General features: G+C 41.6%; 62 protein-coding genes, 1 tRNA gene and 1 pseudogene (2 of these 64 cut by a window edge). 37 read left to right on the forward strand and 27 right to left on the reverse strand.

The window, feature by feature from the left end; translation table 11 throughout:
* Positions 1 to 707 carry the 5' portion of an ornithine carbamoyltransferase gene (gene argF, locus IC007_RS04875; RefSeq protein ID WP_054845520.1) on the reverse strand. It extends 217 nt beyond the left edge of the window, so the window shows 707 of its 924 coding nt (coding positions 1-707); the start codon lies at positions 705 to 707; its stop codon lies beyond the left edge, outside the window.
* Between the two features lie 31 nt (positions 708 to 738).
* On the opposite strand from argF, the gene IC007_RS04880 reads away from it, so the two are divergent.
* The 5 genes from IC007_RS04880 to IC007_RS04900 all read left to right on the forward strand — a co-directional run bounded on the left by IC007_RS04880 (position 739) and on the right by IC007_RS04900 (position 4,600).
* Positions 739 to 1,356 (forward strand): DUF4443 domain-containing protein, encoded by a 618-nt coding sequence (locus tag IC007_RS04880; RefSeq protein ID WP_162302172.1) that lies wholly within the window; start codon positions 739 to 741, stop codon positions 1,354 to 1,356.
* Complete coding sequence (locus tag IC007_RS04885; protein WP_054845522.1) at positions 1,346 to 2,437, forward strand: ATP-NAD kinase family protein; 1,092 nt, start codon at positions 1,346 to 1,348, stop codon at positions 2,435 to 2,437. The genes IC007_RS04880 and IC007_RS04885 overlap by 11 nt, the downstream gene beginning before the upstream one ends.
* 63 nt (positions 2,438 to 2,500) lie before the next feature.
* Positions 2,501 to 3,235, forward strand: a complete 735-nt coding sequence (locus IC007_RS04890; RefSeq protein ID WP_054845523.1) for a hypothetical protein — start codon at positions 2,501 to 2,503, stop codon at positions 3,233 to 3,235.
* Positions 3,236 to 3,461: 226 nt separating this feature from the next.
* Positions 3,462 to 3,788: a hypothetical protein gene (locus IC007_RS04895; RefSeq protein WP_054845524.1), complete on the forward strand. Its 327-nt coding sequence runs from the start codon at positions 3,462 to 3,464 to the stop codon at positions 3,786 to 3,788.
* A 14-nt stretch (positions 3,789 to 3,802) separates the two neighbouring features.
* On the forward strand, positions 3,803 to 4,600 hold the full coding sequence (locus IC007_RS04900; RefSeq protein ID WP_054845525.1) for a hypothetical protein: 798 nt from the start codon (positions 3,803 to 3,805) through the stop codon (positions 4,598 to 4,600).
* Here the strand turns inward: IC007_RS04900 and IC007_RS04905 are convergent.
* Positions 4,545 to 5,258, reverse strand: coding sequence for a hypothetical protein (locus IC007_RS04905; RefSeq protein WP_054845526.1), 714 nt, complete (start codon positions 5,256 to 5,258; stop codon positions 4,545 to 4,547). The two genes, IC007_RS04900 and IC007_RS04905, sit on opposite strands and share 56 nt — an antisense overlap.
* Before the next feature lie 278 nt (positions 5,259 to 5,536).
* On the opposite strand from IC007_RS04905, the gene thsA reads away from it, so the two are divergent.
* Positions 5,537 to 7,228, forward strand: a complete 1,692-nt coding sequence (thsA, locus tag IC007_RS04910; RefSeq protein WP_149528449.1) for a thermosome subunit alpha — start codon at positions 5,537 to 5,539, stop codon at positions 7,226 to 7,228.
* A gap of 111 nt (positions 7,229 to 7,339) precedes the next feature.
* On the opposite strand, the gene IC007_RS04915 is transcribed toward thsA, so the two are convergent.
* Complete coding sequence (locus tag IC007_RS04915) at positions 7,340 to 7,693, reverse strand: hypothetical protein (protein WP_054845527.1); 354 nt, start codon at positions 7,691 to 7,693, stop codon at positions 7,340 to 7,342.
* 288 nt (positions 7,694 to 7,981) lie between these two features.
* Between IC007_RS04915 and IC007_RS04920 the strand changes: the two genes are divergently transcribed.
* Positions 7,982 to 8,281: a regulatory protein RecX gene (locus IC007_RS04920; protein ID WP_054845528.1), complete on the forward strand. Its 300-nt coding sequence runs from the start codon at positions 7,982 to 7,984 to the stop codon at positions 8,279 to 8,281.
* 87 nt (positions 8,282 to 8,368) lie between these two features.
* Here the strand turns inward: IC007_RS04920 and IC007_RS04925 are convergent, their stop codons facing one another.
* Together IC007_RS04925 and IC007_RS04930 are read right to left on the reverse strand one after the other, a co-directional pair.
* Positions 8,369 to 8,746, reverse strand: a complete 378-nt coding sequence (locus IC007_RS04925) for a hypothetical protein (protein WP_232049026.1) — start codon at positions 8,744 to 8,746, stop codon at positions 8,369 to 8,371.
* On the reverse strand, positions 8,730 to 8,930 hold the full coding sequence (locus IC007_RS04930; protein WP_054845529.1) for a hypothetical protein: 201 nt from the start codon (positions 8,928 to 8,930) through the stop codon (positions 8,730 to 8,732). Before IC007_RS04930 ends, IC007_RS04925 begins: the two co-directional genes overlap by 17 nt.
* Before the next feature lie 53 nt (positions 8,931 to 8,983).
* On the opposite strand from IC007_RS04930, the gene IC007_RS04935 reads away from it, so the two are divergent.
* Together IC007_RS04935 and IC007_RS04940 are read left to right on the forward strand one after the other, a co-directional pair.
* Positions 8,984 to 10,855: an arginine--tRNA ligase gene (locus IC007_RS04935; RefSeq protein WP_054845530.1), complete on the forward strand. Its 1,872-nt coding sequence runs from the start codon at positions 8,984 to 8,986 to the stop codon at positions 10,853 to 10,855.
* Positions 10,856 to 10,930: transfer RNA gene (locus tag IC007_RS04940), tRNA-Arg, on the forward strand.
* A gap of 5 nt (positions 10,931 to 10,935) precedes the next feature.
* Here the strand turns inward: IC007_RS04940 and IC007_RS13815 are convergent.
* A pseudogene (locus IC007_RS13815) lies at positions 10,936 to 11,016 on the reverse strand (hypothetical protein); the annotation flags it as partial.
* Positions 11,017 to 11,523: 507 nt separating this feature from the next.
* On the opposite strand from IC007_RS13815, the gene IC007_RS04950 reads away from it, so the two are divergent.
* Complete coding sequence (locus tag IC007_RS04950) at positions 11,524 to 14,004, forward strand: adenosylcobalamin-dependent ribonucleoside-diphosphate reductase (RefSeq protein ID WP_054845531.1); 2,481 nt, start codon at positions 11,524 to 11,526, stop codon at positions 14,002 to 14,004.
* Positions 14,005 to 14,067: 63 nt separating this feature from the next.
* Positions 14,068 to 14,439 carry a transcriptional regulator gene (locus IC007_RS04955; protein WP_054845532.1) on the forward strand — a complete coding sequence of 124 codons (372 nt, stop codon included), beginning with the start codon at positions 14,068 to 14,070 and terminating at the stop codon, positions 14,437 to 14,439.
* Here IC007_RS04955 and IC007_RS04960 read toward each other — a convergent pair.
* From IC007_RS04960 to IC007_RS04975, 4 genes are all read right to left on the reverse strand, one after another.
* Positions 14,433 to 15,416, reverse strand: a complete 984-nt coding sequence (locus IC007_RS04960) for a hypothetical protein (protein WP_054845533.1) — start codon at positions 15,414 to 15,416, stop codon at positions 14,433 to 14,435. The two genes, IC007_RS04955 and IC007_RS04960, sit on opposite strands and share 7 nt — an antisense overlap.
* A gap of 62 nt (positions 15,417 to 15,478) precedes the next feature.
* The gene (gene gatE, locus IC007_RS04965; RefSeq protein WP_054845732.1) at positions 15,479 to 17,347 is read right to left on the reverse strand and encodes a Glu-tRNA(Gln) amidotransferase subunit GatE; all 1,869 of its coding nucleotides are present in this window, start codon (positions 17,345 to 17,347) and stop codon (positions 15,479 to 15,481) included.
* On the reverse strand, positions 17,340 to 18,656 hold the full coding sequence (gene gatD / locus IC007_RS04970) for a Glu-tRNA(Gln) amidotransferase subunit GatD (RefSeq protein WP_054845534.1): 1,317 nt from the start codon (positions 18,654 to 18,656) through the stop codon (positions 17,340 to 17,342). Before gatD ends, gatE begins: the two co-directional genes overlap by 8 nt.
* Positions 18,657 to 18,706: 50 nt before the next feature.
* The gene (locus tag IC007_RS04975; RefSeq protein WP_054845535.1) at positions 18,707 to 18,874 is read right to left on the reverse strand and encodes a 30S ribosomal protein S30e; all 168 of its coding nucleotides are present in this window, start codon (positions 18,872 to 18,874) and stop codon (positions 18,707 to 18,709) included.
* 67 nt (positions 18,875 to 18,941) lie between these two features.
* Between IC007_RS04975 and IC007_RS04980 the strand changes: the two genes are divergently transcribed.
* The 5 genes from IC007_RS04980 to IC007_RS05000 are packed head-to-tail and all read left to right on the forward strand — an operon-like array spanning position 18,942 to position 23,407.
* Entirely contained in the window at positions 18,942 to 20,258 is a 1,317-nt protein-coding gene (locus IC007_RS04980; protein WP_054845536.1) for a C/D box methylation guide ribonucleoprotein complex aNOP56 subunit, read from the forward strand.
* 50 nt (positions 20,259 to 20,308) lie between these two features.
* The gene (locus IC007_RS04985; RefSeq protein WP_054845537.1) at positions 20,309 to 21,007 is read left to right on the forward strand and encodes a fibrillarin-like rRNA/tRNA 2'-O-methyltransferase; all 699 of its coding nucleotides are present in this window, start codon (positions 20,309 to 20,311) and stop codon (positions 21,005 to 21,007) included.
* Positions 21,008 to 21,009: 2 nt separating this feature from the next.
* Positions 21,010 to 21,408, forward strand: coding sequence for a DUF61 family protein (locus IC007_RS04990; protein WP_054845538.1), 399 nt, complete (start codon positions 21,010 to 21,012; stop codon positions 21,406 to 21,408).
* A 12-nt stretch (positions 21,409 to 21,420) separates the two neighbouring features.
* A complete protein-coding gene (locus tag IC007_RS04995) occupies positions 21,421 to 22,314 on the forward strand; it encodes a helix-turn-helix domain-containing protein (protein ID WP_054845539.1) in 894 nt (297 codons plus the stop codon).
* A complete protein-coding gene (locus IC007_RS05000) occupies positions 22,301 to 23,407 on the forward strand; it encodes a tRNA (guanine(10)-N(2))-dimethyltransferase (RefSeq protein ID WP_084739681.1) in 1,107 nt (368 codons plus the stop codon). The genes IC007_RS04995 and IC007_RS05000 overlap by 14 nt, the downstream gene beginning before the upstream one ends.
* A 23-nt stretch (positions 23,408 to 23,430) precedes the next feature.
* Here the strand turns inward: IC007_RS05000 and IC007_RS05005 are convergent, their stop codons facing one another.
* The 3 genes from IC007_RS05005 to IC007_RS05015 all read right to left on the reverse strand — a co-directional run bounded on the left by IC007_RS05005 (position 23,431) and on the right by IC007_RS05015 (position 25,032).
* Complete coding sequence (locus IC007_RS05005; RefSeq protein ID WP_054845541.1) at positions 23,431 to 23,805, reverse strand: winged helix-turn-helix transcriptional regulator; 375 nt, start codon at positions 23,803 to 23,805, stop codon at positions 23,431 to 23,433.
* 85 nt (positions 23,806 to 23,890) lie between these two features.
* Positions 23,891 to 24,766: a transcription initiation factor IIB gene (locus IC007_RS05010; protein WP_054845542.1), complete on the reverse strand. Its 876-nt coding sequence runs from the start codon at positions 24,764 to 24,766 to the stop codon at positions 23,891 to 23,893.
* Positions 24,763 to 25,032 (reverse strand): PRC-barrel domain-containing protein, encoded by a 270-nt coding sequence (locus IC007_RS05015; protein WP_162204980.1) that lies wholly within the window; start codon positions 25,030 to 25,032, stop codon positions 24,763 to 24,765. Before IC007_RS05015 ends, IC007_RS05010 begins: the two co-directional genes overlap by 4 nt.
* A gap of 266 nt (positions 25,033 to 25,298) precedes the next feature.
* Between IC007_RS05015 and IC007_RS05020 the strand changes: the two genes are divergently transcribed.
* Positions 25,299 to 26,225, forward strand: a complete 927-nt coding sequence (locus IC007_RS05020) for a coiled-coil protein (RefSeq protein ID WP_149528451.1) — start codon at positions 25,299 to 25,301, stop codon at positions 26,223 to 26,225.
* Positions 26,197 to 27,246: a DUF373 family protein gene (locus tag IC007_RS05025; RefSeq protein WP_149528452.1), complete on the forward strand. Its 1,050-nt coding sequence runs from the start codon at positions 26,197 to 26,199 to the stop codon at positions 27,244 to 27,246. Before IC007_RS05020 ends, IC007_RS05025 begins: the two co-directional genes overlap by 29 nt.
* Positions 27,247 to 27,266: 20 nt before the next feature.
* Here IC007_RS05025 and IC007_RS05030 read toward each other — a convergent pair whose 3' ends face one another.
* Complete coding sequence (locus IC007_RS05030; protein ID WP_306308659.1) at positions 27,267 to 27,596, reverse strand: DUF5622 domain-containing protein; 330 nt, start codon at positions 27,594 to 27,596, stop codon at positions 27,267 to 27,269.
* Between IC007_RS05030 and IC007_RS05035 the strand changes: the two genes are divergently transcribed.
* A complete protein-coding gene (locus IC007_RS05035) occupies positions 27,502 to 28,389 on the forward strand; it encodes an N-acetylglucosamine kinase (RefSeq protein ID WP_084739661.1) in 888 nt (295 codons plus the stop codon). The two genes, IC007_RS05030 and IC007_RS05035, sit on opposite strands and share 95 nt — an antisense overlap.
* Here the strand turns inward: IC007_RS05035 and IC007_RS05040 are convergent.
* Together IC007_RS05040 and IC007_RS05045 are read right to left on the reverse strand one after the other, a co-directional pair.
* Positions 28,378 to 28,935 (reverse strand): TATA-box-binding protein, encoded by a 558-nt coding sequence (locus IC007_RS05040; protein WP_256202538.1) that lies wholly within the window; start codon positions 28,933 to 28,935, stop codon positions 28,378 to 28,380. The two genes, IC007_RS05035 and IC007_RS05040, sit on opposite strands and share 12 nt — an antisense overlap.
* A gap of 87 nt (positions 28,936 to 29,022) precedes the next feature.
* On the reverse strand, positions 29,023 to 29,775 hold the full coding sequence (locus IC007_RS05045; protein WP_054845547.1) for a metallophosphoesterase: 753 nt from the start codon (positions 29,773 to 29,775) through the stop codon (positions 29,023 to 29,025).
* A gap of 39 nt (positions 29,776 to 29,814) precedes the next feature.
* Here IC007_RS05045 and dph5 point away from each other — a divergent pair, with 39 nt between their 5' ends.
* Together dph5 and IC007_RS05055 are read left to right on the forward strand one after the other, a co-directional pair.
* On the forward strand, positions 29,815 to 30,579 hold the full coding sequence (gene dph5, locus IC007_RS05050) for a diphthine synthase (protein WP_054845548.1): 765 nt from the start codon (positions 29,815 to 29,817) through the stop codon (positions 30,577 to 30,579).
* Positions 30,561 to 31,265 carry a DUF357 domain-containing protein gene (locus IC007_RS05055; protein ID WP_054845549.1) on the forward strand — a complete coding sequence of 235 codons (705 nt, stop codon included), beginning with the start codon at positions 30,561 to 30,563 and terminating at the stop codon, positions 31,263 to 31,265. The genes dph5 and IC007_RS05055 overlap by 19 nt, the downstream gene beginning before the upstream one ends.
* A gap of 76 nt (positions 31,266 to 31,341) precedes the next feature.
* Here IC007_RS05055 and IC007_RS05060 read toward each other — a convergent pair whose 3' ends face one another.
* From IC007_RS05060 to cutA, 5 genes are all read right to left on the reverse strand, one after another.
* Complete coding sequence (locus IC007_RS05060; RefSeq protein ID WP_084739663.1) at positions 31,342 to 32,010, reverse strand: DUF120 domain-containing protein; 669 nt, start codon at positions 32,008 to 32,010, stop codon at positions 31,342 to 31,344.
* Complete coding sequence (twy1, locus tag IC007_RS05065) at positions 32,007 to 33,050, reverse strand: 4-demethylwyosine synthase TYW1 (RefSeq protein WP_054845736.1); 1,044 nt, start codon at positions 33,048 to 33,050, stop codon at positions 32,007 to 32,009. The genes IC007_RS05060 and twy1 overlap by 4 nt, the downstream gene beginning before the upstream one ends.
* A 71-nt stretch (positions 33,051 to 33,121) precedes the next feature.
* On the reverse strand, positions 33,122 to 34,525 hold the full coding sequence (gene gatA, locus IC007_RS05070; RefSeq protein ID WP_054845737.1) for an Asp-tRNA(Asn)/Glu-tRNA(Gln) amidotransferase subunit GatA: 1,404 nt from the start codon (positions 34,523 to 34,525) through the stop codon (positions 33,122 to 33,124).
* Position 34,526: 1 nt separating this feature from the next.
* Positions 34,527 to 34,820 carry an Asp-tRNA(Asn) amidotransferase subunit GatC gene (gene gatC / locus IC007_RS05075; protein WP_054845550.1) on the reverse strand — a complete coding sequence of 98 codons (294 nt, stop codon included), beginning with the start codon at positions 34,818 to 34,820 and terminating at the stop codon, positions 34,527 to 34,529.
* Complete coding sequence (cutA, locus tag IC007_RS05080) at positions 34,801 to 35,136, reverse strand: divalent-cation tolerance protein CutA (protein ID WP_054845551.1); 336 nt, start codon at positions 35,134 to 35,136, stop codon at positions 34,801 to 34,803. Before cutA ends, gatC begins: the two co-directional genes overlap by 20 nt.
* Positions 35,137 to 35,180: 44 nt before the next feature.
* Here cutA and IC007_RS05085 point away from each other — a divergent pair, with 44 nt between their 5' ends.
* Positions 35,181 to 35,549, forward strand: coding sequence for a hypothetical protein (locus tag IC007_RS05085; RefSeq protein WP_149528453.1), 369 nt, complete (start codon positions 35,181 to 35,183; stop codon positions 35,547 to 35,549).
* Entirely contained in the window at positions 35,509 to 37,113 is a 1,605-nt protein-coding gene (locus tag IC007_RS05090; protein ID WP_054845553.1) for a DEAD/DEAH box helicase, read from the forward strand. Before IC007_RS05085 ends, IC007_RS05090 begins: the two co-directional genes overlap by 41 nt.
* Here IC007_RS05090 and IC007_RS05095 read toward each other — a convergent pair.
* Entirely contained in the window at positions 37,110 to 37,601 is a 492-nt protein-coding gene (locus IC007_RS05095) for a hypothetical protein (RefSeq protein WP_054845554.1), read from the reverse strand. The two genes, IC007_RS05090 and IC007_RS05095, sit on opposite strands and share 4 nt — an antisense overlap.
* An 80-nt stretch (positions 37,602 to 37,681) precedes the next feature.
* On the opposite strand from IC007_RS05095, the gene IC007_RS05100 reads away from it, so the two are divergent.
* Positions 37,682 to 37,960, forward strand: coding sequence for a hypothetical protein (locus tag IC007_RS05100; RefSeq protein WP_232049027.1), 279 nt, complete (start codon positions 37,682 to 37,684; stop codon positions 37,958 to 37,960).
* Here the strand turns inward: IC007_RS05100 and IC007_RS05105 are convergent.
* Entirely contained in the window at positions 37,935 to 38,255 is a 321-nt protein-coding gene (locus tag IC007_RS05105; protein WP_054845738.1) for a hypothetical protein, read from the reverse strand. The genes IC007_RS05100 and IC007_RS05105 overlap by 26 nt on opposite strands.
* A gap of 93 nt (positions 38,256 to 38,348) precedes the next feature.
* Positions 38,349 to 38,645 carry a DNA-binding protein Alba gene (gene albA / locus IC007_RS05110; protein WP_054845556.1) on the reverse strand — a complete coding sequence of 99 codons (297 nt, stop codon included), beginning with the start codon at positions 38,643 to 38,645 and terminating at the stop codon, positions 38,349 to 38,351.
* Positions 38,646 to 38,766: 121 nt separating this feature from the next.
* Between albA and rgy the strand changes: the two genes are divergently transcribed.
* Complete coding sequence (rgy, locus tag IC007_RS05115; RefSeq protein WP_054845557.1) at positions 38,767 to 42,255, forward strand: reverse gyrase; 3,489 nt, start codon at positions 38,767 to 38,769, stop codon at positions 42,253 to 42,255.
* On the opposite strand, the gene IC007_RS05120 is transcribed toward rgy, so the two are convergent.
* On the reverse strand, positions 42,232 to 42,498 hold the full coding sequence (locus IC007_RS05120) for a DNA-binding protein (RefSeq protein WP_054845558.1): 267 nt from the start codon (positions 42,496 to 42,498) through the stop codon (positions 42,232 to 42,234). The genes rgy and IC007_RS05120 overlap by 24 nt on opposite strands.
* A 91-nt stretch (positions 42,499 to 42,589) precedes the next feature.
* Positions 42,590 to 45,382 (reverse strand): DEAD/DEAH box helicase, encoded by a 2,793-nt coding sequence (locus IC007_RS05125; protein ID WP_149528454.1) that lies wholly within the window; start codon positions 45,380 to 45,382, stop codon positions 42,590 to 42,592.
* Between the two features lie 70 nt (positions 45,383 to 45,452).
* On the opposite strand from IC007_RS05125, the gene IC007_RS05130 reads away from it, so the two are divergent.
* The 5 genes from IC007_RS05130 to IC007_RS05150 all read left to right on the forward strand — a co-directional run bounded on the left by IC007_RS05130 (position 45,453) and on the right by IC007_RS05150 (position 51,040).
* On the forward strand, positions 45,453 to 45,692 hold the full coding sequence (locus IC007_RS05130) for a hypothetical protein (protein WP_054845559.1): 240 nt from the start codon (positions 45,453 to 45,455) through the stop codon (positions 45,690 to 45,692).
* A 200-nt stretch (positions 45,693 to 45,892) separates the two neighbouring features.
* Positions 45,893 to 47,338 carry an RtcB family protein gene (locus IC007_RS05135; protein WP_054845560.1) on the forward strand — a complete coding sequence of 482 codons (1,446 nt, stop codon included), beginning with the start codon at positions 45,893 to 45,895 and terminating at the stop codon, positions 47,336 to 47,338.
* Positions 47,335 to 48,273, forward strand: coding sequence for a deoxyhypusine synthase (locus IC007_RS05140; RefSeq protein ID WP_054845561.1), 939 nt, complete (start codon positions 47,335 to 47,337; stop codon positions 48,271 to 48,273). The genes IC007_RS05135 and IC007_RS05140 overlap by 4 nt, the downstream gene beginning before the upstream one ends.
* Positions 48,274 to 48,299: 26 nt before the next feature.
* Entirely contained in the window at positions 48,300 to 49,883 is a 1,584-nt protein-coding gene (locus IC007_RS05145; RefSeq protein ID WP_054845562.1) for a DNA topoisomerase VI subunit B, read from the forward strand.
* Positions 49,877 to 51,040, forward strand: a complete 1,164-nt coding sequence (locus tag IC007_RS05150; RefSeq protein WP_174861577.1) for a DNA topoisomerase IV subunit A — start codon at positions 49,877 to 49,879, stop codon at positions 51,038 to 51,040. The genes IC007_RS05145 and IC007_RS05150 overlap by 7 nt, the downstream gene beginning before the upstream one ends.
* Positions 51,041 to 51,066: 26 nt before the next feature.
* Here the strand turns inward: IC007_RS05150 and IC007_RS13455 are convergent, their stop codons facing one another.
* Positions 51,067 to 51,237 carry a hypothetical protein gene (locus tag IC007_RS13455; protein ID WP_167747981.1) on the reverse strand — a complete coding sequence of 57 codons (171 nt, stop codon included), beginning with the start codon at positions 51,235 to 51,237 and terminating at the stop codon, positions 51,067 to 51,069.
* A 130-nt stretch (positions 51,238 to 51,367) separates the two neighbouring features.
* On the opposite strand from IC007_RS13455, the gene IC007_RS05155 reads away from it, so the two are divergent.
* The 7 genes from IC007_RS05155 to pyrH all read left to right on the forward strand — a co-directional run.
* Positions 51,368 to 51,763, forward strand: coding sequence for a translation initiation factor IF-5A (locus IC007_RS05155; protein WP_054845563.1), 396 nt, complete (start codon positions 51,368 to 51,370; stop codon positions 51,761 to 51,763).
* On the forward strand, positions 51,763 to 53,100 hold the full coding sequence (locus IC007_RS05160; RefSeq protein ID WP_149528456.1) for a signal recognition particle protein Srp54: 1,338 nt from the start codon (positions 51,763 to 51,765) through the stop codon (positions 53,098 to 53,100). Before IC007_RS05155 ends, IC007_RS05160 begins: the two co-directional genes overlap by 1 nt.
* A complete protein-coding gene (locus tag IC007_RS05165; protein WP_054845564.1) occupies positions 53,072 to 54,166 on the forward strand; it encodes a tRNA pseudouridine(55) synthase in 1,095 nt (364 codons plus the stop codon). Before IC007_RS05160 ends, IC007_RS05165 begins: the two co-directional genes overlap by 29 nt.
* A 1-nt stretch (position 54,167) precedes the next feature.
* Positions 54,168 to 55,037 (forward strand): NAD(P)-dependent oxidoreductase, encoded by an 870-nt coding sequence (locus tag IC007_RS05170; RefSeq protein WP_054845565.1) that lies wholly within the window; start codon positions 54,168 to 54,170, stop codon positions 55,035 to 55,037.
* A 37-nt stretch (positions 55,038 to 55,074) separates the two neighbouring features.
* The gene (locus IC007_RS05175; RefSeq protein WP_054845566.1) at positions 55,075 to 55,878 is read left to right on the forward strand and encodes an SDR family oxidoreductase; all 804 of its coding nucleotides are present in this window, start codon (positions 55,075 to 55,077) and stop codon (positions 55,876 to 55,878) included.
* Between the two features lie 104 nt (positions 55,879 to 55,982).
* Complete coding sequence (locus tag IC007_RS05180; protein WP_054845567.1) at positions 55,983 to 56,162, forward strand: chromatin protein Cren7; 180 nt, start codon at positions 55,983 to 55,985, stop codon at positions 56,160 to 56,162.
* A gap of 31 nt (positions 56,163 to 56,193) precedes the next feature.
* On the forward strand, positions 56,194 to 56,202 hold the beginning of the coding sequence (pyrH, locus tag IC007_RS05185) for a UMP kinase (protein ID WP_149528457.1). Its footprint extends 687 nt past the window's final position; 9 of the gene's 696 nt are visible here — the first part of the coding sequence; its start codon is at positions 56,194 to 56,196; its stop codon lies off the right edge, out of view.

Raw genomic sequence — 56,202 nt, forward strand, 5'->3', positions numbered from 1 at the left:
CTCTCTTCCCCCATGCTTATCCATACGTCAGTATAGACTACCGATGTTCCCCTGACTGCCTCATAAGGGTCTTCCATGAAATCCATAGAGGCACCGGTCTCGTCACATCTCTCCTCTATTCTCTCCATCAAGGAAGGATCGGGTCTCATAGACGACGGGGAGGCAACGTTCAAGTCGTAACCCAAGGAACAGGAGATTGAAGCCAGACTCATCAGAACGTTGTCCCTTCCATCACCAACGAAAGATATCTTCACTTTCCTATCTCCGAACTTCTCCTTGATCGTCATCATATCAGTTAAACCTTGAAGGGGATGTGAAAAGTTGCTGAGCAAGTTTACTACAGGTAGACCAGAACTTCTCGCTAACCTCTCTAAAGTCTCATGCTTGAGCACCCTTGCACCTATTCCGTTCACCATCCTCCCCATCACCGCCCCTGTATCTTCCACTGTTTCCCCTCTAGAGAGTTGTAATACGTTCTTATCAAACACCATCGGGAAACCACCGAGCTTATATACAGCTACCTCAGAGCTTATCCTTGTTCTGGTGCTCGGTTTCTCAAAGATCAATGCAACGCTCTTTCCTTCTAAGATTTTCTGTACAGAGTTAGTGTATACCCATCTCTTCATCATGAATGAGGTATCCAAAATTAATTCTATGTCTTTCCTCTGAAAGTCTAGCAGACAAAAGAAGTTCTTACCCTTTAGCATGTCTTATAAACTATATTTGATCTTTTTAAATATGGACGTCCCATCGATAATCACTGAGATCACTTCGACTAGGCAGGGAAATGCGCCCAAATACGATGAAGGGCATGTGGCTCTGGCTCTTATCACAATAAAGGAGAACCAACCTATAGGGAGGATCTCCCTCATGAAGAAGGTGGGTCTCAAGGAAGCAAGCATGAAAACGTTGATCAGAAGAATGAAAGAGCTGGGTCTGGTAGAAACGGATAAGATAGGTGGGACGGTTCTCACAGAGAAAGGGGAGTCCATTCTCGACCAGATATTGAAGAGGGTAGCCGTGAAACAGGTGACGCTCAAAAGTATAGGTTGGGACTCATACGGGATCCTCTTAAGAGGTGGCGAGTCTCTCTTACGTCAACATGGCGTCCTCGAGCTGAGAGACGAAGTTATAAAACAGGGAGCTGAGAGAGTGCTGATAGCAGTATTCGAAAACGGAAAGATAGAAATTCCCCCTAAAACAGACGATATGGCGATGGGAAATCTTCTACAGGAAATATCTGAAGCTTTCAAGGAGGCTAAAGAGGGAGATATGGCGATCTTCATAACCCCTCAGGATTTAAGACTAGCGTTAAAAGTATCAGTAAAAATACTGGAGAACGTAAATGTCGCTTAAGGTAGGATTCCTTGTTAATCCTTACGCCGGATCGGGGAGCAGAACGGGAGAGAAGGGAAGTGACTCCAAACGGACTATGAACCCAGAGGTACCTGAGAGGATCTCAAGGTTCTTCAGACACGCTCCACGTTCTCCCTTATATTTTACCCCCCGGTTAAACATGGGGGAAAACTACATTAAGGGATTAGGCTTCAATTTCAACCTTCTAGACGTAGGGCGTGAGGAGACTTCGGCTGAGGACACTAGGAAAGCTGTGAGGATGATGGTAGAGCTAGGAGTATCTATCATAACCTTCGCCGGAGGAGATGGGACAGCGAGGGATATATGTTCCGAGTTGAGTGAAATTGGAGTCGACCTACCTATTTTAGGAATTCCGACTGGGGTAAAGATGCATAGCGGAGTTTTCGCTCAGACCCCTGAAGCCTCAGGGAGACTACTGTCACTTTTCGTTGAAGGGAGAGCTAAGGAAGATATCACTGACGTCTTAGACGTAGATGAAGAGGCCTACAAGGAAGGTATATACAAGGTGAAGTCTTATTTCAAGGCCCTAACTATTAGGGCAGACACACTTTCAGTCCCTCCAAAAAGCGAAGTCCCGATCGAGGACGTGGAGGGTATAGCTGAATTTGTTACAGAGAACATAAGGGAAGACGCTTACTACGTGTTCGGAACCGGGCTAACAGTGAAGAAGATAGAAAAGAGGCTCGGATATAACGACGTAAATTACTTAGGAGTAGACCTGTTCTTAGGTAAAGAACTCCTAAAGAAAAACGTGTCTTACTTCGATCTGTTAAGCATGGTGAACGACCGTAGGGTTTTCATAATAGTCACACCTATAGGAGGGCAAGGTTTCATCTTCGGTAGGGGAAATCAAGAAATAGGACCTGAAATCGTCAGGAGGGCTGGAAAGGAAGGTATAATCATAGTGTCTTCACGTGCGAAGCTTGACAATATCCCTTGTTTGAGAGTGGACTCGGGAGATCCTCAAGTGGATGAGCTCTTCACTTCGTTTAGAGTACTAATAGGTTATAACGAGTTCTTCAGCATGAAAGTATGTAAAAGTATAACCTCCCTTGAATAGCATGGAAATACTGAGCTTCTCAAGTTCCTATATATTATAAAGAACAAAAACGTATGAAAATGGATGGTCGATAGTGATAATGACATTGCGGAGATAGCTAATCAGATTCTGAGCAACGAGAAGGAACTAAAGGGTTCTCCGAGATCGAAAATAGTAGAAGCTATCTCAGTTCTTCTTCTAGCCAGACCGTTAAGAGCCTCTGAGATAGCAGTTAATCTAGGATTTGAGACTAAATATGTAAGTAGTTATTTAAGTTATTGGCGAAGGAAAGGTTTAGTATATCAAGAAGGCGGAAAATGGCATCTTACTACTTCTGGTGAGATGTTTGCAAAAGAAGTTATTACTAATTATAATAACTCTAGATTTAAGGAGATGGTAGTCTTCGCAAAACAGATACTCACTAACGAAGAGGTTAACCCGACAATGAACAACAAAAATGCTCAAAAAACAGACAAAACCGAAAAGGAAGTTTTGTCGTTTATTGAAGACAAAACCAGTATGAAAAACAAAAAACAACAAAACAGGAGTCTAATGGACTGTCTGAACGAATTAACGAGTAAGCTCAACGAAGAGGAAAACGAATTAATCAAATTCTTATTAGATAAATATAAACAATGGGGTTCAACTTACCTATACATGGATCAGATACAGGAGGAGCTCAAAGCTGACAGTGGATGGCTATTCAGAGTGTTGAAAGGCCTCCAGACCAAGAGATTAGTGTACCTATATCAGGATCCTAAGTTGGGTTTAAGAATAGGGTTCACTCAGTCCTTTAAGAAGAAGATAGAGGAATGCTGAAAGAATCCCTTCTTTTTGTCACTTGTTCTTGTATGCAGGTATACCTATATCATAATAATCTACTACAACTTTTGCTTCACTTTCTTGTCTACAAGTTCTAAGTGATCTTCCAATTTATTATCATTATACAAACTCTTGTTATAATAGTCCAGTCTTAAAGAAAAGAGAGTAGTAGTAGTAATGTATATAATAGCTCCTTGCCTACTAACAGTTAAAGGTGGATTGTTTGTCTTCTAATAAGCCAGTAAAAATGTCAGAAGAAGAAATAAACAACGCACTAGCGAAGGCCGAGAAGGAAGCTGAGAAGAAGGATCATAAAAAACAGTGGGTTGAGAGAATGATAAAGAGTGCAAAGACATACTACAAGCTCTGTCCTTATTATGACAGGAAGACCTCAGAATGTTTCATAAATTTAGGCACTAAATGTACTAGAGACGGAAGATATGAGGTATGCCCAGTTTTCATGGGTTTCTTAGACACTAAGTATCAAGAGATAACATCCAAGAAGAGATTATTACCCATGGACTTCCTAGACCTAGCACAGAACGTATAAGCAAGGTTGAGGTTTTGCCTAGGCGAAAGAAAGAAAAACCTGAGAAGGAGGAAACGAAAACACCTGAGAAAGAAGAGAAAAAGAAGAAAAAGCCAAAGAAGGAAGTTTACACGGATCCGTACGAACTTCTCGATGAATACCTAGATGAAGTGATAACTGCTATAGGAATAGCGTATTTGGGATTTCAGAGGGACGAATTTAAAGAAATTATAAAAGACGTCTTCGCGGGTGCAGTAGGACAGGTGAAGAGTAAGCCCAAGTCCAAAACCATTATAAATAGGCTCAACTCGGCTAGGGACTCAGTGATGGAGGCTATAGCTTATAACATACTGAAAATAAAGGATCTGTCTTCTCTCACAGACGATCAATTAGAGTTCCTAGTCTCCAATGTGAAAAAGGGAATAACATCTCTTGGACCTCGTCTATACGAGGAATCTAAGAAGAGAAACAGGGGAGATTTGATAGAAATCTTAAGGGTAAATTGGAACATGTATGGGATTCTGTCTCCTTTCACATGTCCTAAATGCGGGTTTAACGCTGTGATGCCGGACTTTTCCTGCAGAATTTGCGGGGCCGACGTCTCTATGAAGGAGGTAAAGAAACAGTTAGACGTGAAAGAGCTTCTTAGGGGCTACTCTTCAATAGACATGCAGGGCTTCAAGGAAATATTGAGCAGTGGTTATTTTTACTATAAAGACGGAGTTGTATATCCTCCTTCCTCCTCTCTACAAGGCATGTTCTTTGAAATCATCCTTTCTAAAGACGAGAAGTCGTCAATTGCGAACATCTCTGACATGCCTCACCATCCCTAATGTATGCTCCACAGAAACTGCAATGTTTTTCTCCTTGGAGTATCTTACCAGAATTCCAATACGCATGAAACAGTTCATAGTTTTCCCCCAGATTGCCCTCTTCCCATTTCAGTATTGAATCAAAGAGAGGGTCACCGGTGACCAATTCATGTGTAAAGTATCCAGAGAGTTCCTTTTGGGAAGTGGAGAAGAAAGGCATAACGAAAGTTACCCCATTGATTTCGTGTTTGTAATTTAAAAGCCAGACATAGTCCTTCTCTTTCGTGGAAACCGCATAAATTATGTAAGCCATCAAGAAATCTGCAGTAAATGGAAGAACAACTTTCCTGATGTTATGGGATGGATTCATGGATAGCCTCAACACTTTCCATAGCTTTTCAACTATGCCGTTTTGGTCATTAGTAGTGACTTCCAAGACTTCACCCTCCAATTTGCAAGAATAACAAGCCTTCATGAGCAGAGCCTTCAGTAGATCTCCTTCTGTTTTTAAGAAATCCGGTATGGTAATGAGGACTCTTTCCTTATAACTGAACGTTTTTTTTGATATCGCGTCTCTTCTTATTCTTTTCAGTATCTCGTTTCTGGCGCAGACTTCGCATACTTTCCTTCCTCCTACTACAGTGATCGCTTCGCGTTTCTTGCAATGCTCACACTCCATAATGTGAAATGTGGTAGAAGATACAAAAACCTATTTTAGATCAAGTAGAGTTTGTCCCTTGCGTATCGGAAATGGTGCCAACACTCAGGCTGAGCTATTTAGCTCATGGAGACTCTGGAAGAGCATAAAAGAGCAAAATTAGGGTTCCACGAACCTCAAATGAAGTGATCTATACTTCATTAATAGAGTTTACCTAATAGACCTTATCTACATGCTCTTCAGAAAGCTAACTTTATATATAACCGATACTAATGAACTCAAGGATTAGGTGAGTTAAGATGTCCGCAGGAGCACCAGTAGTACTTCTAAAAGAAGGAACAAACAGGCAAACAGGAAAAGACGCGCTGAAAAGCAACATTCTTGCAGCTAGAACTTTAGCGGAAATGTTGAAGTCAAGTTTGGGTCCAAGAGGCCTTGATAAGATGCTTATTGACAGCTTTGGAGACGTTACTATAACGAATGACGGAGCTACTATTGTAAAAGATATGGAAATACAGCACCCAGCAGCTAAACTTCTCGTTGAAGCAGCTAAAGCACAGGATTCAGAAGTAGGTGACGGAACAACAAGCGCTGTAGTTGTCTCAGGTCTTTTGCTAGAGAAGGCTGAAAACCTATTAGATCAGAACATACATCCAACCATAATTATAGACGGCTACAAGAAGGCCATGAACAAGGCTATTGAAGTAATGTCCCAGTTAGGAGTTAAGGTAGACGTGAAGGACCTTTCATCAAAGACCAGTAGAGAAACCCTAAAGAAGATAGTTTACACGACGATGTCAAGTAAGTTCGTATCTGCAAGCTCTGAGGAGATGGAGAAAGTAATGAACATGGTAATAGACGCAGTGACCACAGTTGCAGAGCCATTACCTTCAGGAGGATTTAACGTGTCGATTGACCTAATAAAGATAGACAAGAAGAAGGGAGGAGACGTAAACGACAGCATGTTAGTTAGAGGGTTAGTGTTAGACAAGGAAGTAGTTCATCCAGGCATGCCGAGGAGAGTGGAGAAGGCAAAGATAGCAGTGTTGGACGCCTCGCTGGAGGTAGAGAAACCAGAGATCTCAGCTAAAATAAGCATAACGAGTCCAGACCAAATAAGGTCTTTCCTCGACGAAGAAGCTAAGTACCTGAAGAACATGGTTGACAAGTTAGCCTCCCTAGGAGCAAACGTGGTCATATGCCAGAAAGGAATAGACGACATAGCACAGCACTTCCTAGCAAAGAAGGGAATCCTCGCCGTAAGGAGGGTGAAGAGGAGCGATATAGAGAAGCTTGAGAAAGCATTAGGAGCTAAGATAATAAGCAGTATAAATGACGCGACTCCGGAAGACCTAGGGTACGCCGAGCTCGTGGAGGAAAGGAGGATAGGGAACGACAAGATGGTTTTCATAGAGGGAGCTAAGAATCCTAGAGCAGTAAACATAGTGTTGAGGGGATCTAACGACATGGCACTAGACGAGGCCGAGAGGAGCCTTAACGACGCACTCCACGCGCTCAGAAACATCCTAATGGAGCCAGTGATCTTGCCTGGAGGAGGAGCTATAGAGTTAGAACTGTCTATGAAACTGAGAGACTTCGCTAGGTCTGTAGGTGGAAAAGAACAACTAGCCATAGAGGCTTTTGCAGACGCTTTAGAGGAAGTACCAATGATATTGTCAGAAACTGCAGGAATGGAGCCGATAAACACCTTGATGGAGCTCAGGGCCAAGCATGCTAAGGGACTAGTAAATGCAGGAATAGACGTAATGAAAGGCAAGATAGCTGATGATATGATAGCAATCAACGTAATAGAACCTCTGAGAGTTACATCTCAAGTAATAAAGAGTGCAACAGAGGCTGCTACAGCAGTTCTAAAGATAGATGACTTAATAGCTGCTTCACCAATGAAAGGTGGAAGCGGAGGCAAAGGCGGAGAAGGAGGCATGCCAGGAGGAATGGGAGGAGGCATGCCCGGCGGTGGAATGGAGTAAAATAATTTTTTAATTATTTTTCCTTTTATTTGCTTCTATATTTTCTTTCGCTGTTGGTCTCTTTTTGTTACTTAATTTCTCTATTTTGTTGCGTTTTCCTAGAAAATGTTTCTAGAGAAAAGTTCTGCTTCTTACTGTCTTACTTTCCTCTATGTCCGAATATCCGTCCAGCTCCTCAATTATTTTGTTTGCTGTTGATTTCATCTCCTCATCCTGATAGCTGTCCCGGATGAGTTGAACCAGCTTCTTAGAAAGATCCACGCCGAGTATCATGACCAACTCTATAAACTCAGGACTTTGCAGGTAGTCTATGAGTTTCTTAGGGTTTCCTCCATAGGAGGAGAACTTATACTTGGTCTCGGCCTCGGCGAGGAGCTTCCTGGCTTCATCTAATCTTTTAGCGTCCAAATTTGTAGGGGAAATAATCTTATTTGCCACATGCCTTAGGAAGTCAGGATACTCCAAATTAATTTCGCCTATTAAATTAAGACCTAGACGCTATATATAAGGATGTATATGAAGCAAGTGTTTTCTTCGAACGTGGTATCATATGTTGAATCTAGACTTAATCTAACTATCTGAGGATTACCTCAAATGGAATTCTTTATTTTTGAAAAACTCTAAGAGGGCTATTTTATTCAATTACAAAAGAAAGCAATATCGTCAATTAAATGTTGCAAAAATTCTAGAATTATTCTTTTCCAAAATGTTTAAAAGCAAGGGAAGAGAATGTTTTAACACATAGTGGTTCTTATGAGTGAAGGTAGGAAAAGAGGGAGAAAGGCTCCTCAGAACAACGATGTGGAGGAAAAGCTAAAGGTCGTTTACTCAGATAAGGACGTAGTTGTAATGACCGCACCTAACGAAGAAGAGTTAAAACAAATATTGCTGGATCTCCTTAATGAAAAGTCGATGAACTTAAAGGAACTTCACAGCAAGCTCTCGGGGATAGCAAGTGAAGATAAGATAAGGAGGGCCTTAAACGATTTAGTCGAAAAAGGGAAACTTACTCTGTTAGATGATGGAAAGTACGCTAAAATGGGCACAGAATAATTGAGAGAAAAAGTAAAGTCACATGTATTTAATATGACAAAATATAATGAAAACTTGTGGATAAATAATTTCTTGATTTGAAGGCAATCAGGTTATAACTCTGAAGGGACATTTGTCCCAATAATTTTTGCATAGCGTGGTCTGAGATTTGGTCAAAGTTCTTCCCATACTCTTGCAGGAAGCTATGAATCCTTCTTCGAGTTTAGTTAGGACGTACTTGTCGCAAGGGCTATCTACAGCCTCTATCAGCAGGTTAGCTTCCTTGTAAAAAGTTATTTCTTGAGATACTTCTTCAGCTTCATAGTTCTCTAGCCCTTTCTTCTCTTCACCTTTTACGTAGTATCTACACGACGTATAGTTGCCCAAACACCTGGAAGAGTTCGTCACAGAGTCAGTAGGGGTTTCTAGCAAAGGTGAATGGCAATACCCAGCGTTGAAGAATTGGCATTTACGTTTCTGCAACATCTCTCACTACTACATGAAGCCCTAGGAGCCCTTCATTTCCTTCCCATAAGGGGAGATGAACTCTGTTCACTATAACGTCAGAACCATCTTTTATCTTGTTCACTACGTCCTCTATATCTTTCTGACTCACCTTATTATTTCCAGAGAAGTCCTCCACTATTAGGAGTTCAACTATCTTCTTCATGATTTAGAATTCCCCTTGGTAAATATTAAAAGGTCAATCCCTATAGTTGCTCTGTGAATCCAATAGGCGACGCTAAAATAGAGCTAGCTAAGATGGTCAGTCCAGTGTTGGGCGTAGATGAGAGCTCGCTTTTAAAATATATTACCTATCCACCTAGAAAAGACCAAGGAGACCTCTCTATAGCCCTACCTCAAGTCACGAAGGAATATAAGGACAAGGTAGATCTTCTGAACGGGCTGAAGGGTAACCTCATTAGAGAGGTCAAAGTAACTGGAATATACCTCAACGCTTTTTTGAGTGAGGAGAACCTTTTCAAGTTTCTGTTTACGATTCCAGACGATTACGGAATAGAGAAGACCGAGAAACCTCTTAATTTCGTTGTAGAGCACACGAGTGCAAATCCGATACACCCACTTCACATAGGTCACCTCAGGAATTCAATTCTAGGAGACGTGATAGCCAGAATGTTAAGGGCAAGAGGACACAAAGTGAATGTGAGGTTTTACGTGAACGATACAGGGAGACAAGTCGCAATTCTAATTTACGGTTTAAAGAGATTGGGTTACCCTGAGCCACCTTCAGGGATGAAGAAGGATTATTGGTTGGGTCAGATTTACGCTATGACAAACGTGATCATGGAGATCCATTCGTTGAAGAAGGAGATAGAGAATTTGCCCGAAGACTCTAAGGAGAGGAAAGAGAAACAGTCAAAGATGGATGACTTGGTGGGATCCGCTAACGCTTTACGAGAAAGGATGCCTGAAGTTTTCGATAAGCTTGCGGACTCAATGATGGGAGGAGATCACGACTCTGAAGTTGCAAAGATAATTGAGCTATACGAAGGAGGGAATGAGGAAATGAAGAGGATCGTGAGGAAATACGTTGGATACGCTTTGGAAGGATTCGAGGAAAGCTTGAGCAGGTTACATATATCATTTGACGTCTTCGACTTTGAAAGTGATCTACTTTGGTCTGGGGAGGTGAAAAAGGTCATAAATTCGCTTCTTTCATCCCCTGCTAGGTTCGAGCATAAAGGTGCAGTTGCGCTTAACTTAGAGGAATATGTCGATTCTGCGTCGAGGAAAGACTTGTCAATACCTGAAGGGTTGGAGATTCCTCCATTAGTCCTAATGAGGTCTGATGGAACTACTCTTTACACGACGAGAGACATAGCATATACTCTCCGGAAGTTCAGGGAGTTCAACGCAAGCAAGGTAATTAATGTAATAGCTGAACAACAGATGGTCCCTCAGATACAGCTCCGTGCATCGCTATATCTAGCTGGGTATAAGAAGGAAGCTGAAAACCTGGTTCATTTCTCTTATGGTATGGTGAACCTTCAGGGGATGAAGATGAGCGGTAGAATGGGGAAGTACATCTCTTTGGATGATATTTACAACATGATAGAGGAAATAACGAAGTCGAAGGTTAATGAGAAAAGGGGGGTCATTGAAAATATCGGCGAGATAGTCAACTCTGCTATAAGGTATCCCATTCTTTCTGTTGCTCCTAACAAACCGGTCTCTTTTAACGTTAACAACGTGGTTAACTTCGATCAGAACAGCGGACCTTATTTGCAGTACACTTACGCTAGAGCTTTCAACGTGCTTTCTAAGAGGGAATCGGATCTGGACAGTTCCGTGAGTCATGAGGACATAAAAGCTGAGAAAAGGGATATACTACTTTTGATCGCCAAATTCCCTGAGGTTCTCTCTAAGGCTTGTGATGAATTAGCTCCGGAGGACCTTGTGGCGTTCTTGAGACAAGTCGCAGATACGTTTAACTCTTGGTACGATAAAGAGAGAATACTTCAAGAGCAAGACAAAGCGAAGAGGATGACAAGGCTTTATATTGTGAAAGGGGTAGAAACTATACTGAGGAACGGTCTTGAAGTTCTTGGGATCGTTCCCCTCAAGAGGATGTAAGGACCCATAGCTCAGCTTGGATAGAGCGTCGGCCTGCGGAGCCGAAGGTCAGGGGTTCAAATCCCCTTGGGTCCGCTATATTAGGGGGATACCCCCAAAACCCCACTGCTATTCTCTTTCACTTTCTCGTATGTATCATCAACGTCAGTTAAAGGGCCTACGTAGCGCTCCTTTACGTTACCGCCTTCATTCTCTAGCTTGTAAACGTAATACCTACCTTTCCCTCAAGATATAATCCCCGAACTTATAATGGCTTTGTTTTTCCGTCATTTCAGGCGTAATGCGGTTGTTAAAACGTGTTTATAAGCCTTGACAGCATATTAGTTTTACAGTTTAGATACTATATACTTAGTTTTCCTGTTCCATTTAGTGAAACTAACAGGAAACTTCATACAACAAACCTATTATGTTTTTCCCATTCTTATAGTAAATAAATAACCTTACTTTAGTCTTTCTTAAGAAAAACTTTTGCTTCTTTAAATGGAGCATGTTGCATTCCGTCTATAAGTTTGGACGTAATTCTCAGCTTCCCCGGTAGACAGATTTCTTACCTTTAGCAGGCTCATGCGACGTAATACCTTCTTTCTATTAGCTATAATAACGAAGTAATACCAGGAAAAAGGGGGAAAGGAGAGATAAGTTTCAGCTCATAACATATATGGACTAACATGGAAGCTGTGTCTATATTATCGTTGAAGAATCTGAAAGTATCCAAGAGGAATCAAAGAATTGAAGAGTTTTCTCCAGTGAAAGTCCTTTCAAAACTCCCTTTACCTCAGGACGTTACAGATTCCATAATTCAGGACATTTCTAAGAACGCGAAGGACAACCTAATAGATACCAAGACAATTTCAGACATAGTAGAAAGGAACCTGATAGAGAACTCTCTAAAGTTTCCTTCATTTTTAGACTACGCCAGGAGATATGTGCTGGCTAGGATATACAACCATGTTTTCGGGAAAGGAGGATGGAAGGACTTCGACGAGAGAGACCTCCTCCTGTCATATAACGCATTGAAAGTGCTTGAAGCTAGATACCTGCTCAAGAACCCTGACACGTTGAGGTATGTAGAGACCCCACAGATGATGTTTAGGAGGGTCGCCAATTTCCTAGCTAAGGTAGATCTATCTTATGGTAAAACAGAGGAAGAAGTTAGGAAAGTGGCTGATAGGTTCTATGAGGTCATGAGCTCATTGAAGTTCCTTCCAAACACTCCGACCCTAATGAACAGCGGGACTAGACTAGGAGTTCTATCCGCGTGCTTCGTTCTGCCAGTGAGGGACTCAATGACTACGCCTGAAGGTGAGGGAATATACGATACATTAAGGGCCATGGCTTTAGTACATCAGCAGGGTGGAGGAACTGGGTTCGACTTCTCTGAGCTGAGACCAAAGGGAGACACTGTGGCATCTACTGCAGGCGTAGCGTCTGGTCCTATATCATTTATGAAGATCTTTGACGTATCCACGGACGTGGTAAAGCAGGGAGGGAAAAGGAGAGGTGCCAACATGGGGATAATGCATGTCTGGCATCCAGACGTGAGAGATTTCATAAAGTCAAAGACAGGGCAGTTAAAAGACGCTCAACTTCAGAACTTCAACATATCCGTTGGAATGTATGACTATTTCATGAGAGCCGTGGAGAGGGAGGAAGACGTCCCGCTCATCAATCCTAGGAAAACCAAGGTTCCCGGAAAAGGATGGGACTACTATATAGTGAAGGCCAGAGGCTACATGGACGAGGAGTACGTTCAGGAGTTCATACTTAACGAATTGGAGGAGAAAGGAGGGTCAGTGTGGCTAGACGAGAGTGCCTTCGTTACAGTAGATGAAGCTATGGTGATAGCTGAGAGGGAAGGTGCAGTCACGGGTAGGGTTAACGCTAGGGCTGTATTTGACGAGATAGTGAGGGGAGCGTGGGACAGCGGAGACCCGGGAATAGTATTCATAGACGAGATAAACAGGAGACACCCAATCTATTACGTGTCTAAAATCCAAGCTACTAATCCTTGCGCGGAGGAACCATTGCTCTCGTGGGAGTCGTGTAACTTGGGTTCTATCAACCTAGAGAAGTTCGTAATAGAAGGCGACAAACCCACCATAGACTGGGATTCTTTAGCGGAGACAATAACTTACGCAGTGAGGATGCTTGACAACGTCATAGATGCCAACCGTTATCCTTTAAAGCAAATAGAGGACGCGACCAAGAAGACCAGGAAGGTGGGCCTAGGAGTGATGGGGTTCTCGCGTCTTCTGGTGAGACTCGGTATCCCTTACGATAGCCCCGATGCACTTTACGTGTCTTATAATTTAGCGAAGTTCGTGTATTATCACGCCTTTAAGGCATCCATAGAACTAGCATCAGAGAAGGGTTCCTTCCCAGCTTATAACCCGCAGTTATACCGTGACATTTTCGATACTGCGAAACCTTTTGCAGACATGTTGGAGATCTTGTCAATAAAGCCTCAAGTTTCACCTTCAGTAAGGAAAATGATGGAGAGGGCAGAGAAACTGGACTTCTCCGAGCTGAAGGCATTGAGGGTCAAGAACGGTCTAAGGAACTCTACCGTCATGTCAATAGCTCCAACCGGGACTATCTCCATCATAGCAGGCACGTCGTCGGGAATAGAGCCTCTCTTTGCCCTTGCGTTCATAAGGAATGTTGCAGTAGGGAAGTTCATGGAGGTCGACCCGCTCTTCTTGGAGTATCTTAGGAAATATGAGTTAGACGATCCAGAGGTGGTAAGTAAGATAGCTGAAACTGGCAGTGTATCTGAGAACGTTTTCATGCCTAGGACAATAAGGAACATATTTAGGACAGCACATGAGGTAGGCCCGGAGTATCACCTCCTTCACCAAGCATGTTGGCAGCAGTGGAATGACTCGGGTGTATCCAAGACCATAAACATGAGGTCGGAGGAGACTCCAGAGACGGTATCGAAAGTTTACTTGAGTGCATGGAAGTTAGGAATAAAGGGGATCACTGTATACAGAGACAGATCTAAGTCGCAACAAGTCATATACTTCGGTATAAAGAAGGAGAAGGAGGAATTAGAGAAGAAGAAAGAGATGGGCCTTAGGCTGGATAAGAAATCCATGGTAGAAGCATCGGAGACCTACGCTGGAGGTTGCAAGACTTGCGAGCTGTAAGCTTAACTCTATAAAAGTAAAAATCTTTTTTACTTACCACGTCTTAATTACTATTGACTGTTCATGTCTTTACGTTTACCTTGTGAGTTTTCGGTAAAAGAAATACTACCAGCTATAAGATCGTTAATGGCAGAGAAGCTGATAAAGGACTACAATGTATCGGAGTATAGAGCTGCAGCCTTGCTAGGAGTAACTCCTGCTGCTATATCTAACTACATAAAGAGCAAGAGAGGAGGTTCAATGAGGCATATATTGGAATCGGATCCGGAATTTATGAGCCTAATTAACGACGTAAGTAGTTCCTTGTCCTCCTCAGGGAAAAGGGATATATCTTCCATGTACTGCATTTTATGTTCGAGTAGCAAGAGGGTCTTAAGTAGAAACGGTTATACGCTTAGCTCATGCGCTTATGAAATAGAGAAAGAGGATCAGTGAATTATCTTCTTCCTAAGGAGTATCTCAGGTAGAGGTTTGGCCTTGACCCTAACTGGAGTTATGCCCCACCTTCTTAAAGGTATGTTTAGTCTGTCGTAGTCTACGTTGAGGCTCTCTACGCAATTTCCATTCAAATCTGAGATACACGCTTCGGTTATTCTTCCAGAGATGAAGAACGTAGACATTACTGGTCTGTTAGAGAAGTTCTCCAATATGATGAAGATAGACTCATCCTCATATTTGATAAGCAAAGGTATTACGCATGAAGGTTGTATCCTATAAAGGGAGATTGGGTACTTATACCTGCAGTCCAGATTAAGCAAGTTATTCCTCAAGTCCCAAAGCCTCATGACTGGCTTTGCCTGTGCCCATTCGTCACTTTCTATTTTAGTTAAGTTGCTTCCCTCTACTTTTATGACACCGTCGTCTAGGTTAAACCTAGCTGGTGTGGAACTCACTATCGTGATTGATCTAGTGACAGAGAAAGAGGCGAAGTGTGTGACCCCTTCGAATTTTCTACCTTCTATTTCTTGGACGAAGAACGGATTCAAATAATGGATCACGGGATTAAGCATCCCGCTTTCTATCTGCATGCTGGTTCTATCAGGGATTTCGTATTCAATTCTCTTGTCTCTGAGCTCCCCTGGGGCCATCCCTCCTCTCTCCCAAGGGGAAGGATTGAACGTAGACTCACCTTCTTCACATCTAACAAGGTACATTACAATTTCTCTCAAAGATTCAACATCTATTTTGGGGAGTTCCCATGTGATTACTCTCTTCTTCAAAGGAGTCCTTATCTCAGGCTTGCCTGTTCCTGAGCTTATGGAACTTCCGTCTGGTCCATATAGTGTGAAGTTTTCCCCTCCTTCAACCTTAATAGATAGAAGGTTGATCAGTTGGGGTAACTGCTCCAGATCTAAACTAGGGTCTTCTATCTTTGGACCTAAAAAACGTTCTAGCCCGTTGAAAATTTCCATGGAAACCTACCAATCCGACAAATGCCTTCTCTTCATCCCTCTGGACCGGGGGTAATTCTTCATCACTGTAACTTCTCAATCTCCTTTCTTATTAATTCTGCTACTACTTTACCGTCAGCCTTTCCCCTTACTTTTGACATGACTGTTGACATCAAGATGGTGAAAGCCTTATCCTTCTTTTCGACCAGCTCCTTTCTATTCCTTTCGACTTCTTGTCTAATTAGGGATATCAATTGGTCAGTTGAAATTGAAGTATATTTAGATATTACGTCCTGTAGGTTCTTATTTGAAGTAGTGAACTCTATCAATATATCTGCTACTGAGTCCTTGCTTATCCTACCTTCCGACACGTGTTTAACTATAGTTTCAATTACACCTTCATCTACCAAGTTCATGTCTCCTCCTTTGCTTTTCACGTATTTCAGGGTGTTCTCAAGAAGGGTGGCAACGAAAACTGGATTGGCGTTATATTTCTCGGTGAGGTATTCGAAGAGGTCTATTCTAGGGCTCTTCAACATCTGGTTCGCAAGTTCATTGTTCAGCCCTATCTCGATGAAGTGTTTCAGCTTCACTTCTGGAGGTTGAGGTACGTAAAGCTTAGCTTGTTCCATTAAGTCCTCTACCTTCATCGGAGGAATGTCAGTCTCAGGGTACATTCTGGCTGACCCAGGCTGTGGTCTTAAGAACCTTGTCGTTCCGTCTTCCTCAGCTCCCCTGGTTTCCTTTGGCACTCCGATAAGGGCTTGGTTTAACCTGTCCTTTATAGTCTGGACTGCAATATTGAGCTTCTCTTTCTCACCGACTAGGATGACGAAACCATCCCCTTCTTTAACGTCTAGGACTCTCTTCACCTCACTTACTTCGTCAAGCGTGATTCCGTAGTTTGGTAACTCATCTGAATGGAACAGACCTCCGAGCCCAGCTAAGACTCTTACGTAGTCTGCGACTTCGGTTCCGAACCTCCTCCCCGGCATTACATCTCTCCCCATGATCCCCGACATTCTGGGTAGCCTCATGCCTATGACCTTTCCGCGGGACATGCCGTTCCTGACTATCTTGCTTGAAGTGTTAAGGAAGACGTTTGTGAGATCAACTTGTTGTATCTCCTTTATCATGTCTTCAGTAACTCCTCTTGATTTGAGCTCCTGCCTAATATCAAGGAGTGTCTTCTGTCTCCTTACCTCATTTTCTATTATCGTAGAAATCAACTCAAGCCTCTGTACTCCCTTTATTTCGACCTTCGTGCCCCCCATTATGGAAACGTTAAGGTCTTGCCTGATCGTTCCGAGTCCTCTTTTAACCTTTCCCGTCATTCTGAGCAGTTGTCCTATTTCGAGAGCTACCCTCTCTGCCTGTTCAGGACTTTTTATATCTGGAGCTGTAGATATCTCTATTAAAGGAAAGCCAAGTCTATCCAAGTTGTAAACTGTTTCGTTTTTCCCCTCTTCTACCTTCCTTGCAGCGTCCTCTTCAACCGCAATGGTCTGAATTCCTACTTTGCCTTCTTTATCCTCTATGAAACCACCCAAGGATACAATCGCAGTCCTCTGGAACCCTGATGTGTTAGAACCATCTATGACAATTTTCCTCATCACGTATATCTCGTCTACTGGAGTTGCGTGGAGAGATATTGCCATCCCAAGCGCTATTTTTACAGCCTCTGGATCCATTTCATGAGGTGGTTCTTCATCGCATTCCACCAGACACGAAGACGCGTCTGGAACATGGTAAAGGTACGTCTTCCCCTTTCTCCATTCGAAGAGCGCTGCAACGTCAACGTCTCCCATCTCGCTCGTAACTGGTCTGAGCTTTCTCGTTAAAGTTACCTTGTATTCATCGCTCATGATTGAGGGACAACTGCAAAATAACTTCCTGTGGGTCTCCAGCTGTTGATGAATTTCCAAGCCTATCTTAATACCTAGATCACTCATAATACCACCTTGGGAATAGCTGTTCGTTATGCCTATCATTGAACTCTCCAACCATGTTAGTTAACATTAACTTCTTCACCCCTTCAACGTCATCAGCGTGGGCTAATGACCACATCAGCTTAACCAATGCAGTCTCAGGGAGCATGTCTCCCAGTGGTACCACCCCAGCTTCAAGTAGCTTTCTGCCCGTAGTATAAACGTTCATGTTAACCCTGCCAAACAAGCACTGTGATGTCATTCCCACGAAAATCCCGTCTTTAGTGAACTCCCTAAAGACGGTCTCGAATTCCTCTGATGTGTGCCCTAATCCTGTTCCCGCCAAGACTATTCCCCTTGTCTTATCCTTTATCGCTTCCAGTATTAACGGATTCATTCCAGGGTAATAGTAAAGTAAGAAAACCCTGGGGTCAAACTTGCTGTCCATTCTGTTCTCTTTACCTCTTGGAACGAAGTCCTTCCTCAGCATTTTGACTGTATTTTCGGTCCACATTACTTTAGCTAAAGGAACGTCGTTTATACTTTGGAAAGCGTCCCTTCTGCTAGTATGCATCTTCCTTACCTTTACTCCTCTATGGGCTATTGTGTATGTATCAGAGCTCTCCCCGTGCATTAAGACTGCAACTTCTGCGAAAGGTGACTCTTTGGCCAAGATGACTGACGAGTAAAGGTTTATGCTAGAATCACTGCTGGGTCTGTCACTGCTTCTCTGTGATCCTACTAAAACCACTGGTCCCGTCATCTCAGAGAAAGAGAAAGCGATGGCGCTAGCAGTATAGCTCATTGTATCAGTACCGTGAGCTATTACAACTCCTCTAGCTCCCTTGTCTAATGACTCTTTGACTTTCTCTGCTATCTTGGTCCAGTAATCAGGCTTCATGTTCTCGCTTAGTATTGTGAAAAGTATCTCAGCATCTATGTCTGCAATGTCCTTTATCTGCGGCAAGTATTCTAAGATCTCATCGGTAGACAAAGCAGGCCTAACTGCACCTGTCTCATATTCTACCTTAGAGACTATCGTTCCTCCAGTGCTTATTATTTTGACCTCTCCTTTACTCCCAGTGCTCTGAGGTTTTCTGGTATCTTCGGCCTTTCTCTTCGATAGAAGAGACAAATCAGCTCCAGTAGCCTTGAGCCCAACGTTGTAACCGTTGTCCATCTTTACTACTATGATGTCCTCATCTCTAGAGAAACTCGGGAAGAGGATCCCTTCTACTTCAAGGCTATCCTTCTTTATTCTTATCCTATCCCCTATTTCTATCCCTTTAGAGGCTAGGAATGAAGCCAGTTTTCCTCTGTAACCTTCTAACACGGTGATAAATAAATAAAAAGAGAGTTAAATCTTTGGTTCAGAAAAGCCAGTTACCTCCTTTTCTTGTTTGAGTTAGAGGGCTGTTGCCCATTAGCCCTTTTAGTGAACTCCATTTTGTTTCTCATTCTAGGAGACTCCTTATGCTTTTCTTTCGCTTCTACTTTAGGAGTTTGGCTCCTTACCTTTCCGGCCTTAGTTAACGAACCATGAGATGGCATTTAACTTAACACCACTTTTATCTAATCAAAAATTTAAACTTAAAAGTTTTCTAGAGCATAGACCTTTATGAAAGTTTACTTAGTAGAACATGCCATAGGCTCGTTTGCCTTTGACGAGAATGGACAGCTTAAGGACTTCGTGGTTAATTCCAAGGATATAGGAAAGATCATTTCAATTCTCAATGACAACGAGAAGGGAATTCCCTTCCCCTCTTCAGTAGAGCTCCTGAAAAAGCTCAACCCTTCCGAGGTAATAGTTGAAAACGAAGCAGAAATTCCTCAACTTCAAGGAATGGGATATAGAACGACGTTTAAGCCTCATCACCTTGGAGCCAAAGAGTTCAGGGAATCCATGGTAAAATATGCGTTAGAGTCCAAGTTCGCAGAGAAGGAGGAGGAGGTCTACTCTTTCCTTTATCAGCTTTCAATGGAGTACACCAGGAGCAAACTAAGGGGTGCGTCGCAGAGGAGAGATTTGTTAGCGATTCAAGCGATCAGGGCTATAGACGATATTGACAAGACAATTAATCTGTTTTCAGAGAGGCTGAGGGAATGGTACAGCTTACATTTCCCTGAGTTAGATAGGTTAATAGAAGATCATCTTCAATATTCTAAGATCATCTCCACTTTAGGGTACAGAGACAACATAACCCTAGAAGGGCTAAAGGAAATAGGACTTAATGAATCTAAGGCTTCAAAGGTATACGAAGCAGCAAAGAAGAGCATAGGAGCTGATATATCTGATGATGATTTGAAGGCAATAAAGATGCTTTCGGACAACATTCTAGAAAAGTACAAGATTAGGGATAACTTGGCTAACTACCTTGAGGAAGTTATGGGAGAGGTAGCTCCTAACATCAACGCGTTGGTTGGAGCAACGTTAGGAGCAAGGCTTCTGAGCATAGCCGGCAGTCTTCAGGAGCTAGCTAAGATGCCCGCAAGTACAATCCAAGTTTTAGGCGCAGAAAAAGCCTTATTCAGAGCTTTGCGTAGCGGAAGTAGACCACCTAAACACGGTGTGATATTTCAGTACCAAAGCATTCATATGTCTCCCAGATGGCAGAGAGGAAAGATAGCAAGAGCGTTAGCTGCGAAGCTCGCCATAGCATCGAGGATAGACGCGTTCAGCGGTAGATACGTTGGAAATCAGCTTGTTGAGTCCCTAAACAAGAGAATAGAGGAAATAAAAACGAAATATGCTCAACCTCCAGCCAGACCAGCAAAGGAACAGGACGTGGAAAGGGCACAAAGGGGAGAGATGAGAGAGAAGAGAGGAGGAGAGAAAGGAAGATGGAAGAAAGGCAGAAAGGACGAAAAATACAGAGGAGGAAATAAGGGTAAATGGAAGAGAAATAAAAAGGGCGGAAAGAACAAAGAGAAATAAAAAGGGCGGAAAGAACAAAGTAAAAGTATGGAAAAAGATAGGTGGTTACATTGTCAGAAGTGTTTGAAGTGAAAGAAACTAAAATGGAAAATGTTTTCCAGTGTCTGTTTAATGATGGCTCAGAGAGGCTCTGCACAAAGAATATGGCAGTAGGTTCTAACGTTTACGGGGAGAGGTTGGTCAAGTATCAAGGTGTTGAATACAGGGAATGGAACGCTTTTCGCAGTAAGCTAGCAGGGGCAATTATGAAAGGTCTGAAGGAGAACCCTGTAAAGAAGGGCATAAAAGTGCTTTATCTAGGGGCAGCATCAGGGACTACCCCTAGTCATATTTCAGATATAATTGAAGAGAAAGGTAAGGTATACAGCGTTGAGTTCTCCCCCAGAGTAGTAAGGGAGTTGATACTCGTTGCCCAGAAGAGACCTAACATGTTCCCGATACTTGCTGACGCAAGGTTTCCGCAGAACTACAGAAGTCTCGTAGAGGACGCTGATGTGTTATACGTTGACATAGCCCAACCGAATCAGACTGATATAGCGGTATATAATGCCGAGTTCTTCCTGAAGCACAAAGGATATATGCTTCTAGCCATAAAAGCGAGAAGCATTGACGTGACTAAGGATCCCAAGGAAATATACAAAACAGAATTGGAGAAGATTGAAAAGGCAGGATTTGTTGCAGAGCAGGTAATAAACCTAGATCCTTACGATAAAGATCATTCTATGTTTATAGCCAAGTATGAGAGATAGCCTTGATAGACAAAATTTTTGATCTGGGCTTTAAAGACATCTTCAATTCCCTTCCTAAGGAGTTTGTAACTATAACAGATGCAGTAAAGGGGAAGAACACAATTCTATTGGGTAACGGTATACCTCACACTATGAAGGAAAGCGAAGTAACTGCTTTATCGTCTAAAATACCGGTTTACATGTGGTCCATGGTAAAAATACCGTTTTTGGTTGTTAAAACTACTAATGTAGGTGAATACTTAGTTTCTGGTTCAGAGTGGCAGAAAAAGGCAATTTCAATATTAGTAGGAAGAGAAACAGATTTTTTGTCAACAGTAGATGTTGAAGAACTTATAAGGGGGTATAAATCTATAATATTTATAAGTTTAACTAACTCATTAATCCATTTAGATGAAGAATAGAGGAGATCAGCCTTGACGTTTGACCTTCAAGATATATTAGAACTATTAGCTAGCAGAGACTATAAGTTTAGCGTTATAACTTACCCAGACACAAACAGAAGGTCGATAGACATAGTAGTGGAAGGTAGAAATAGAAAGTTCTTACTGAGAGTCCCTTCAGAGAGGGCTGGGAAGGATGAACTTAAGGATCTGAAGAAGATAGCTTCAGCTACAGACTCCACAGCCATGATCGTAACCGAGGACGCTGAGGACGACATAGTAAATAGAATAGATAGAGTTTACGGCGTCTCCCCGTATGCCTTAGAGAGGGCATTAGAAGGAGAAAAATTGTATATCTATAAGACTAGAGGAGGAATTTTCATTAAAATTAAACACGACTTATTGAAGGAAAAAAGGGAGGAAATGGGTATAAGCATAGGAGAGCTAGCTAAGTCTCTAGGAGTGTCGAGACAAGCTATTTACGATTATGAAAAAGGAGATTCAGATGTGACAGTTGAAGTGGCTGAGAAAATGCTAGAAATTTTCGGTGATGACATAATAGGGAATGTTTTCGATGAGATTTGCCATCACGAACTGCAAGATGACGACGTTAGTACTCATGATAATACGAAAGCTAAGATATCAATATCTTTGAGGAAGAAAGGATTTAACGTAATAAACCTGAAACTCGCACCTGCTGACGTTATAGCGACAACCGACAAGAAAAGGTTGATCATATCAATAGAACCTAAGGATAGCAACAAAGCATTCAAGAAATTTTATGACGCAAAGAAACTGACACTCCACGTAAATGGGGAGCTAGTAGTACTGACTAAAACTAGCAAGGTTTTAGCTGAAAGCAGGCTAGAAGGATTCAAAACTACCTCCAATGTAGAGCTAGACGATGTCATTGATGAAGAAGATTGAAATAAAGGAAGGTAAGGCTGTGCTTCACATACCTGATCCGAAAGAGTACACAGTTGACGGTAAGTTCGACCCCGCATGGTCTCCAGTATTTTATAATCCTAGGATGAAACTGAATCGAGACATAAGCGTCGCTGTAGCTAAGGTATTTTCTCCCAAGACCGTGATTGACGCTTTCTCAGCTTCAGGTGTGAGGGGAATAAGATATGCTCTCGAGTCAGGCGTAGGACATATCATATTTAATGATGTAGATAAAAACGCAGTCGATCTCATAAAGGAAAACATTGAGCTGAACTCCATACCTTCGTATGAAATCTACAACATGGAAGCTAATGCTCTCTTAGATGTTAAGAGAGGGGTGTTTATAGATATAGACCCTTTTGGTTCTCCATCTCCTTTCATCCAAGCATCCATGAGGTCTACTGGCAGACGTGGCTTGATAGGTTTCACGGCTACGGATCTCTCTCCTCTGGAGGGTAGTTCTCCCAAGGCATGTATGAGGAAATATGGAGCAACAAACAAAAGGAAGCTGAGCTTCTCCAAGGAGGTTGGAATAAGGATACTTATAGGCAGAATAGCTAAGGACGCTGCAGTAGAGGAGAAAGGGATTTTCCCCGTTCTTAGTTTCTATCACGGTCACTTTTTCAGAGTCTTCGTGAGGGTAGAGGAAGGAGCCACAAAGGCAGACAATTCTCTTGAGAAGATGGGTTTTGTTGCAGAGTGTGAGAGGTGCGGTTACCATAAATTCTCCTCAGACCCGTGCGATCTAAGGAGGTGTGACTACTGCGGTTGCGAAATGAACGTGGCTGGTCCACTTTGGTTAGGCCAACTTCAAGATAAAAGCTTGCTCCAGCAACTTCATCTTGAAGGCGAGGCAGAGAAAATAGTATCTAAGATGAGAGCTGAAGCTACAGCCCCACCTTTCTATTACTCATTAGATAAACTCTCGTCTAGATTGAGGTTGAGTGCCGTTCCATCAACTAGCGATATAGTTGAGTGTACGTCTGGATTTTATACACATTTCGACCCTAAAGGTATCAAAACAGACCTGAGCTTTGAAAAAGTAATAGAATGTATTAAAAAATTTGTAAGGTAATGAATTAATACCAAATGACTAGCTTAAGCTCCCCCTATATTGGTAAGCATCCAACCGGATAACTTACCACATGTAGAAGGGGAGATATGTGTTCCATCTCCACATTTGGAAAGAAGGCCACATCTCATACAAGGTATCTCGTTTACGGTCTCTAGCTTAACGTATAATTTCACTTCACTGTTTCTCAAAGGAAATAACTTGATTACGTTTTTCCCATTCTCCTTAATTGCCTTCTTAGCAATCACTTTTCTTTCTATTAACTTTTTAACTATGACTGCTACATCCCTAGCTGGTATACCTACAGCTCTGGCAAGTTCCTGCTGAGAAATTCCCTTTTCTCCAGTCTCCTTTATCTTCATCCTTACAAGCTCCTCATAATTTGAGAAATCTGAGCCCATCTTAATCACTTATGCCCAAAACTAATATTTGTCAATTCTGGCTTATTTACTTTTGGTTAAATGTGAGAAGTTTTTTATCACCTTTTTATATCTTCACTTCAATGTCAAAGTTCCCTATGATATCTTTATATCTGTTTCTGATTGTAACTTCGGTTATTTTCAATGCATCAGCTATCTCCTTTTGAGTTCTCTTCTTGTCCATCAATGTACTCATGAGATAAACTGCTGCAGCGCTTAGAGCCAAGTATCCTTTTCCGCTCGTCATTCCTTCATCATACATCTTTTCAACTAATTGTGACGCCTTAGTTGCAACTGGCTGAGGAAGATTAAGCGAACTATTTATTTTAGGTATGTACTCATTTGGTTTTATTTTAGGTCTAAGTTCAGGAGACGTCTGTTTGATATTTTGGATCTTCTTGAGAGCCTTCCAGAATTCATTTCTATCCACTGAAAACTTAGCTTTGAACTCTTGAAGATGTTGAGGAATCTTATTTATTTCACACGAATAATAAAGAGCAGCGATGACGAGTACGTTTTTATCTATTCTATTGGTCGCTTTCTCTTTCACAAGTTTCCTTATTATAGTAGCTGCGGTGCTCCTAACGTAATCTGGAAGCCCCATTTTGGCGCTTTGTTGGTTCAATATGGAAAGCAACGTTACGAGTTTCTTGTCACCGTTTGAAACTCTGGTCTTATCTTGAGTCCTTTTCAACGATAATGACTTTCGTTTGTCTTTATATGAGACACCAATGGTAGTTGTTAGCCCTTGGTCATGTATGTTATTTGATAGCGGAGACCCAGTCCTTTCCTTGCTCATTCTGTCCTTCTGATTGTAAGCCCTCCACTCCGGTCCTACGTCCACTATTCTCTCTTCTGGAACGTAACCGCAGTTTACACAGACTACCTGATTCCTGACTGTATCATATATTACTGAGTCTTCTCCGCATACAGGACACTTCATCTTCTCCTCCCCCTCAAAGGTAATTCGATATACAGCCTATCGCCTTGGTTAATCTCATTGACCTGGAGCACTAATGCGTAAGGCTCGCTTACATTTCCTATTACATCTAAAATTTTACCTATCCTATCCCCTTTGTCATTTACTAATGCTTTCCCTATAATATTGAGCCTGGTATAATCATAGCTATTCTTTAATTTTACAATAGATTTGTTCCTTTCTAACTTATTATACAAACCATTTGTTTCAATAAGCTTTTCACGTGTCACATTTACTCTTGTGCTGTAAGTACGTTTATATATATACAAAATAATACCAACGTTATTTAGGTCGGTGTAAGAAATGAGTTTACGTTAGAGTTCCGATAGTTTCATAGAATATGGGAAGAATTATTAGTAAGTGTTCTTTTTAAATGATAGTTGTGGAATTCCCCTATCAATCAAGAGAACGGTCTAACTAGTTATATAAAAACATCATGTATCACATTTTAGAGAAATAGCTATTTATACAAAGAAGGATAATTATGCCCTATAACATGTCTTCACTTCCGAAGGCCGAAGAGGACGAAATTTCCCTCAAGAGATCTCAGCTAAGGGATGAGATAACAAAGCTAAAAGAAGAAAGAGTTAAGTTAGTGAAACAATTTGATTCGTTAAGAGACAGGAGAACCGAACTTATAGAAAAAGTAAAACAACTAAGGACACAGATAGAAACAGTCAGAGGGGAGTTCAAGGTAAAATTAGATCAACTTAACAAGTTGAAAGAAAAGAAAGATTCTGTTTTTAAAGAAATTCAGGGTATGAGAAAACAGCTGGATGAGGCCAAGAAATCCTCTACCCAGCAACAGCCTGGTCTCAGACCAGAAGTCCTGAGAAGAAGAATTAAGGAATTAGAGTGGAGAGTTGAGACTTCCTCTCTTCCTTTAGATGAGGAAAAAAGAATAATTCAGAAGATAGCAGAGCTTGAGAAGAAATTAGCAGAAGTAAAGAAAACGGTTAAAGTTAGAGAGAAAGGTACAGTAAGCAGGGCAGAATACTTAGCAAAAAAGGTAGAGTTGTCCGCTGTCAAGGAAGACATTTCAAAGGTTGTGGCAGAACTAAACGAGAAAAAGAGAATCCTGTCCTCTTTGAAAGAGGAGCGTGATAAGATCTCGAAGGAAATTGACGACATAAACAAAAAGATGGACGAAGTATCTAACTCAATAAAACAACTTAATCAGCAAATAACTGAAAAATATAACGAACTAGACTCATACAATGCTAAGAGTAGACGCATGGCAGAGCAGTCTAGACAAGAGAACATTACTAGAATGGGAGAAAACGAGAAGGAGATCTTAGAGAAGAAGAGGAAGGATGTAGAGGAGAAGTTAAAGCAAAAGAAGAGACTTACGTTCGAAGAACTTTATATACTTTACGGGGATGTAGATAGGAACAATGGCAAAGATAATAGTAATATACATTGACATAGATGACGATTTAGGAGAGATAGGTATAGAAACTCCTGTAATAGGAGAGAATGCAGTAAAAAGTGCCATAGAAACTGCCTCGGAGTACATGGTCTACGACTCTGATTTCAATTCCATGGTTGCAGCTTATAACACGTATAAGCGATTGAAGAAACAGGGGGAAGACGTAGAAATAGTTTTTATAGCGGGTTCTAAGAAGAGCGAGTTAGAGGCACAACTGGCTTTCTCTACCAAAATAGACGATGTTATAGAGAAGATTCGTCCAACAGAAGCCATAGTAGTGTATGATAGCCCAGAGGACGCCAAAGCCATCCCGATAGTACAGTCGAGGTTAAAGGTCTCAGCTATTCAACAAGTAATAGTAGAGCAACACAGAGGGGTAGAAGAGACCTATATGTTGATAGGCAGATACCTGAAAAGAGCTTTTTCTGAAGAAAAATTTTCAAGAATATTCCTCGGCGTCCCAGGTCTGATTTTCGTATTAGTTGGAATTTTCTCCCTACTTAACCTATCGTATTATATAGGTCCAGTAATTTTGGCTACTATAGGCGTAGCAATGATCATAAGAGGCCTCAGGATAGATGAGGAAATAGAGAAATGGTGGGAGAACTCAGTCATCATGGTCATAACTTCGGTCATTTCTATAATATCTGCGATAATAGGAGTGGTGAGCTTAGATCTAGAGATACAAAGCGTGAAGATTTCTACATTTAGTCAAGGTTTAGACTTAGTTTTGGGTACTTTGCTACCTTACTTCACTTTCGCTATAGTAGTTCTCTTTAGCGGAAAAGCCATATCAAAGGCGATCTCCAGAGACATAAGAGTCTGGCACGACCTCATCAAAGTAGTCTCAACTATATTTATGTATTATATTATCTTTGATTTCCTAGACGAAATAGGAAGGAATCAGTTCCTTGGAACCGAGACATTATTTACTCTTGTAGTATCTTCAGCAGTCATAATTTCATCTTACATAGCACTTAGTTTCGTAGAAAGATATAAAATCACTAAAACATGAGAGAAATAAAATTTGAATTTCTATTTAAGCAGTTTCTCTTTCACTTCAAGAGGTAAGTCGTCAACTTTAACTATTGTTGCGTTCCTAGGAGGCTTCTCTTTCCTTGAATTAAGGAGTATGTACTTCTCAGGTGAGTTATAGTCCTTGGATTTAAACGATCTAGCTTTCACATAAAATTTAGTTTCTTTTTCATTAGTACCTTTTTTTACTTCTATATAGATAATTTTATCGTGCTTGAGCATAGCAACCAAACTTATGATCGAAGAAGTCTCTTTAATTTTTATGTATTTGCTAATAGACGCAGGCGGAACATCAACAAAGGCTTTTCTACATGATGGAGGAGGCATCATATCACAGTACAGAGGCCCTCCAGGGAGTGTTGCAACTGTAGGACTGGAGAGATCAGTCGAATCGATAGAGGAAGTTATAAGACATTATGGGGGCAGAAGGTTCGATGCAATTGCGATAGCCCTAGCTGGTACTGACGTACAGGAAAACCTACGTAAGGCCAGAACGGTTCTAAGAAGCAGGCTGAGAAAGTATGCACCCAAAATCAACGTGGAACATGACGCCCACGTGGTACTTCTTTCAAATGCGGACATGGGATGTTCCGCGATCTTAGGTACAGGGAGCATAGTTTACTGCTTTGATGGGAAAAGGAGAGTAATAAGAGGCGATAGAGGGTGGTTAGTCGGAGACCCATGCTCAGGTTTCTATTTCGGAAGGGAGTATTTAAGGGCAATCCTATATCAGTTTCAGGGAATGAAGAGGAGAAGTTGTATGTTATTGAACTCAGGCTTTAGAAATGAGGACGAACTTGTTAAGTTCCTTTATGAAAACTCGTGCAATCAGGACAAGATAGCTGCATTCTCAAGTAAATTGTTTTCGTGCATAGATAAAGACGAACAGGCCAAGTATATTCTTTACAAGGGACTAAATCAAGAATGGGAAGCTATTAAGTCCGCCTTAAAGTCTTCTGGGCAGAATTCTCTATACTATTTCGGAGGACTTCTAGCATCAGCTACCTTTGAGAGTAGTTTCGTAGATTTTATTACAAAGAAAGCCAGAGAATACAGAATAGATGTAAAAATTAAGAAAAGTAATGAAATAATCGATGGCCTTTTAAGGTTGTTACAATTCTAACTCTTCTTCCTCTTCTACTGCACTTATGCATTCAAGCTCGTTAAGTTTCTCGAATATCCTTTTCACCGCCTTGTAAACTTCGTCCTCTCTCTTCGCCCCGGTTATTACCATTTTACCACTGCTGAATATCAAGAGAACGACTTTTGGTTCGTCCATTCTAAATATTAAACCAGGGAACTGTTCAGGCTCGTACATATTATTTTCAAGGAGAAATGCAGCCTTATCTAAGTTGACATGCACATGAAGGTTAGCAGACGCTACGATGTTCTGTATCTGTATTTTAGGTTTTCCAATTATCCTTATGCTATACCTTCTCAGGGTTCTAATTATTCGCTTAACAGCCTTAATCAATTCGTCTGTGCTCTTAGCACCAGTTACCACCATTTTCCCCGACTTGAAAATTAAGGACGTTACCTTGGGTTGTTCCAGCCTGAATATTAAACCAGGGAACTGATCTGGATCATATTCTATGTTGGGAATGCTCCTCTCCATTGCGTATAGATCTAAGTTTTGATCTAAGGTGACAGTGGCAACTATGTTCTCTATGTTAATTACGGCTTTGTACTGGACGTTTGAATCTGCTATTATAACCACCTTTTTATATATTGAGCATAGACCTTTATAAACCCCTATTTAAATAAGGATCTTCCTTAAAAGCTTCAATTCGGGGAACTCCATTATACCCTCTCCTTCGATTATAACGTAAGGCCTCGCATTCTCGAGCGAACCGTGATTCCTTATAAGCGGGCTCATGTAGCCAGAATGAAGTATGGTGACATCGTTTCCGGCTTGGTAAGTTCCAACTGAAGGTAAAACTATTATGTTCGAAGAGGAGTCTTTTACTGGAACTTTAAGGAAAACTTGGAACCTCTTTACATAGCCTATTTTGTCCCTAACCGATAACCTTGGGTGTTCGTGGCCTAGGATGTAAGTCATTCCGTCACTCTTCTCAACGTTCTTGTGACCATGAGTGATAACTACGTCGTTGAGTTTCATATCCTCTAAAAGTTCCACGTTGTCGAACTTCTCCGTGACTAAAGAGATGAAATTATCGTGATTTCCTTTCACCACTTTGACCTCTATGCCGTCGTCTCTAGTCCTTTTGAAGATCTCCGAGAGTTCTTCATTCTCCTGTCTCGTAAGTTTTTCGAAGCTATGTTTGAAGTCTCCGTTGATTATGATCTTCTTTACCTTGAAAGTGTTTATGCTCTTCTCGTATATTGAGAGGAACCTCTTTTTCTGCACTTTCGGTATATATATTCCCTTTCTTGCCATATCTTGTTCGTAACCTATATGAACGTCAGACATCACTACTGCGTCGATTTCTTTAAGATACACCACTGGCAGATCACTCTCTATGAACAAGGACTTGGCAATCTCTATCATCTAGGACAACCTTTAGACGAGGTAGTCGTAACAATAGATATGGGAGAACTTTACTTTATAGGTATGGGTCTTTCTAGGTCGTTAATGACTAACAAGGCGCTGGACATTATAAGGAAAGCTGATGTGATAATATACGATACTTACACATCGTTTTCTTGTGATATATCACCCGACTACGTGAGGTCTCTTACGTCAGGTAAGGTAATTGAGGCGAATAGGGACCTTCTAGAGAACAGAAGCGCAGAAGTCATAAGTCTAGCTAAGGAAAAAGCAGTGGTTGTAGCTACGGTTGGTGACCCAATGATAGCTACGACACATGTTTCAATGGCTATTGAAGCCAGAAAAGCGGGAGTAAAGGTGTCTGTAGTTCCGGGTGTCTCAGTTCATTGTTACCTCATCTCAAAGTCAATGTTATCTTCGTATAAGTTTGGTAAATCAGTGACGATAGTCTATCCCAGCTACGGTATAATGGATACTGCGCCTTACTCTGTAATAAAATCCAATAGATCTCTAGATATACATACAATTTTATATTTAGATATAAGAGAGGGTAAATTTATGACTCCCAACGAAGCTGTGTCGTTGCTCTTACAAATGGAGGACATGAGAAAAGAGAACGTGATAAAGGAAGACGATGTGATAGTAGTGGGATCCAGATTAGGATGTGAAGACGAGGCTGTAGTGAGCCTGAGCTTAAGCGAGGCTAAAAAATACGATTTCGGCAAACCCCCACACATACTCATATTTCCTTCTAACTTACATTATATGGAGGCTGATGCTTTGAAATGGATGACAACGAAATAAGGTCCCGCGCTTTGAAGTATATCAGCGGGATGAAGGAAAGACTATCAAAAATAGGCGACACGGGGTCCTTTAATAAAGTGATCGAGTTAGCTAGGCAGTACACTGAAGATGCAGAGTATTATCTAGAAAAGGGAGACTTGGCTACCTCACTTGTAGACGTAGTATATGCTGAAGGTTTATTGGACTCTATAAATTTCTTGACAGGAAAGGATGAATCCGAGGTCTCTAAGAAAGTTTTCGTAGGTGGAACCTTCGACATATTACACCCGGGTCACGTAGAGTTCCTTAAGGAAGCTTCGAAATACGGTCGTGTTTTTGTGTCGGTTGCCAGGGACGATAATTCAGAGAAGGTGAAAGGAAGAAAGCCAATTAATGATGAGAACACACGTCTGGCCGTCATAAAAGGTATACGTTACGTCCATGATGCTTTCCTCGGTGACAGCAAGGATTTCCTTAAGAGCGTTGAGAGGGTAAACCCTGATATAATCTTCCTGGGTCCAGACCAAAGAGTGAACGAGGAGGAGCTAAAGAAGTCTCTTAAGGAGAGAGGAATAAATGTGGAGGTGATCAGGCTAAAAGAGAGAGTCAACAAATGGACTCACTCGAGTTCTAGCCAGATAATCAAGGAAATAGTTTCTAGATATTGTGACGATCCAAATAAAACTGAGGGAAAAGGAGGAAGTTAATATTCACGGATAGTTTTTACAAAAGAAAAGAAGAAAAGATCTAAGTGATTCGGTGAAGGTAAAGCTTCGCATCTTGTCATGTCATTACTATCACTTCTACGTCGTCTCCGTCCTTTAAATTAAGCTTCTCTCTTAAAGAGAACGGAGAAATCAGCTCGATGACGCTCTTAGGGTGCACTGTCCTAAGCGGTATTACTATTGCCGCAGGACCTATACCATTTACAGTAGCAGGGAACATCTTGACTGCCCCGAGAACTCTGTCCTCGAATTTGTGCTCAGGTATCAATATGCCGCTGTTTGCATCTAGTATTATCCTATTTTCCACGGAGCTCTTATCATAAAGATTAAGGTTTAATGTTCCAGGGTACGGCACGAAGCCCATTCTCCTTGAGATTTCCTCCTCATAATACTTTATTGACAAGAAAATCTTTCCTTCTCCGAGCCCAGATACTACTTTACCCTTAAACCTGAGTTCCCTCTTAGTCTCTATTGCTTCTTTGATCATCTCTAAACACCGTAGAAGTAACGTTTCCCCCTCATTGGTGAGGCTTATGATCGCACCGTTCTTAGTCTCTGATTTGTTGATCAACCTCATTTCTTCTAATTCGTTAAGCTTTCTCGATACCGATTGTTGTGATATGTCGAGTAACTTAGATAACTCTAGCTGCGTTATACATTCCTTATCCTTTGAGAAAGAAATAATCTTAGCTAGCGTACAAGCTATATCAATTTCTTTAGAGTTCATTCCTCAGTACAACCTTTTTCAGCTTCTTTATATTCTCCGTTGATATCATCTTCTGTGTCCTTTGTAGACCAGTCCCATTTTTGGTTCCATGCATTGCCTATCTGAATTGGTCTATCTAACTGACTTAGAAGTACTATTCTGCTAGGTGCGTGTTCTGAAAGTATGTGATATCCAGTAGCTTTCTCAAGTTTTTTGGAGAACTCCCTTATCTCTTGGTGTCTGGGCATCGCATCGCGGGAAAGCCTATACGTAGAAGGACCTACATGCATGTAAGCTTTTGCCTCTATGTAAGTAGGCCTAGAGATATCGATCAACTTGGAAAACTGCTCTATGTCTTTATCTGACATATTCATACCCTTGATTAAAGTTAACCTCAGAACCGTTGGGCTGCTGAAACTGGGTAACATCTGTAAGGTTCTCATAACTAGATTCCATGAGTTAGGAACTACGGCTCTGTTTATGATCTTGTGTTTCATTTCGTTTGGGGCTTGAAGAGATACGAAAAGTTGAGTTGGCTCCTCTTCAAGGGATGCGAGCACGTCTGGCCTCACTCCACTAGTTACTAGAAACGTAGTCATGCCCCTCCTGTGATATTCCTTTATCAAGTCTCCAAGTTTTTCATACAAGGTAGGTTCGCCGGTTAGGCTTATTGCAACATGTTTAGGACTAGATGCATCCTTCACTCTTTCTGGTCTAACTCCTTCTCTTCCGTAATATCCTGACACAGCTCTTCTATGCTCTTCTATGCTCCTCTCAGCGATGAACTCTGGATCGTCGAAACCTTGCATTTTGGTGTCGTCCCAGTCTAACCCTATATCCTCTGGTTCTAATCTCCAACAATGTACACACCTAAACCAACACCATGCAGCAACGGGAGTCATTTGTACGCATCTGTGACTCTCAATCCCGTAGAATTTACCCTTATAGCATGACCTACCTGTTACTAAATATTCGTGAGTCCAGTGACACTTCTTGTATGCACTATGACCTCCGATTATGTGATATTTTTCCTTTTCTAATTCTTTGAAGATTTTACTCATAACATCTATTTTGAGCTCTCCTTGTTCCAAGAGTATCAATGAAAGTTCTCAGCTTGCGGTAAAAAACCTGCTCATGCTATCAAGTCATGAAGACCTGTCAACTGTTCTATGAATCTGGAAATGCCTAGGAGGAAAGTGTCGCTAAGGTATCTTCCCATGATTTGCATACCTACTGGCAAGCGTGAGGCGAAACCAACTGGTAACGATATTGCGGGTATTGCGGTTAAATTGGCTAAAACAGTGTTTAGGTCTATGGCGTACATCTTTACAGGATCATCTATTACTTCCCCTATTTTTGGAGGAAGCACTGGCATTGTGGGAGAGATTAACACGTCGTATTTAGAGAACAGAGAATCCATGTTCTTCTTTATTAGGTTCCTCGCTTTCAATGCCCTAATATAGTATTGATCATAATACCCGGCACTCAATATGAAACTACCTAGAAGTATTCTCCTTTTCACCTCCAAGCCGAAGCCTTCACCTCGGTTCTTAGAGAAGGTCTCTTTCCAATTTCCCTCGTTGTATTTTGAAAAACCGTATCTGACCCCGTCAAATCTAGCTAGGTTTGAGCTGGCCTCAGACATAGCTATGACATAATAGGACGGCAAAGCTAATTCAACGTTCTTCAACTCGGTCTCCTCTACCACTGCTCCCTCGTCACTCATCTTGTTTGTGATGTTCCTGAATATGGAAACAATCTCCTTATCTGAAGACTCCATTATGTTACTTATCACTCCTACTCTTAGTCCCTTTAACGGAATAACAGTGGGTTTGTCCTCTGCGGAATAGCTTATGGTTGTAGCATCCCTGGGATCTTCTCCTGCTATTATGGAAAAAAGCATAGAGAGGTATTCTGAGTTCCCAGCTATCGGACCTATTTGTTCTAAGCTATTAGCATAAGCTACCAGACCGAATCTACTGACAGTACCATAAGAAGGCTTGAGCCCATACGCTCCATTAAATGACGCTGGAGCCCTTATGGATCCTCCCGTATCGCTCCCTAGGGCCAGGCTAACATATCCCGCTGCTATCGAAGCTGCGCTTCCGCCAGAAGACCCGCCTGGAGTTCTTTCCAGATCCCATGGGTTTCTCGTAGGGCCGAAGTAACTAGTTTCTGTAGTTGAGCCCATGGCGAACTCGTCCATGTTAGTTTTCCCAATTATGACTGCACCTTCCTTCAAGACCTTGTTTATCACAGTAGCGTTATATGGAGGTACATAGTCCTCAAGCATCTTCGAAGCGCAAGTAGTCCTTATTCCTGCGGTGGATATGTTGTCCTTAACAGCAAGGAGAACTCCTGCTAACTTCCCCCCTTGGTTTCTCCTTTCTTTTACCTCTTGAAGTACTTCTTCTTCTTTCCTCAATGTGATGAATGCCTTTATGCCGCTGTCCTTCTTTTTGATCAAATCAAAAGTCTTGCTTACATATTCGTCTGGATCTATTTCTCCTTTTAGGAATTTGGAGGTAAGGCTCACGTTATTCACCGTAAGTTCTAGGACCTACTATGTATCCGTTTTCCTTTCTCTTAACGTTCTTGAGCGCCTCATCTCTATCTAGCCCTTTAGAAGGCTCGTCTTTTCTCAGCTTCCCCGTAGGAAGGGGATGGAAGAGGGGTTCTATGTTGTCCAAGTCAGCTTCATTAATTTTGTCAAAGAACTCAAGTATTTGCTTTACGTCCTTTTTCACTCTCTCTTTCTCTTCCTCGTTTAAAGTGATCAGCGCAAGTCTCTCTAGTTTTCCTATTAGATCGTCATTTACCTCGATTTTCATGAGACACACTTGACATCATCCAATTAATATATTCTTCTAGTCCATTTTCGATATCGAAGGAGAGAACTTCAGGTACTTGGTAGGGATGTATTCGCTTCACTTCATCTATGATCATTTCCTCCATGTCTTTTATAGTTTTAATTAGGAGCAAAAGTTCAGAATCCTTCTGTAACTTTCCTTGCCAGAAGTAAAACGATGTTATTTTAGGGATTACGTTAACGCAAGCTGCGAACTTTCTCTCTACTAGGTGTCTAGCTATTTTCTCAGCATCTTCTTCAGAAGACACAGTTGAAATGAGTAGTATACCTTTGCTCATAGGTACACATAAAAAGAAGAGGAATATAAGGAGTCCTAGTGCTGTTGCGGGAAATCATAGAGAAATGTGATCTCCCTGGACTCAGGGAATCTTTATTCTTAGGCATTGCGGAGGCGCAAGAGCTAGGAAAGGAGTTCATAGGGGTGACCTTAAGCGATGGTAAAGGTCTGATCTTTAAGGTAAACCCATTTGATGAAACAGTTTACTCCCTTTTTCTTATGTCTACAGACAATATAGACGGTCTTCCAAGGATAGGTGTATTCAAAAATAAAGAGGATATTACCTATTTTATATACGAAATTAATAATTACGGCGATTTCTTTAAGACATTATCTGAGTCTGTTTCAGCAGTTTACGTTGAAGTGATAGGAGGTGATCTTGAAGACTTTCTGTATAGAGCAGAAGGTGGATAAGGCAACTTTCAATGACCTAGTTAAATTCTCCAGATTTTTAGGCAAGTCTGGGTCTTGTTACCAATTCGCTATAGATTCTGAGAGAGCCATTCAAAATAGAGTCAAGCCAGACGATATATTTTCCTTGCTGGATGAACTGGGAATTCCATTGATGGAACAGGATAGGTCAAAAATATTAGAAAGTATTTATCCATACGATGCTGAATTTTTAATACATGGTGATAAATTATTATTAAAACCTCACGTTTATTTAGCGGATATATTTAAGGGTAGAGTTTCATCTCGTGCTATCTTTTACGATAGGTACTCGAAGGTTTTTGTAGTTAAACCTTCCATGTACTTTGCGATCAAGAGGCTTCTGGAAGAGAACGGATTAGTTGTGAAGGAGATAGATTTACCACATAACATAAAAGTCGATTTCACGGGACAACTTAGGGCCTATCAAGTCGAAGCAATAGATACTTGGAAGAACAAGGGAATGAGAGGGGTAATCTCACTGCCTACGGGGAGCGGAAAGACCGTGATAGGAGTAGCAGCGGTAGCAGAAGCTAAAGTACCAACCCTAGTAGTCTCCTTCACGAAAGAGCAACTCTTGCAATGGAAAGATGCTATGCTTAACTTCTCTACAGTAAGGGACGTTGGACTATTTTACTCCAAGGAAAAGAGGATAGAGGATGTAACAATAACTACATACCAGACTGCTTTCCGTCATATCAAGGAGATTTGGAACAAATTCGGTCTGCTGATAATAGATGAAGCACACCATTTACCTGCAGATAAGTTTAGAATCATAGCGGAGAACTGCCTGACTCAATACAAGCTCGGTCTGTCAGCAACCCCCTATAGGGAGGATGGAAGGCACGAATTTCTCTTTTCTATGATGGGAGGGGTCGTCTATTCCAAGGAAGCCTCAGAACTCATAGCCAAAGGGTACCTTGCACCGTATGAGTTAATTCAGGTTAAGGTAGACCTGATGCCTTTAGAAAAGAAGAAGTACTTTGAATTGCTAAAGAGGTTCAGAACTTTCTCTAAGGGAAGGTCAGTGATGGATCTTATAAAGAACGTAAAGAAGGGAGACCCTAACGCTGTGAATGCCATGAAGATATACTCTGAGCTAAAGAAAGTAGTGAACTTATCCGAAAATAAATTGAAGAAGGTTCAGGAAATAATAGAAGAGAACCGCGATAAGAAGATCCTGGTTTTCACCCAATACGTGGATCAGGCCGAGAGGATAGCCCGAAACTGTAACGCTTCACTTCTAACAGGTAAAACACCTCATAAAGAGAGAGAAGATACTATAAAGAACTTCAAGTCTTCTCCATCAGGGGTTCTCGTTTTGACTACGGTAGGCGACGAGGGATTAGACATACCCGACGCTAATGTCGGAATAATAGTTGCAGGAACTAGCTCTAGGAGGCAATTCATCCAACGCCTAGGTAGGTTACTTAGGTCCAGCGAAGGGAAGAAGGCATTACTTTACGAGGTAATCGTGAAAGGAACCTCTGAGGAATATCAGTCGAGGAAAAGGAAGAGTGTTGACATCTTAGATTCTCTAGACGATTAAGGTAAAGGGATATAGTAAAATAAAGAATAGCCGAAAGCCCTAATCAATATGTCGTCAGCGAAAATTTCCACGCTTTTAGTTAATCTGTTAATCCCCGCAATAAGATGGCCCTCACTCAGAAGGATTTCTATTAAGTCATCATGCTTATCTTCATTTATCGTGACCTCCTTTCCATCCATGAGACTTTTCAAGGTGTAGGCAGAGTGCACGTTAGGTGATTTAACCTCAACGTTAAGTTTGATTTTCCTTTGATTTTCACTATGTCTTAGATTGACCTTTAGTCTCTCCGAGACCTCTATCCCATCGACCCAAGCTAGTGTGTCTATTCTTTCGTCACAGTTCTTTCCTATCACTGTTAAAGGTGGGACTGTAATGTTCCTTCCTTCACTTTTGATCACTGAGGGTAAGGTGACAATTATGTCACCTGTTCTTAACTCATTATAATGCCCGACCCTACATATCGATAAGTTGTTATCTACATAAGGCATTTATATCATCTTATATGACTATCAATAAATGTTTGAACCTTGTAAGGTCTGATAAGTGATGTGAAACCAGGCTGATGAAAATGAGATGGTTAAAGAAAAGGGAAATAGTGGCTTACTACTTACTCTTCTCTAGGTTTAGACTTCAAGATTTCTCCTTTATTGAAGCTATGACAATTCTCTATCCTTACTTCTCAAAAAAAGTGAGTAGGAATATCATACTATACCTTAGAAAGATAGGACTTATTCAACCCACTAGGGGATCACTGTATAGGCTTGTCGACTTCGGTGAGTTCGTTTTGTTAGATGTAGGTTATGATTATTTAAAGAGGAGGTCTACTCTTCGTCGTAGAACTCAATAGTTATTTTTACCTTAACTTCTTGCTTGCTCATTGGAGGAAGGTTATTTCCGAAGTCTACGGCTAGGTTTATTGGATTTCCCATAGAATCTGAGAACCTGACGTCAGCAATGTAATGTGGCTGGGGCTTTTCACTTAAGCTCTTCATTAGGTCGTTGTAGAGCTTTGAAAGAGCCATCTGAAGTGCTATTGGGCTGGAAAAGTCCTCAGGTTTAAGGGAAAGTGCCTGAAGGTTTCCCATTACTTGTCCTACCTTAGCTTTACCATCAAATTCTACCTTAAAAGTAGGTTGACTCATACTCATCTAAAAATATCAATCGTTACAACCATATTAAGTGTAGTGGTCTTCTAAAGAAAACGCCGTCTAAAAAACTAGCTGAGCTTATTGTTGTTATGCCTTTTTCCTTATTCCTATTTCTATGGTAGATACCCTAGATTGCCTGCCGTCTTGGCTCGTAACAACTTGGCTGCCTATCTTGATCTCTCTGACCTCTATTTTGTCTGGGAGGAATCTGTTCCTTACTATCTCTACTGTATCAACAGCCTTGCTGATAGCTCTTCCTCTTGCCTTTATTACGATCTCGCTAACACCCTGGTTTAAAAGAGTCAGGGCTGCCAAGACGTAGTTCATTACGGGTTTCTTACCTATTAATACTACATTACTTGGAGTTGGAGCTGCGCTACTCATTTGTGTTTCACCTATTCGCCTTTAGAAAGAGGTTAGGTCTAATTAAAAAAGTTATCCTGATTTCCGTATCATCTGGTCGGACATCTTAAAAGGGTTGATCTAAGAGAGCAATAATTTTGAAATGCTGAAAGTAGTGTATACTGCCGCTTGTCCAAACTGTAACGGTAATCTTGAAGCTGAAAGGGCTCTCCTTTCAATGCCCTGCTCTAAATGCCTTAAAGAGGAAGGAATAGGTCTATCCTCAGTTCCCCATTCTGAGAGAGTCAAAACGATTTACAATCTTCTAGTCTCTAGTAACTCACTTAAGAATTATTGGAATATATACTATAAGATAGAAAATTATGAGGAAATTATAAATTACTTTAAGAAGATTGTAAAATCTGATCCATGGTCTTTACAGAAGCTCTGGTTAAGACGTCTCATTGATGGAGAGAACTTCACTATGTCAGCGCCTACCGGTTTAGGTAAATCTACTACAATATCATTGTATTCTGCCTATTTAGGCAAGAACGTGGTTTACATAGTTCCTACCAAATCCCTTGTAGATCAGACATGCAAAAAGATAAGAGAATTCGGGGGAGATGTAAGCTGTGGCACTCTAGATGAGAGCAAGATCAGCGTGATAACAACTAACTACTTGAGTAAGCATAAGGACGAATTGGGTGGAATAAAAGCAGATCTAGTTGCAGTTGATGACGCTGACGCCATAATAAAGAGCGGTAAGACAACGGATTTCCTGGTTAGGCTTCTAGGTATACCAGAGCTAGCCTATGAGAACGCCCTTAAGTTGGTGAGGCTCAGAAAATACCTTGTTAATGTATCGGGAACTCCAGATGAGGAATTCCTAAAGAAGAGAATAAGGGAACTCGAGACCAGCCTTATTTCATTTAGAGGAGTTTACTCGCAGTTGGTGGTCTCAAGCGCTACCCTCAGACCAAAGGGGATAAAACAGCAGGCTGTGAAATTCCTTACAGGTTTTGAACCTTCCAGCGTTCAGATGTACTCTAGGAACATAATAGACGCAAAGGGAGATTTGGATATTTCTCTAGTACGCAAATTAGGAACTGGCGGACTTGTCCTAGTCTCAAGGGACTACGGTAAGAAAATGATAAGTGAGTTGAAAGAAAGGATAGAAGAGTATGGGCTTAGAGCGGACGTGGCGGTGAGCGGAAGGAAGTTCATGGAAAAGTTGAGCAGAGGAGAGACTGACGTAATTATAGGTTCAGCTTCATATTACGGGGTCGCCGTTAGAGGAATAGATGAGCCGACTAAGATAAAATACGTACTATTCTACGGTGTGCCGAAGATAAAGATATCTCTTGAAAACGCGCTTCTAAATCCTTTCACACTCTTGAAAGTGATGAAGGCAGTTGGAATCAATGACCATGAATTTGAAAGGAAAGTGATGAGTATTTCTGTATCGGAGGCTCAAGCAATAAAGATCTCGCTTCTGAAGAAGCAGGAAGTACAAGGAGATAAATTAAAGACATTAGTAGACGCTATCTTGAAGTATAAGGACGAAGTGGTCTCAAAACTAAGGTCGAGTGCGTCATCTAAAATTGTGACCTCAGGGCTAGTAATAGTGAGTGAGAAGAAAGGGTTCTTCATCGAGTTTCCAGATGTTACCACATATCTCCAAGGTTCAGGAAGGTCTAGTAGGCTGTACAATGGTGGCCTTACACTAGGTCTTTCTGTGGTTCTAAGTGACGATAATGATTTGCTGGACATACTGGAGAAAAGGCTTAAGAGCATGGTAGGAGAGTTCCGGTTCCAAGAGGTCTCTTCTCTTAACATGGAAGAGACGATAGCAAAGCTAGATTCCTGCAGGAGGCCAGATGGTGAAACGAAGAAACTAGATGTAGTTACAAGTTTAATGATAGTCGAATCTCCTACTAAAGCTAAGACCATCGCTAGGATGTTTGGACGCCCCTCTATGAGAATAATAGGGGGAGTACCTGTCTATGAGACGATACTAGTTGATGGAAACAAGGTAAATTTACTCGACATAATGGCAACTAGGGGCCACATTACTGACCTCACTTTGGACAGCGTCGGATATTACGGAGTCGAAGTTAAAGATAACCAGGATACAGAGGCGTTCTTCTCAAAGATTAGACGTTGCTATAACTGCAAAAGGACGTTCTCAGGGGATTCAGAGACATGTCCTTATTGCGGATCAACTGACATATCAAGCACGGAGAGCACGATCGAAGCTATGCGAAAGCTAGCTATGGAAGTAGATCAAATATTGATAGCTACAGATCCAGATATAGAAGGTGAAAAGATAGCGTTCGATGTGGCTTCCTTCGTATCTCCCTTCAACTCTAATATACATAGGATAAAATATCACGAAGTTACAAAGAACGGCATTCTTAGTGCTATAAGAAACCCTTCTACTATCGACGTAAACACAGTAAAGGCACAAGTCTCAAGACGAATAGAAGATAGATGGATCGGTTTCGAGCTTAGTACCATACTGAAGGCTAAATTCAACGGGTTCAATTACGGTGCTGGAAGGGTGCAAACTCCGGTTCTCGGATGGATAGTGAATACCACAAAGGACTATAAGGCAAACATGGGCTATCTGGTTTACGCTAACATAGATAACAAGTACATAATGAGGCGATTCTATAAGGAGAAAAACAAGGCTAAAGAGTTCGTGAAAGCCAACGAGACGATCAACGTCTTAAAGGACAGGGAGGAGACTATAGTCATCTCTCCTTTCCCTCCTTTCACGACGGAAACATTGCTAGTAGAGGCAAATCAAAGGTTCAAGTTACCGGCATCGGTCGTGATGAAGATAGCACAGGATCTATTTGAAGCTGGTCTCATAACCTACCACAGGACTGAAAGTATCCACGTTTCGCCCAGCGGGATAGAGGTAGCGAAAGCATATCTCAAGAAAGCTGGGTTGGAAAATGAGTTCTCAGGCAGATCGTGGGGTCAGGAGGGTACACATGAGGCTATAAGACCTACAAGGCCCATATCGATGGATGAGTTGAAACAAGAGGTAGAGGACAACCCTTATGCATACTTCATAAAGTTCACTAAATTCCACTTCCTGCTTTATGACCTCATTTTTAGACGCTTCATGGCTAGTCAGATGCGCAACGCAATAGGAAAGAAGTGCGATTTCAGGTTAGTTCATTCTGAAGGCGAGGAAAAGGTAACCTTGACCACCTCAGTAGAAGGAGGCTTCAGCAAGGTATACGACCTTAGGACGGTAGACCTCACAGAAGGGGAAAAGAAGCCAGTTTACGAAATTAAGCGCGGTTCTTACTCTAGGTTACTGTCTCAAGCTGACTTGATCCTAATGATGAAGGAGAAAGGAATAGGAAGACCTAGTACCTATTCAAAGACATTGGATTCGGTCCTCAGGCATGGATATGTAGTTTCCAGCAAGAAAAGGTATCTCCTAGTGGCGACAAAGAAGGGGATAAACGTGTTTGAGTTCCTTGATTCTAAGTTCAAGGACTTAGTATCAGAGAAGAGGACTTCTGACCTTTTAACTAGAATAGATTTGATCTCGAACGGACAACTTGATCCTTCAACTGTTGTTCTAGACATATACAAGGAAATAAAGGATTCAGTAAACCTTCTTAACTCTTAACAATATGAAAGATAACCTTTTTTTATCTCTGCTCTCGCTACCTATCGATACAGAGCCTAGTTCTACTCCATTCCCTAGTTTATCCTTTATCATGTTGAAGACATCTACTGCTTTCCCGATGTCTCTACCAACTCCCTTTATGTCTACTTCCTGTGCACCTTGGTTTAAAAGAGTTATAACTTCTAGCGCGTAATCTTCTACATTTTTCATGCTTACCAAGACTTCGTTCGGTTTCTTGTCCATTATAGTTCTAGAATGAGATTAAAGCATAATTTAAAAAGCTTACTCAGAAACACGAGCCTATTTCATCTTTCAATTAATAGCGCATTCATCACTAGGAGAATTTAACGCTTTGTATGTAAGTTGTCGCGTTCAGAAGTATATAAGGTATCACGTTCCTGCTTATGCCGTAAAACTTCAATGGAGTAGAATACGCCATGTCGTTCATGTCCATTACCTTTAGCTCTCCTATATCTTCAAATGGTATCCTTCTCCTTATTTCGTCGGGGTTCTCTATAACATCTCTAGGTTTAAAGATCAGCTCCACCTGAGAATCCCTCTCCGCTGACTTAAGGGTAGCTATGAAGGTCTCATCTACGTTAGAAGGGGTGAAAGACGTGAAATAGTCATCGGAATTCACCACGCTCTGGAAGTCCTCGATTAAGACCCACCTCACTTCCTTGTTGTCAACGTCGATGAATGAAGACACTTTGTATTTATCCTTCATTTTCCTCAACTGCTTAAGCTTGTTTTCAAGGCTCTTCAGTGGTATTCCGAGAACTTCTGAAAGTTCTGAAGCCGTGTAAGCCCCTCCCTTCAAAGCTTCATAGATGCTCTCTACTATGTCGACTAACCAAGGTCTTATAGAGACGTGGGAGAGGACTGCGTCACCTAAAGGAGTCTCTCCATTGTAGAATACGATAGTTGTTTTTTCATCCCTTATTTTATGGATAAAGTTTAGTGTACCCTTTATAGAGAAATATTTCCTCACTGTCTGTCTGAGGGCTTCAGCGACTATGAATTTGTCGTTATTAGGATCTATTTTCCTTCCGAGCTTTCCGAAAGACGGTTGGATCTCTTTCATTGTTGCAATAAATAGAGAGGATCTGAGGATCGATTTCTTGATTAGGCTCACTAGCTTCTCATCGTCCATTCCCTTCAACTCTTCAAGTAAATTAATTGGCGCTCCCTTTATAGAGAAACCGTATATTGACGCTCTGGAGTAAGTGCTCAGGGTATACCTCTTTGTGGTCAAGTAAAGCATCATGTGGGATATGGTGTTGGCTATTTTCTCGTCTATGATGGTAGAATATACCCATTCATCGTCCCTTTTCTCTACCACTACTGTGGAATCACTAGGGAATGGAAGATCTCTATCGCGGTAAAACTGTAACATTTCCTTTATGGTACTGTATGCATCGTGATCCAGGATTTCCTTCTCTTTCTCTATTTCACCTCTCTTCAGTATCATGGATTCTCCCTTAGCGACTAAGTAAGACTTAGAAATGTTCTCTCCGCGCCATATGGGTATCTCCCCCTTTCTGCTGTTCTCTGGAATTACGTCTAGGCTCATTTTGTTGATGTTTATTCTGGTAACTTTCCAAAGTCTCCCGCTTATCCTTATGATGTCGTTTACCCTTATGTGTTTGTAAACGTAAACTGCATCTATCTCTCCTATCACTTTTCCTTCAAATCTAAGAGAGAAAGTATCGTTATTGTTTATCAGTGAGAAGAACTCCGAGAAATCCTTACACCATATGCTCTTAAACTCCCTATTGAAACGCCATACCCTGAAGAAGTTAGGTCCTAGTCTTATCTTCTCTCCTTCCTTTTTGATAAGCCCGTTGTTTTCTAAACATTTAACCATTTGAAGGAAAGTGCTAAACCTTACCTTGGAGAAAGCGTTGGCACCTTTCACTATTGAGTAGAACTCTTCAGCAGTTGTTTCCTGATTTTGTAGAAGATGACCCAACAACTCTCTTGCAACAACGTCAAGCGAATCGTCTACCAGGGGTCTCTCTATTTTACCGTGTTTCGCCATTTCGTATAAGGCGAGGGACTCTAAAATATCATAGTCCAACATGGATATTATCTCTCCCTTAGGCGTTCCAGCCACGGAATGGCCGCTCCTTCCTAACCTTTGAAGAAAGGAAGAAACTGACGGGGGAGGTCTGAACATTATTACTTTCTTTATTTCACCTATATGGATCCCGAGTTCAAGGGTCTTAGTACAGATCACTGCACTGCTCTCGTTTCTTCTTAATTTTTCCTCTACCATGTCCTTTATATCCCTTGAGATAGATGAGTGATGCACAAACACGTTTTTCTGACCTAACTTTTCAAGCTCCTCGTGTAACCTTTCCGTAGAAAATCTTGAGTTAGTGAAGACAAGTGACGGAGGTTCTATTGAGCTCACTAAAGAACTTGCTGCGTCTTCCCATGATCCATTTGATATTTTCCTAATTTTTATTTCAAAGTCTCTTTTTCCTTCAAGTTTTATTATTGCTCTCTCTCTATTTGACGAACCGAAAAGGAAATCCGATACGACCTTCTCGCTACTTACAGTTGCGGAAAGCCCTATTCTCTGGAAGTCGTATCCTGAAAATCTCTTAAGCCTCTCCAGAAGTAGGGCAAGTTGTGAACCCCTTTTAGAATTTATCAACTCGTGGACTTCGTCTACAATGACCCACTTAACGTTCTTGTAGAAATCTCTGAACTTGGTCGCCCAGTCCATATCTATTTCTAGTCCCTCCGGTGTAGTTACGAGGATGTGAGGGGCGTGCTTGAGCCTCAAGTTCTTCTCTTTTTGAGGCACTTCTCCATGTTTCCTGTTGACCAGAAAGCCAAGTTTTGACGCCCACCAGTCTATTCTGAGTGAAATATCATTGATCAATGCCTTCAAAGGAGTTATGTAAATGACTGCTACCGGCTTGACTTCATTCTTTATCATTTGGTTTAAGAGGGGTAGAATAGCTGCCTCAGTCTTTCCGTAACCTGTGGGTGCTATTATCAAAGTATTCTTTCCCGTTGAGATACTCGAAAATGACATCTCCTGTATTTTTGTGAGAGTGGGCCAATTCTTCTGCCTTAGAAGAATCTGTATTCTGCTATCTAAATCTTGATGCATCAGTAATCACGTGAAATTAATAGCAACATTTACCGTTATTTTTAAAATTATAAAATCAACGTTGCACGACATGGCAAATTATTTCGAGTGTAATACGTGTGGTCGTCCCTTTAAAGAAGGTCAGGGTATTATCTTAACCTTGGCAGGAAAGAAGCTTTTCTTTCACAGTAAAGGATGTGCCTACAAGTTCTTCAAGGAGGTCTTAGAGCTTAGCGATAAGGATTGTATAGATGACGGAGTGGAGGAGGTTCTAAAGAAATATGAAGAGGTTATTGAAACGAAGAGGAAGAAAGCTGAGAAAAAGATATAAAAATATTACAATATTACGATTAGTATTAACACCTAAATAATTCCATAGATTATACTTTTCACTAAATTATATCAAAACGGCATAGAATAGGAAATAACGTATCAGAAAAAGGTCTTTTCCAATCACAATTCATTGTCCGCCACAGTCCTCATCTACTATACCTTTATTAGTTGAACGGCTTTAATAAACTATGGATCGCGATGCAGGTCAACGTATCTAGAGTTAACGCTTACGAGTGGACGATAGACAAAAGCTTTCAGAAATGCATGAAAGTACCCGTGACAGTGTTTGCAGACGATGTTTTGATCGATAAGATGAAACAAGACCTAACTTTGAAGCAGGCTTCTAATGTTGCTTGCCTGCAGGGCGTTCAAGAGTCAGTTTTCGTGTTGCCTGATGGTCACCAAGGATATGGATTTCCCATAGGAGGTATCGCAGCTACCTCCGTGGATGAGGAAGGAGTAATTAGCCCAGGAGGAATTGGATACGACATTAACTGCGGAGTTAGGTTATTGAGAACTAATCTTGAGTACAAAGATGTAAAAAATAAAATAGTTGATCTAGTAGAAGAAATTTACAATAACGTTCCTAGCGGTGTTGGAAGTGAAGGTAAAGTAAAGCTAACAGATCAGAAACTCAATGAAGTGATGGACGAGGGCGTTAGATGGGCCGTGGACAACGGCTATGGATGGAATGTTGACATGGATCACATCGAACAACACGGGAGCTGGGATCTGGCGGATTCCTCTAAAGTCAGCAACGTAGCTAAGAAAAGAGGTCACTCACAGTTAGGAACTTTAGGGGCAGGGAATCACTTCCTTGAAGTGCAAGTGGTAGACAGAGTTTACGACGAGAGGATAGCTAAGTCAATAGGTCTTCATGAGGGTCAAGTGACCGTGATGATTCACACTGGGTCTAGGGGTTTGGGTCATCAGGTAGCTAGCGATTATCTGCAAATTATGGAGAGGGCTGTTAAAAAATATGGAATAGATCTACCAGATAGAGAGCTAGCAGCTGTTCCGTTTAACAGTAGAGAAGCTCAAGATTACTTTAGTGCAATGGTAGCCGCAGCTAACTTCGCGTGGTCGAACAGACAGTTAATAACACATTGGGTTAGACAGAGCTTCGCGAATGTCTACAAGACGGAAGCAGAGAAACTCGACTTGAAGATTATCTACGACGTTGCCCATAATATAGCTAAGATAGAGGAGTACGACATTCAGGGCAAGAGGAAGAAGGTAATAGTTCATAGGAAGGGCGCTACGAGGGCATTTCCTCCTGGTAGTCCAGAGATCCCTCAAGATCATAGAGAAACGGGTCAGATAGTCCTCATACCAGGTAGTATGGGCACAGCTAGTTACGTGATGGCAGGGATACCAGAAGGAAGAAGAACGTGGTTTACTGCCCCACATGGAGCAGGCAGATGGATGTCGAGGGAGGCTGCAGTGAGGACATATCCCACCAACTCTGTCACTGGGATGCTTGAAGAGAAGGGCATAGTAATAAGGGCAGCAACCAAGAGAGTAGTAGCTGAAGAAGCTCCAGGCGCGTATAAGGACGTTGACAGAGTAGCTAAGGTAGCTAATGAAGCTAAGATAGCTAGGTTAGTAGCTAGACTGAGACCTATAGGGGTGACAAAAGGATGATCGATAGAAGGGAACTTTTACTTAACCCAGTCGAGGACATATCCCTAGACGACCTAAGGTCGATGAAAGATTCATTGAGGATTTACGAGAAGATTTACGGCTTCTCCGCAGAGGCAGTCTACAAGGCGTCTAAGGTCCTGCAAGACATGACCAGGAACGCAGATTTGAAGTTCTTGTCTTTTACAGCCAACTTGGTTTCTACCGGGTTAAGGGGACTATTCGCAGACATGATAAGGAAGGGGTTCTTTGACGTGGTCATTACAACCGGAGGGACGATAGATCACGACATAGCTAGAAGCATGGGAGGCAAATATTACAAGGGTTCGTTCGATCTTAATGATTCTGATCTAAAGGAAATGAACATACACAGGTTAGGGAACATTCTCGTTCCCTTCGAATCATACGGTAAAGTAGTGGAGGACACAGTGAGGAAGTTAACTCCAGAAATTTTAAATGAGAAAAAGGAATGGAGCGGATACGAGCTTTTATGGGAATTTGGGAGGAGAATAAACGATAACAACTCGATACTTAAGGCTGCATATGAACGCAAAGTCCCAATCATAGTACCGGGCATTCTAGACGGAAGCTTCGGGACTAACATTTTCATACAGTACCAACTAGCTGGGCTTAGATTGAACCTCTTTGAGGACGAGAGGGAAGTTAAAGACAGGATTTTCTCATGCAAAGAGAGCGGTGCCCTCATGATTGGAGGGGGGATAAGCAAACATCACACCATATGGTGGAACCAATTCAAGGACGGTCTCGATTACGCCATTTACCTTACCACAGCTCAAGAATATGACGGCAGTCTAAGCGGAGCTAAGCCTAGAGAGGCAGTCTCATGGAACAAGATAAAACCAGACGCAGAACAAGTAGTAGTGTACGGTGACGCGACGATAATTCTTCCTATAATTGCCTCATCTTTAATAAACTAGAAATGCAATATTAAAGGTGAAAATAGTTGTCAGCTAAAGAGAAGTTCAGCAGCATTTCTCCCGCCGAGTTCTTCAAGAGAAACCCAGAGCTTGCAGGTTTCTCAAACCCAGCAAGGGCAATATACCAGACTGTTAGAGAGCTTGTAGAGAACTCACTTGATGCTACAGATGTTCACGAGCTTCTTCCTTCCATAAAGATAGTTATAGATAACGTTGATGCTGAGAAATCAATTTACAAGATAAACATAGAAGATAACGGAATAGGGATTCCACCCCATGTGGTTCCAGACGCTTTCGGAAGGGTGCTTTACAGTTCTAAGTATGTGATTAGACAGACCAGAGGGATGTATGGGCTGGGTGTCAAGGCTGCAGTACTGTACAGCCAGATGTATCAGGAGAGGCCAGTAGAAATTATTACTTCTCCCGTGAACTCTAAGAGAATTTATTCCTTTAAGCTCAAGATAGACGTAAACAGAAACGAGCCAGTGATACTGGAACGTACTTCTACCGACAATCAGCATGGATGGCATGGGACGTCTGTTTCGATATATTTACTCGGAGATTGGATGCGTTCCAAGAGTAGGGTATACGACTACGTCAAGAAAACCTACATAATTACTCCTTACGCTGAGTTCGTTCTCAAGGATCCAGAGGGTAACGTGTTTTACTATCAGAGGTTGACTACAAAGATACCCAAGCCTCCTCAGGAAGTTAAGCCTCATCCTTACGGTGTAGATATAGAGTTAATAAAGAACATGATAGCATCTAAGAAGCAAAATCAAGAAATAAGGGACTTTCTAATGAAGAACTTCCAGAGTATAGGTGATACCACTGCTTCAAAACTTCTAGAAATGGCTAAGATAGACCCGCAGACAAAGATCTCCAAACTTACTGATGAGGACATTTCTAGGCTTGTAGAAGCCATGAAGAAGTTCGATGGCTTTAGGGCTCCATCTTCTGATCCTTTGTCCATCATAGGCGAGGATCTAATACAGCTCGGTTTGAAGCAAATTTTCAATCCCGAATTCGTTTCAGCAGTGAGCAGGAGACCTAAGGCGTATCAAGGACACCCTTTCATAGTCGAAGTCGGAGTAGCTTACGGTGGAAGCATACCAGAAGGAGAAGAACCCACTGTTCTGAGGTATGCTAACAAGATTCCTTTAATATATGACGAAAAGAGCGACGTTATTTGGAAGGTAGTCAGTGAAACCGAGTGGAGACGCTATGGGATTGAAGGGGACAAGATGCAACTTGTAGTTATGGTTCATCTCTGCAGTACCAAGGTGCCTTATAAGAGTGCAGGCAAGGAAAGCATAGCAGAGGTCGAGGAAATAGAAAGGGAAATAAAGAACGGAATCATGGAGGTCTCGAGGCAACTCAAGACTTACCTTTCTGAGAAGAAGAAAGAGGAAGAAGCTAAGAAGAAATTCTTGATGTACATCAAATACGTACCTGAAGTCTCCAGATCCCTCTCTAAGTTCATATCCGACAAGGATCAAAGGGAGTACCAGAAGGAAATTGAAGACCAGCTCTTCGCATTAGTAGCAAAGAAGATAGATTTAAGGGGAATAGATGAATATAGAAAAATATATAAGGTTGAGGAATTATGAGTGAAATTTCTTCCAAAGTAGACAAGGAAGCGAGACAGAAAGCCGCGTCCGTCATTAGAAATAGGTTCCTCCAGCTCATAGACCAGATAAAGAAGGGTGAGCCTCCTATCATGGAGATACCGCAGAGGAACATAAACAATACTCACTACGACGAAGTCAGGAAACTTCTCCTGCTAGGTGATAAGAAGCTTAAGAGAAGCTTTCTTGACCTTAATGAAGCTAAAAGGTTCATGCAGACTTCCTTAATGGGAAGTATAATTTATGAAGCTCTAATCAATGATGAGTATCCCACCATACGTGATCTTTTCTACAGAGGCAAGCATACCTTGGTTCTGAGAGGTCCTGATAACAGGACTGTGGAGGAGAACACGTGGGATGAACAGAAGGAATCTGATAGCGTCATAGTGGACATCGAGGTTTTCACTTCACTTTTGAGAGAGGAAATGCTAATCCTCAGTAAAGAAAAAGGGAAGGTAGTAGGTGACATGAGAATAAGGAGTGGAAACGACGTTATAGACCTGAGCAAGATGGGTCATGGCGCTTACTCCATAGAGCCTACCCCAGACCTGATTGATTTCGTAGACATAAATGCCGACTTCGTCCTTGTCGTGGAGAAAGATGCTGTATTTCAGCAACTTCACAGAGCTGGGTTCTGGAGGCAGTATAGATCCATCCTAGTCACAAGTGCAGGACAGCCGGACAGAGCCACTAGGAGGTTCGTTAGGAGACTGAACGAGGAACATAAACTACCCGTCTATATACTTACAGATGCGGATCCATACGGATGGTACATTTACAGCGTTTTCAGAATAGGCTCAATAGCACTTTCATATGAAAGTGAGAGGCTAGCCACTCCCAACGCCCGCTTCTTAGGAGTCTCAATGGCAGACATATTCGGTACGGATAAAAAGAAGGCATATCTATCCGAGTCTGATAGAAGGAGCTTCATTATAAAGGCTAAGGACTATGACAAGAAGAGAGCCGAGGAAATAAAGAACTATCCTTGGTTCCAAACTAAGGGATGGAAGGAAGAAATAGACATTTTCATGAAGAAGCAGGCTAAACTTGAGATAGAAGCTATGGCCAGCAAGGGGCTTAAGTTCCTTGCATTCACATATCTGCCTGACAAAATACAAAAGCAGGACTATATAGCATGATCAGCCGAGACAGGTAATATCATCGCTCAAGCTTCTTTTTTCTCCTCACTTACATCTAAGTAACCTAGTATGTCATTAAAAGTGTTTTTCCCGCAATATGGACAATACTGGTAAAGGACTTTCTGAGATGCTATATCGAAAGAAATGTTTAACGTTCTCTCCCTTCCACAGGATTGGCACCTAACTTTCCACGGCATATGTTAAAAAACCTGAGTTTCATATTAAATCTTGCTGTGAAGACGTCTAACTCCTGAAAAATGATGATGGGCCAAAGCTCGGAGCGAAAGAATTTAAAATAAACAAATTATTTAACACAGTGGGATTTAGATGAGCATAACTTACACTACTGTAGGTGAATTAAAAGTCGGTAGTTACGTTGTTATAGATAATGAACCTTGTAGGGTAGTAGATATAACTAAAGCTAAAACGGGGAAACACGGAAGTGCGAAAGCTAACGTAGTAGCTACATCAATTTTTTCTGGGGCGAAAAAGACGTTAATGGCGCCAGTGGACGCGCAAGTCGAAGTCCCCATGATAGACAAGAGAGTAGGCCAAGTGATAGCCGACATGGGAGATAAACTTCAGCTAATGGATATGGAAAGCTTTGAGACTTTCGACATAGAGAAACCCACAGAGGAAGACATAGCTGGTAAGATAAAGTCCGGTGTAGAGGTAGAATATTGGTTAATAATGGGCAGGAGAAAGATAGTTAGGGTAAAGTAATGCTAGATAACATAAAGGACGCTGTAAAGAAGTTTTTAGGTAATTCTTCTTACGATAAAGCAGTAGAGGAGTTCATAAAGGATCTTCAGAAGGCACTCATTACATCTGATGTAAAGGTCAGCCTAGTTCTTTCCCTTTCCAACAGAATAAAGGAAAGGCTAGCAAAGGAGAAGCCTCCATCTGTAATGGAAAGAAAGGAGTGGTTCATTTCTATAGTTTATGAAGAATTGAGCAAATTCTTTGGTGGGGACAAAGCACCAAACGTGTTGCCGAGTAAGCTACCTTATACGATAATGATGGTAGGAGTCCAGGGTAGCGGAAAGACTACTAGTACAGCCAAGCTCGCATATTTCTACAAGAAAAAGGGCTACAAGGTAGGTTTAGTCGCTGCAGATACGTATAGACCTGCAGCATATGACCAGCTTGTACAACTTGGTAAACAGATCCAAGTTCCAGTGATAGGTGATCCTTCCTCTAAGGACGCGGTCTCTATTTCATTGAAGGGAAAAGAGGAGTTCCTTTCACAGAAGTTTGAAGTAATTATCATAGACACTGCAGGTAGACACGGTTATGGGGAAGAGAGTAGCCTGTTAGAGGAAATGCAATCAATATATAACGCTGTGAAACCTGACGATGTGATATTAGTTATAGACGCTTCAATAGGTCAGAAGGCATACGACCTTGCGTCAAAATTCCACAGCGCTGCTCCCATAGGCTCAATACTCATAACTAAGATGGACGGAACTGCAAAAGGGGGAGGTGCACTCTCTGCAGTTGCAGCCACAGGGGCTCAGATCAAATTCATAGGAACAGGAGAGAGGGTAACTGAACTAGAGGTATTCGATCCCAGACGTTTCGCTTCTAGATTGCTCGGAATGGGAGATATAAATACTATCATAGAGAAAATGAAGGAGGTCGATAATTACGAAGACCTACAGAAGAAAATGGAAGACGTAATAGAAGGAAAAGGTAAGCTCACTCTGAGGGATATCTATAAGCAGTTCATAGCTCTCAGGAAGATGGGCCCTCTTTCCAAGATCTTACAGCACATACCCGGTCTAGGAGTTAATTTACCTTCTCCTTCGGAGGATCAGGTGAAACTAGGCGAGGACAAGATCAAGAAGTTCATGGCGGCTATGAACTCCATGACCTATAAGGAGCTTGACAACCCTTCCTTAATAGATCGTTCCAGGATAAGGAGAATCGCGGAAGGTGCAGGAATTACAGCAGAGGAGGTCAGGGAATTAATGAAACAGTACGAAGCTACAAATAAAATGCTCAAGACCTTGAAGAAGAGGAAGAAAGACCTTGAAAGAATGTTCGGGAACATGGAGTGAGGTAGAGAAGAAATCTCTAGACCTGCTAAGGAAATATCCCCTATGCGATTCATGCCTCGGGAGGTGCTTTGCAAGGCTATCCTACGGGCTTTCTAACAAAGAGAGAGGGAAATCGATTAAGATATCCCTGATGCTTTCCTTGGATAGAGCAGTGAAAGAGCATGAAATTGAAGAGCTATCGGATCTAAAGGAATTGATTTTCAACATGGGAAAGGTTGCTGAGCCCTGGTTCAAGTTGTATTTTCCAAAGGAAGAATTTCAGAGCAGGGCTTGCTTTATCTGCAATGATGAAATTGAATCATTGAAGGACGATTTTGAGAGAAAGTCGTACGAAATACTGCAGGAGGACGGAATAAAGAGCTACGTTTTAGGCGTGAAACTGTCGGATAGCGTGAAAAGCATCGAGGATGAACTCGTTATAAACGAGTCTTTGAAATATTATGAAAGTATCAAGCATGAGATAAAGAGGGAAGTTGGGAAGAGACTAGCTGAAAAGGGTTTTCCACCAGATATGGACAATTCTCAGTGGGAAGTTGTCTACGACTTGGGCACCAGATCAGTCTTCAAGCTCAGAAACATCAAGAAACAGCTAAATTTCTTCAATAGACTTTCACGAGGCGTCCCAATTTCTAACTGGAATTCGTCTTACCCTGACTCCCTCTCTATCGAGATGGAAAGGAAAGGAAGGAAGATATATTATGCCGTTTCGGAACGTCCTGATATAAGGATATTGACGGACTACCCATTGGTCACTGATGAGGGACCTGACGTAAATGTCGAGGGTTATTACGTGAAATCTTCGTCAAAGATAACCAGAAGGGATCTATCATTAATAGTCTCTATGAAACCTAAAAGGAGATACAGGGTAATGGTGTATTCTAACAACCCAAAGGAAGGATGGGTTAAAGTTTACGACAAACTATATGATGTCTTTGTAGACGCTAACTCTCCTGAGGAGGTTAGAGAAGCTCTAGAGGACGAACAGATCCTCTTTATTGACTTAGTCTCATACAAGGGGAGGCTTAGCAAGGTTGCTGATTTATACATGAGGAAAGAGAATATGTAGTATGAAAATAGGGCTAATCGGTCTAGGTGTAATGGGGTATAGAATAGGTGCGAACCTAGCAAAAGAAGGCAAATTGGACGGAGTTTATAATAGATCTGAAGAAAAGAGTATAAAATTCGAAAAAGAGTTTGGAGTGAAAGCGTTCAAGTCAATAGACGAGATAGTTGAGAGCAGTGACGTTATAATAACAATGTTAAGTGATGATAACGCTGTAAGCACCACGATAGAGAAAGTGATCCCGCGTTCTAAAGGGAAGACAATCGTAGACATGTCAACAATATCTCCTAAGTTAAGTATTGCTTTGTCTAGAAAAATTCAGGAAAATGGCGGGTTCATGTTAGATGCCCCGGTTATAGGAACGTCAATAATGGTAGAGCAGAAGAAGCTCGTTGTAATGGTTGGGGGAATTAAGGAGAAGTTTGACGATATTAAGCCTATTCTTGAATCTACGGCGTCTACAGTAATTTACATGGGGAAGAACGGGTCTGGACTCTACGCAAAGCTCGTAAACAACCTTCTCCTGGGTGCTTACGTTGTAGCTATAGGAGAAGCATTTAATTTCGGGGTCACAGCCGGACTTGAAAAACAACAAGTGGAGGAGGTTCTTACTAAACTAAGTAGCGCTAGGTCTCCAACAACGGACCTGAAGGTCCCAAAACTCGTATCTCAGGACTATTCAACCCAATTCGCAACGAAACACATGAGGAAGGACCTTGAGATAATTCAAGGTGAGGCAACATCGAAATCAATAATTACGCCGATGTCGTCTTTGGCTTTACAGTTTTACAGAATTGCGGAGTCGCTTGGGTTATCAGAGGACGATTTCTGTTCAGTATATGAAGTCTTCAGGAGATTTTCAAAGAAAGCCTGACGCGATTTTTTAATCCTTATTTTTGTTTTTCTTCTTAATGAGAATAGATATATCAGGCAAAAGGGTGCTTGTTACTGCCTCAAGCAGCGGGATAGGGAAAGGTGTAGCAAGAGCTTTCCTCAAAGAGGGATGCAAAGTGATAATTTCCTCAAGGAATAAGGAGAATTTGGATAAGACTGTCTCAGAGCTGAAGAGTTCGATTTTTCCCTCAGTTTGGGGAGTGCAGATGGATCTAACTGATTACCACTCAATCGAAGCTGGACTGAGACAAATTATAGACCTGATGGGAGGTATAGACGTGTTGATCTTCAACTTCGGGAATCCTACTAACGAACCCTCTTACTTTGATGAGACAACTATGGAAGACTGGGAATATTCAGTCCGCATGTACTTAGAAGGTCCAATTCAGATTTTAAAGAGACTTCTTCCTTTCATGAGACGTCAACGTTATGGAAGGATATTTTTCCTCTCTTCATGGACTGTGAAGAGCCCGCAATCACACTTCACTTTAGCTGATGTATCAAGATCTCCAGTGATACAACTATCGAAGATCCTTTCGAAGGATGAAGGAAGGAATGGGATCACAGTTAACACAGTCCTCATGGGAAGCTTTCCAACACCAGGGGCAGAAAGAAGTCTCAAGAGGATAGCTGAGCGCAAGAACGAAAGTTATGATGAGTTATGGAAAAGGGAAGTTCTCTCTCCTATTGCAGTAGGCAGGATAGGTGACCCGGAGAAAGACTTGGGAAGTCTCCTCGTTTTCCTTTCGAGTGAATACGGAGGGTATGTGACCGGTTCATCTATTCTGATTGATGGTGGATCTTCTCCTTATGTGCTATAGGAATCCTTCAATATTACCCTTGAAGGACTAAAGCGATCTGACATTACGTAAAGTATAGAAACGTTTATAAAAGTGTCTGAAGAATCTCTATCAGTGATTTGTAGATGGCATCTAGTAAGAAAGTGAAAGTAAGGACACCGGGAGGGAAGGAAGCAGAGCTTATACCTGAGAAGACGTGGACCTTGGCTCCAAAGGGAAGGAAAGGAGTGAAGATAGGGTTATTTAAGGATCCAGAATCAGGCAAGTATTTCAGGCATAAGCTACCAGACGACTACCCTGTTTAAACTTTAATATAACCTATTTTTGATTTTAATGATGGAGTTT

Source organism: Sulfuracidifex tepidarius, assembly GCF_008326425.1.
GTDB lineage: Archaea > Thermoproteota > Thermoprotei_A > Sulfolobales > Sulfolobaceae > Sulfuracidifex > Sulfuracidifex tepidarius.

Excerpts from the sequence above, each read along its gene's own strand:
- IC007_RS04880 (WP_162302172.1), top strand. The coding sequence starts at position 739 with ATGGACGTCCCATCGATAATCACTGAGATCACTTCGACTAGGCAGGGA.
- IC007_RS04885 (WP_054845522.1), top strand. The coding sequence starts at position 1,346 with ATGTCGCTTAAGGTAGGATTCCTTGTTAATCCTTACGCCGGATCGGGG.
- IC007_RS04890 (WP_054845523.1), top strand. The coding sequence starts at position 2,501 with ATGGTCGATAGTGATAATGACATTGCGGAGATAGCTAATCAGATTCTG.
- IC007_RS04905 (WP_054845526.1), bottom strand. The coding sequence starts at position 5,258 with ATGGAGTGTGAGCATTGCAAGAAACGCGAAGCGATCACTGTAGTAGGA.
- thsA (WP_149528449.1), top strand. The coding sequence starts at position 5,537 with ATGTCCGCAGGAGCACCAGTAGTACTTCTAAAAGAAGGAACAAACAGG.
- IC007_RS04920 (WP_054845528.1), top strand. The coding sequence starts at position 7,982 with ATGAGTGAAGGTAGGAAAAGAGGGAGAAAGGCTCCTCAGAACAACGAT.
- IC007_RS04925 (WP_232049026.1), bottom strand. The coding sequence starts at position 8,746 with ATGTTGCAGAAACGTAAATGCCAATTCTTCAACGCTGGGTATTGCCAT.
- IC007_RS04930 (WP_054845529.1), bottom strand. The coding sequence starts at position 8,930 with ATGAAGAAGATAGTTGAACTCCTAATAGTGGAGGACTTCTCTGGAAAT.
- IC007_RS04950 (WP_054845531.1), top strand. The coding sequence starts at position 11,524 with ATGGAAGCTGTGTCTATATTATCGTTGAAGAATCTGAAAGTATCCAAG.
- IC007_RS04955 (WP_054845532.1), top strand. The coding sequence starts at position 14,068 with ATGTCTTTACGTTTACCTTGTGAGTTTTCGGTAAAAGAAATACTACCA.
- IC007_RS04960 (WP_054845533.1), bottom strand. The coding sequence starts at position 15,416 with ATGGAAATTTTCAACGGGCTAGAACGTTTTTTAGGTCCAAAGATAGAA.
- gatE (WP_054845732.1), bottom strand. The coding sequence starts at position 17,347 with ATGAGTGATCTAGGTATTAAGATAGGCTTGGAAATTCATCAACAGCTG.
- IC007_RS04975 (WP_054845535.1), bottom strand. The coding sequence starts at position 18,874 with ATGCCATCTCATGGTTCGTTAACTAAGGCCGGAAAGGTAAGGAGCCAA.
- IC007_RS04980 (WP_054845536.1), top strand. The coding sequence starts at position 18,942 with ATGAAAGTTTACTTAGTAGAACATGCCATAGGCTCGTTTGCCTTTGAC.
- IC007_RS05000 (WP_084739681.1), top strand. The coding sequence starts at position 22,301 with ATGAAGAAGATTGAAATAAAGGAAGGTAAGGCTGTGCTTCACATACCT.
- IC007_RS05005 (WP_054845541.1), bottom strand. The coding sequence starts at position 23,805 with ATGGGCTCAGATTTCTCAAATTATGAGGAGCTTGTAAGGATGAAGATA.
- IC007_RS05010 (WP_054845542.1), bottom strand. The coding sequence starts at position 24,766 with ATGAAGTGTCCTGTATGCGGAGAAGACTCAGTAATATATGATACAGTC.
- IC007_RS05020 (WP_149528451.1), top strand. The coding sequence starts at position 25,299 with ATGTCTTCACTTCCGAAGGCCGAAGAGGACGAAATTTCCCTCAAGAGA.
- IC007_RS05025 (WP_149528452.1), top strand. The coding sequence starts at position 26,197 with ATGGCAAAGATAATAGTAATATACATTGACATAGATGACGATTTAGGA.
- IC007_RS05035 (WP_084739661.1), top strand. The coding sequence starts at position 27,502 with ATGATCGAAGAAGTCTCTTTAATTTTTATGTATTTGCTAATAGACGCA.
- IC007_RS05030 (WP_306308659.1), bottom strand. The coding sequence starts at position 27,596 with ATGATGCCTCCTCCATCATGTAGAAAAGCCTTTGTTGATGTTCCGCCT.
- IC007_RS05045 (WP_054845547.1), bottom strand. The coding sequence starts at position 29,775 with ATGATAGAGATTGCCAAGTCCTTGTTCATAGAGAGTGATCTGCCAGTG.
- dph5 (WP_054845548.1), top strand. The coding sequence starts at position 29,815 with ATGGGAGAACTTTACTTTATAGGTATGGGTCTTTCTAGGTCGTTAATG.
- IC007_RS05055 (WP_054845549.1), top strand. The coding sequence starts at position 30,561 with ATGGATGACAACGAAATAAGGTCCCGCGCTTTGAAGTATATCAGCGGG.
- IC007_RS05060 (WP_084739663.1), bottom strand. The coding sequence starts at position 32,010 with ATGAACTCTAAAGAAATTGATATAGCTTGTACGCTAGCTAAGATTATT.
- twy1 (WP_054845736.1), bottom strand. The coding sequence starts at position 33,050 with ATGAGTAAAATCTTCAAAGAATTAGAAAAGGAAAAATATCACATAATC.
- gatC (WP_054845550.1), bottom strand. The coding sequence starts at position 34,820 with ATGAAAATCGAGGTAAATGACGATCTAATAGGAAAACTAGAGAGACTT.
- cutA (WP_054845551.1), bottom strand. The coding sequence starts at position 35,136 with ATGAGCAAAGGTATACTACTCATTTCAACTGTGTCTTCTGAAGAAGAT.
- IC007_RS05095 (WP_054845554.1), bottom strand. The coding sequence starts at position 37,601 with ATGCCTTATGTAGATAACAACTTATCGATATGTAGGGTCGGGCATTAT.
- IC007_RS05100 (WP_232049027.1), top strand. The coding sequence starts at position 37,682 with ATGAGATGGTTAAAGAAAAGGGAAATAGTGGCTTACTACTTACTCTTC.
- IC007_RS05105 (WP_054845738.1), bottom strand. The coding sequence starts at position 38,255 with ATGAGTCAACCTACTTTTAAGGTAGAATTTGATGGTAAAGCTAAGGTA.
- albA (WP_054845556.1), bottom strand. The coding sequence starts at position 38,645 with ATGAGTAGCGCAGCTCCAACTCCAAGTAATGTAGTATTAATAGGTAAG.
- rgy (WP_054845557.1), top strand. The coding sequence starts at position 38,767 with ATGCTGAAAGTAGTGTATACTGCCGCTTGTCCAAACTGTAACGGTAAT.
- IC007_RS05120 (WP_054845558.1), bottom strand. The coding sequence starts at position 42,498 with ATGGACAAGAAACCGAACGAAGTCTTGGTAAGCATGAAAAATGTAGAA.
- IC007_RS05125 (WP_149528454.1), bottom strand. The coding sequence starts at position 45,382 with ATGCATCAAGATTTAGATAGCAGAATACAGATTCTTCTAAGGCAGAAG.
- IC007_RS05130 (WP_054845559.1), top strand. The coding sequence starts at position 45,453 with ATGGCAAATTATTTCGAGTGTAATACGTGTGGTCGTCCCTTTAAAGAA.
- IC007_RS05135 (WP_054845560.1), top strand. The coding sequence starts at position 45,893 with ATGCAGGTCAACGTATCTAGAGTTAACGCTTACGAGTGGACGATAGAC.
- IC007_RS05140 (WP_054845561.1), top strand. The coding sequence starts at position 47,335 with ATGATCGATAGAAGGGAACTTTTACTTAACCCAGTCGAGGACATATCC.
- IC007_RS13455 (WP_167747981.1), bottom strand. The coding sequence starts at position 51,237 with ATGCCGTGGAAAGTTAGGTGCCAATCCTGTGGAAGGGAGAGAACGTTA.
- IC007_RS05155 (WP_054845563.1), top strand. The coding sequence starts at position 51,368 with ATGAGCATAACTTACACTACTGTAGGTGAATTAAAAGTCGGTAGTTAC.
- IC007_RS05160 (WP_149528456.1), top strand. The coding sequence starts at position 51,763 with ATGCTAGATAACATAAAGGACGCTGTAAAGAAGTTTTTAGGTAATTCT.
- IC007_RS05170 (WP_054845565.1), top strand. The coding sequence starts at position 54,168 with ATGAAAATAGGGCTAATCGGTCTAGGTGTAATGGGGTATAGAATAGGT.
- IC007_RS05175 (WP_054845566.1), top strand. The coding sequence starts at position 55,075 with ATGAGAATAGATATATCAGGCAAAAGGGTGCTTGTTACTGCCTCAAGC.
- IC007_RS05180 (WP_054845567.1), top strand. The coding sequence starts at position 55,983 with ATGGCATCTAGTAAGAAAGTGAAAGTAAGGACACCGGGAGGGAAGGAA.